This is a genomic window from Klebsiella oxytoca NBRC 105695, from assembly GCF_001598695.1.
GTDB classification, from domain to species: domain Bacteria; phylum Pseudomonadota; class Gammaproteobacteria; order Enterobacterales; family Enterobacteriaceae; genus Klebsiella; species Klebsiella oxytoca.
On record NZ_BCZK01000001.1, the window covers coordinates 115,344 to 173,014 of the forward strand.

Annotated in this window: 45 protein-coding genes and 1 pseudogene (2 of these 46 cut by a window edge); 25 read left to right on the forward strand and 21 right to left on the reverse strand. The window is 57.3% G+C overall.

Going from position 1 to position 57,671, the window contains the following annotated elements:
- Both KO1_RS00475 and KO1_RS00480 read right to left on the reverse strand, forming a co-directional pair.
- Nucleotides 1-1,149: the 5' portion of an FGGY-family carbohydrate kinase gene (locus KO1_RS00475; protein ID WP_064406801.1), read on the reverse strand. It extends 459 nt beyond the left edge of the window; only the first 1,149 of its 1,608 coding nucleotides appear in the window; it begins with the start codon at nt 1,147-1,149; the stop codon falls past the left edge of the window.
- A 30-nt stretch (nt 1,150-1,179) separates the two neighbouring features.
- Nucleotides 1,180-1,929, reverse strand: a complete 750-nt coding sequence (locus tag KO1_RS00480) for an SDR family oxidoreductase (protein ID WP_004114038.1) — start codon at nt 1,927-1,929, stop codon at nt 1,180-1,182.
- Nucleotides 1,930-2,186: 257 nt separating this feature from the next.
- Here KO1_RS00480 and KO1_RS00485 point away from each other — a divergent pair, with 257 nt between their 5' ends.
- Entirely contained in the window at nt 2,187-3,188 is a 1,002-nt protein-coding gene (locus KO1_RS00485) for a LacI family DNA-binding transcriptional regulator (RefSeq protein ID WP_047720875.1), read from the forward strand.
- A gap of 22 nt (nt 3,189-3,210) precedes the next feature.
- On the opposite strand, the gene KO1_RS00490 is transcribed toward KO1_RS00485, so the two are convergent.
- Nucleotides 3,211-4,152 (reverse strand): sugar-binding transcriptional regulator, encoded by a 942-nt coding sequence (locus KO1_RS00490; RefSeq protein ID WP_004103788.1) that lies wholly within the window; start codon nt 4,150-4,152, stop codon nt 3,211-3,213.
- A gap of 206 nt (nt 4,153-4,358) precedes the next feature.
- Here KO1_RS00490 and dalD point away from each other — a divergent pair, with 206 nt between their 5' ends.
- The 12 genes from dalD (at nt 4,359) to KO1_RS00550 (ending at nt 17,690) form a co-directional block, all read left to right on the forward strand.
- Nucleotides 4,359-5,726 (forward strand): D-arabinitol 4-dehydrogenase, encoded by a 1,368-nt coding sequence (dalD, locus tag KO1_RS00495; RefSeq protein WP_004114033.1) that lies wholly within the window; start codon nt 4,359-4,361, stop codon nt 5,724-5,726.
- A gap of 9 nt (nt 5,727-5,735) precedes the next feature.
- The gene (gene xylB / locus KO1_RS00500) at nt 5,736-7,199 is read left to right on the forward strand and encodes a xylulokinase (protein WP_047720876.1); all 1,464 of its coding nucleotides are present in this window, start codon (nt 5,736-5,738) and stop codon (nt 7,197-7,199) included.
- 69 nt (nt 7,200-7,268) lie between these two features.
- Complete coding sequence (gene dalT, locus KO1_RS00505; RefSeq protein WP_004103784.1) at nt 7,269-8,546, forward strand: D-arabinitol transporter; 1,278 nt, start codon at nt 7,269-7,271, stop codon at nt 8,544-8,546.
- Between the two features lie 48 nt (nt 8,547-8,594).
- Entirely contained in the window at nt 8,595-9,257 is a 663-nt protein-coding gene (gene hxpB, locus KO1_RS00510; protein WP_016809236.1) for a hexitol phosphatase HxpB, read from the forward strand.
- Between the two features lie 297 nt (nt 9,258-9,554).
- Complete coding sequence (locus tag KO1_RS00515; RefSeq protein WP_004175129.1) at nt 9,555-10,709, forward strand: mandelate racemase family protein; 1,155 nt, start codon at nt 9,555-9,557, stop codon at nt 10,707-10,709.
- Nucleotides 10,710-10,828: 119 nt separating this feature from the next.
- On the forward strand, nt 10,829-12,451 hold the full coding sequence (locus tag KO1_RS00520; protein WP_004103779.1) for an ABC transporter substrate-binding protein: 1,623 nt from the start codon (nt 10,829-10,831) through the stop codon (nt 12,449-12,451).
- Entirely contained in the window at nt 12,448-13,485 is a 1,038-nt protein-coding gene (locus tag KO1_RS00525) for an ABC transporter permease (protein WP_016809235.1), read from the forward strand. The genes KO1_RS00520 and KO1_RS00525 overlap by 4 nt, the downstream gene beginning before the upstream one ends.
- Entirely contained in the window at nt 13,482-14,387 is a 906-nt protein-coding gene (locus KO1_RS00530) for an ABC transporter permease (RefSeq protein WP_004103766.1), read from the forward strand. Before KO1_RS00525 ends, KO1_RS00530 begins: the two co-directional genes overlap by 4 nt.
- Complete coding sequence (locus KO1_RS00535; RefSeq protein ID WP_004103764.1) at nt 14,359-15,222, forward strand: ABC transporter ATP-binding protein; 864 nt, start codon at nt 14,359-14,361, stop codon at nt 15,220-15,222. Before KO1_RS00530 ends, KO1_RS00535 begins: the two co-directional genes overlap by 29 nt.
- A gap of 10 nt (nt 15,223-15,232) precedes the next feature.
- The gene (locus KO1_RS00540) at nt 15,233-16,006 is read left to right on the forward strand and encodes an ABC transporter ATP-binding protein (RefSeq protein ID WP_024274473.1); all 774 of its coding nucleotides are present in this window, start codon (nt 15,233-15,235) and stop codon (nt 16,004-16,006) included.
- Nucleotides 16,007-16,423: 417 nt separating this feature from the next.
- Nucleotides 16,424-17,233 (forward strand): winged helix-turn-helix domain-containing protein, encoded by an 810-nt coding sequence (locus KO1_RS00545; protein ID WP_004103760.1) that lies wholly within the window; start codon nt 16,424-16,426, stop codon nt 17,231-17,233.
- On the forward strand, nt 17,220-17,690 hold the full coding sequence (locus tag KO1_RS00550; protein WP_004103758.1) for a YqeJ family protein: 471 nt from the start codon (nt 17,220-17,222) through the stop codon (nt 17,688-17,690). The genes KO1_RS00545 and KO1_RS00550 overlap by 14 nt, the downstream gene beginning before the upstream one ends.
- On the opposite strand, the gene yegS is transcribed toward KO1_RS00550, so the two are convergent.
- The 11 genes and pseudogenes from yegS to KO1_RS00605 form a co-directional block, all read right to left on the reverse strand.
- A complete protein-coding gene (gene yegS, locus KO1_RS00555) occupies nt 17,691-18,584 on the reverse strand; it encodes a lipid kinase YegS (RefSeq protein WP_004103756.1) in 894 nt (297 codons plus the stop codon).
- Between the two features lie 243 nt (nt 18,585-18,827).
- Nucleotides 18,828-20,189, reverse strand: coding sequence for a prephenate-dependent tRNA uridine(34) hydroxylase TrhP (gene trhP, locus KO1_RS00560; protein WP_004114016.1), 1,362 nt, complete (start codon nt 20,187-20,189; stop codon nt 18,828-18,830).
- A gap of 115 nt (nt 20,190-20,304) precedes the next feature.
- A pseudogene (locus tag KO1_RS00565) lies at nt 20,305-22,416 on the reverse strand (DUF4034 domain-containing protein).
- 11 nt (nt 22,417-22,427) lie between these two features.
- A complete protein-coding gene (locus KO1_RS00570; protein ID WP_004103748.1) occupies nt 22,428-23,144 on the reverse strand; it encodes a DUF1266 domain-containing protein in 717 nt (238 codons plus the stop codon).
- Entirely contained in the window at nt 23,144-24,343 is a 1,200-nt protein-coding gene (locus tag KO1_RS00575; RefSeq protein ID WP_023329863.1) for a PcfJ domain-containing protein, read from the reverse strand. The genes KO1_RS00570 and KO1_RS00575 overlap by 1 nt, the downstream gene beginning before the upstream one ends.
- 200 nt (nt 24,344-24,543) lie before the next feature.
- The gene (gene baeR, locus KO1_RS00580) at nt 24,544-25,266 is read right to left on the reverse strand and encodes an envelope stress response regulator BaeR (RefSeq protein ID WP_004103744.1); all 723 of its coding nucleotides are present in this window, start codon (nt 25,264-25,266) and stop codon (nt 24,544-24,546) included.
- Nucleotides 25,263-26,792, reverse strand: a complete 1,530-nt coding sequence (gene baeS / locus KO1_RS00585; RefSeq protein WP_004114009.1) for an envelope stress sensor histidine kinase BaeS — start codon at nt 26,790-26,792, stop codon at nt 25,263-25,265. Before baeS ends, baeR begins: the two co-directional genes overlap by 4 nt.
- Nucleotides 26,789-28,204, reverse strand: a complete 1,416-nt coding sequence (locus tag KO1_RS00590) for an MFS transporter (protein WP_004114008.1) — start codon at nt 28,202-28,204, stop codon at nt 26,789-26,791. Before KO1_RS00590 ends, baeS begins: the two co-directional genes overlap by 4 nt.
- Before the next feature lies 1 nt (nt 28,205).
- Nucleotides 28,206-31,283: a multidrug efflux RND transporter permease subunit MdtC gene (mdtC, locus tag KO1_RS00595; RefSeq protein ID WP_023329862.1), complete on the reverse strand. Its 3,078-nt coding sequence runs from the start codon at nt 31,281-31,283 to the stop codon at nt 28,206-28,208.
- A complete protein-coding gene (locus KO1_RS00600; RefSeq protein WP_024274470.1) occupies nt 31,284-34,406 on the reverse strand; it encodes an MdtB/MuxB family multidrug efflux RND transporter permease subunit in 3,123 nt (1,040 codons plus the stop codon).
- A complete protein-coding gene (locus tag KO1_RS00605) occupies nt 34,406-35,659 on the reverse strand; it encodes an MdtA/MuxA family multidrug efflux RND transporter periplasmic adaptor subunit (RefSeq protein WP_024274469.1) in 1,254 nt (417 codons plus the stop codon). Before KO1_RS00605 ends, KO1_RS00600 begins: the two co-directional genes overlap by 1 nt.
- 383 nt (nt 35,660-36,042) lie before the next feature.
- On the opposite strand from KO1_RS00605, the gene KO1_RS00610 reads away from it, so the two are divergent.
- The 4 genes from KO1_RS00610 to KO1_RS00625 all read left to right on the forward strand — a co-directional run bounded on the left by KO1_RS00610 (nt 36,043) and on the right by KO1_RS00625 (nt 39,085).
- Complete coding sequence (locus tag KO1_RS00610) at nt 36,043-36,804, forward strand: dimethylarginine dimethylaminohydrolase family protein (RefSeq protein WP_024274468.1); 762 nt, start codon at nt 36,043-36,045, stop codon at nt 36,802-36,804.
- Between the two features lie 28 nt (nt 36,805-36,832).
- The gene (locus KO1_RS00615; RefSeq protein ID WP_004103731.1) at nt 36,833-37,606 is read left to right on the forward strand and encodes an ABC transporter substrate-binding protein; all 774 of its coding nucleotides are present in this window, start codon (nt 36,833-36,835) and stop codon (nt 37,604-37,606) included.
- 64 nt (nt 37,607-37,670) lie between these two features.
- Nucleotides 37,671-38,363, forward strand: a complete 693-nt coding sequence (locus tag KO1_RS00620; RefSeq protein WP_004103729.1) for an ABC transporter permease — start codon at nt 37,671-37,673, stop codon at nt 38,361-38,363.
- Entirely contained in the window at nt 38,360-39,085 is a 726-nt protein-coding gene (locus tag KO1_RS00625) for an ABC transporter permease (protein WP_023321298.1), read from the forward strand. The genes KO1_RS00620 and KO1_RS00625 overlap by 4 nt, the downstream gene beginning before the upstream one ends.
- On the opposite strand, the gene KO1_RS00630 is transcribed toward KO1_RS00625, so the two are convergent.
- Nucleotides 39,086-39,541: an Lrp/AsnC family transcriptional regulator gene (locus KO1_RS00630; RefSeq protein WP_004103726.1), complete on the reverse strand. Its 456-nt coding sequence runs from the start codon at nt 39,539-39,541 to the stop codon at nt 39,086-39,088. It lies immediately after the preceding gene.
- Nucleotides 39,542-39,555: 14 nt separating this feature from the next.
- Here KO1_RS00630 and KO1_RS00635 point away from each other — a divergent pair, with 14 nt between their 5' ends.
- Both KO1_RS00635 and KO1_RS00640 read left to right on the forward strand, forming a co-directional pair.
- A complete protein-coding gene (locus KO1_RS00635) occupies nt 39,556-40,674 on the forward strand; it encodes a succinylglutamate desuccinylase/aspartoacylase family protein (protein WP_049102285.1) in 1,119 nt (372 codons plus the stop codon).
- A 226-nt stretch (nt 40,675-40,900) separates the two neighbouring features.
- A complete protein-coding gene (locus tag KO1_RS00640) occupies nt 40,901-42,175 on the forward strand; it encodes a dicarboxylate/amino acid:cation symporter (RefSeq protein WP_004113990.1) in 1,275 nt (424 codons plus the stop codon).
- Between the two features lie 298 nt (nt 42,176-42,473).
- On the opposite strand, the gene KO1_RS00645 is transcribed toward KO1_RS00640, so the two are convergent.
- The 4 genes from KO1_RS00645 to KO1_RS00655 all read right to left on the reverse strand — a co-directional run bounded on the left by KO1_RS00645 (nt 42,474) and on the right by KO1_RS00655 (nt 46,360).
- Nucleotides 42,474-43,091: a helix-turn-helix transcriptional regulator gene (locus tag KO1_RS00645; protein ID WP_004103721.1), complete on the reverse strand. Its 618-nt coding sequence runs from the start codon at nt 43,089-43,091 to the stop codon at nt 42,474-42,476.
- A gap of 106 nt (nt 43,092-43,197) precedes the next feature.
- Entirely contained in the window at nt 43,198-43,338 is a 141-nt protein-coding gene (locus tag KO1_RS27940; protein ID WP_145986174.1) for a small membrane protein, read from the reverse strand.
- 356 nt (nt 43,339-43,694) lie between these two features.
- A complete protein-coding gene (locus KO1_RS00650) occupies nt 43,695-44,393 on the reverse strand; it encodes a response regulator transcription factor (RefSeq protein WP_004103720.1) in 699 nt (232 codons plus the stop codon).
- Nucleotides 44,390-46,360 carry a sensor histidine kinase gene (locus KO1_RS00655; RefSeq protein WP_064406802.1) on the reverse strand — a complete coding sequence of 657 codons (1,971 nt, stop codon included), beginning with the start codon at nt 46,358-46,360 and terminating at the stop codon, nt 44,390-44,392. The genes KO1_RS00650 and KO1_RS00655 overlap by 4 nt, the downstream gene beginning before the upstream one ends.
- Before the next feature lie 811 nt (nt 46,361-47,171).
- Between KO1_RS00655 and KO1_RS00660 the strand changes: the two genes are divergently transcribed.
- The gene (locus KO1_RS00660; RefSeq protein ID WP_004113987.1) at nt 47,172-48,458 is read left to right on the forward strand and encodes a citrate synthase; all 1,287 of its coding nucleotides are present in this window, start codon (nt 47,172-47,174) and stop codon (nt 48,456-48,458) included.
- 92 nt (nt 48,459-48,550) lie between these two features.
- Here the strand turns inward: KO1_RS00660 and yegD are convergent, their stop codons facing one another.
- Nucleotides 48,551-49,903, reverse strand: coding sequence for a molecular chaperone (yegD, locus tag KO1_RS00665; RefSeq protein WP_024274463.1), 1,353 nt, complete (start codon nt 49,901-49,903; stop codon nt 48,551-48,553).
- Nucleotides 49,904-50,038: 135 nt separating this feature from the next.
- Between yegD and alkA the strand changes: the two genes are divergently transcribed.
- The 4 genes from alkA (at nt 50,039) to asmA (ending at nt 54,190) form a co-directional block, all read left to right on the forward strand.
- Nucleotides 50,039-50,887 carry a DNA-3-methyladenine glycosylase 2 gene (alkA, locus tag KO1_RS00670; protein ID WP_004113986.1) on the forward strand — a complete coding sequence of 283 codons (849 nt, stop codon included), beginning with the start codon at nt 50,039-50,041 and terminating at the stop codon, nt 50,885-50,887.
- A gap of 114 nt (nt 50,888-51,001) precedes the next feature.
- Nucleotides 51,002-51,643, forward strand: coding sequence for a uridine kinase (gene udk, locus KO1_RS00675; RefSeq protein ID WP_004103715.1), 642 nt, complete (start codon nt 51,002-51,004; stop codon nt 51,641-51,643).
- A gap of 90 nt (nt 51,644-51,733) precedes the next feature.
- Nucleotides 51,734-52,315 (forward strand): dCTP deaminase, encoded by a 582-nt coding sequence (gene dcd, locus KO1_RS00680; protein WP_004103714.1) that lies wholly within the window; start codon nt 51,734-51,736, stop codon nt 52,313-52,315.
- Nucleotides 52,316-52,342: 27 nt separating this feature from the next.
- Nucleotides 52,343-54,190 carry an outer membrane assembly protein AsmA gene (gene asmA, locus KO1_RS00685; RefSeq protein WP_004103712.1) on the forward strand — a complete coding sequence of 616 codons (1,848 nt, stop codon included), beginning with the start codon at nt 52,343-52,345 and terminating at the stop codon, nt 54,188-54,190.
- Between the two features lie 300 nt (nt 54,191-54,490).
- Here asmA and KO1_RS00690 read toward each other — a convergent pair whose 3' ends face one another.
- Nucleotides 54,491-56,077 (reverse strand): TerC family protein, encoded by a 1,587-nt coding sequence (locus KO1_RS00690; RefSeq protein ID WP_004103710.1) that lies wholly within the window; start codon nt 56,075-56,077, stop codon nt 54,491-54,493.
- A gap of 986 nt (nt 56,078-57,063) precedes the next feature.
- On the opposite strand from KO1_RS00690, the gene galF reads away from it, so the two are divergent.
- Nucleotides 57,064-57,671, forward strand: partial view of a UTP--glucose-1-phosphate uridylyltransferase GalF gene (gene galF / locus KO1_RS00695; protein WP_016809217.1) — the 5' portion only. It continues 289 nt past the right edge of the window; the window shows 608 of its 897 coding nt (coding positions 1-608); its start codon is at nt 57,064-57,066; its stop codon lies off the right edge, out of view.

The following is a 57,671-nucleotide window of genomic DNA, read 5'->3' on the forward strand; positions in this document are numbered from 1 at the left end:
ACCTAAAAATTCAGGCACCACGTGCAGGCCGTCGGCAAGCTTGACCGCCGCTGACGGATTATCTATCTTCGCCAGCACGCTATCGGCAAGATAAACCGGTAGCGGGACGCCGCGCGCTTTGGCCAGCGACTTAGCTTCTGCGGCGGCGGGGTGGAAGCTCAGCAGCTGGTCGATGGCCGCTCCGGCCGCGCTCTGACCACCTTCACTCAGCCAGAACCCTGGCACCATCGCCGAGTAATACGGCCCCCAGACGCCGGGCACGAATACCGCTTCCTGAGTAGTGGTCATGGTGCAGGAAGAGGTACCGAAGACGTAGGCCATATTGTTAACCGCGCCGTTAAGCACGCCGACGGTGCCGATGCCGCCCGCGTGGGCGTCAATCATACCGACCGCTACCGGCGTACCGATCGGCAGCCCCATCTCCTCTGCCGCCGTGGCGCAAAGGCCGTCGCCGCAGGGGGTTCCCGGATCGACAATCCGCTGGCCGATGCGGACAAAATCTTCATCCGCCAGCTCTTCGAGGCCAATCTGGCGGAAGTAGCTGGCATCCCAGCGTTGTTCATGCGCCAGGTAGGTCCATTTACAGGTCACAGTACAGACTGAGCGGGCTAAATCGCCGGTCGAGCGCCAGGTGAGATAATCGGGGAGGTCGAAGAAGTGGCGCGCCTGCTGATAAATGTGCGGGCGGTTCTCCTTCAGCCAGAGAATTTTCGGCGTTTCCATCTCCGGCGAGATTTTGCCGCCAACGTACTGCAGCACCGCGTGGCCCGTGGCGTTAATCTTTTCCGCCTGGCCGGTGGCGCGATGATCCATCCAGACAATAATGTTACGGTCCGCATCTTCCGAAGGCCCGACCGCCAGCGGCGCGTCGTTATCGCCAATCACTACCAGCGAGCAGGTGGCATCGAAGCCGATCCCGGCAATCGACGATGGAGGGACCCCGGCGCTGGCCACCGCCGTTTTAATGCAGTAGCACACCGCCTGCCAGATCTCGCGGCTTGACTGTTCGACCACGCTTCCGGCGCTGCGAAACAGGGTAATTTCCCGGGTTGCGTGGGCAAGAAGTTCGCCACGCAGGTCGAACACGCCGGCGCGAACGCTGCCTGAGCCAACATCGACGCCAATAATATGTTGCGTATCGCTTTGCATAATATCCTCTCACACAGTCTGGTTGAACGGTCAGAGATCCACGCTGTTCGGCAGGATCACAATGTCGCGTACGGTGACGTTTTTCGACCGCGTCACCATAAACAGCACCGACTCGGCCACTTCGATCGGTTGCATCAGGCTGCCGTTGGCCAGCGCTTCGTCCATTTTGGCTTTCGGCCAGTCATCCAGCAGGGCGGTGACTACCGGGCCAGGCAGCACGGCGCCGACGCGCACGCCGTACTGTGAAACCTGGCGACGGGTGGTATGAACAAACGCCTGGACAGCAAATTTCGACGCGGTATAGATAGGCTCCCAGATCACCGGCACCACGCCCGCGATAGAACTGGTGAAGATAATGTCCCCGGACTTTTGCGCGATAAGATGCGGCAGGACGCTACGCACGCAGCGGAAGGCGGCGTTGGTATTGAGATGCAGCACGCGATCCCAGACGTCCGGATCGCCCTCGGCCACCGGCCCGCCGATATAAGCTCCGGCGTTGGCGTGGAAAATATCAAGACGCCCGGTGAGCTGCAAAATTCCCTGCAGAAGGTTATCAACCTGATCCGCCTGCATCAGGTCAACCTGCAGGGCGAAGGCGTTTTCACCGAGTTCGGCAACAAGTTTATTGAGCTTTTCCCCTTCACGGTCGATAAGCACCACCTTTGCGCCGGCGCCCAGCAGGGTTCTGGCGCATTCGAGGCCAATACCGGACGCCGCGCCGGTAATGGCGGCGACTTTACCGCTAAGGGAAGTATTCATAGAGGAGACAGAGTGGTTCATTTTATAATCCTTTACAGAGTCTGGTTGGCACTGTCGAGCGCGAGGGCATCGCGTTCGACGTTAGAGACGAAAACTTGTTAAGGTATTGAATATGAGCGTCATTTCTGCAGGTTTTCTGGAATATTAATGCTGAATGCGTTAATACTTCGGAAAGTAAAATGGAAGCTCAATCGATGAAGCTCATGTTGCGCTAGCTTCATCGATTGAGCAAGTGGGGAAATTAACAGCGAAATGATTTTGTGACGCAAGTTGGGAAAATGAAGAAAATCACGATTTACGACCTGGCGGAACTTTCCGGCGTTTCGGCGAGCGCGGTGAGCGCTATCCTCAACGGCAACTGGAAAAAGCGCCGCATCAGCGCAAAGCTTGCCGAAAAGGTGACGCGGATTGCCGAGGAGCAGGGCTACGCGATTAACCGCCAGGCCAGCATGCTGCGCAGCAAAAAATCGCGCGTCATCGGCATGATTATCCCCAAATACGATAACCGCTATTTCGGTTCGGTCGCCGAACGCTTTGAGGAGATGGCTCGCGAACGGGGCCTGCTGCCGATTATCACCTGTACGCGCCGAAGCCCCGAGCTGGAGCTCGAAGCGGTGAAAGCGATGCTCTCCTGGCAGGTTGACTGGGTGGTGGCGACCGGGGCGACCAATCCGGATAAAATTTCCGCTCTATGCCAGCAGGCGGGCGTGCCAACGGTCAATCTCGATCTACCGGGGACTATCGCACCGTCGGTGATTTCGGATAACTACGGCGGCGCGAAAGCGCTGACCCATAAGATCCTGGCGAATAGCGCTCGCCGCCGGGGAGAGATAGCGCCGCTGACGTTCATTGGCGGGCGCAGCAGCGACCATAACACCAGCGAACGTTTACGCGGCTTCCACGACGCGCATCGCGAGCAGGGGCTGAGCGTGCCGCAGGCGAACATTCTGGCTCCCGGCTATTCGAAAGGCAAAGTCGAAGCCTGCCTGCAGGAGCGGTTTGGCACCGCGAAGGTTCCGTTGCAGGGCATATTTGTCAACTCAACGATATCGCTGGAGGGGGTCGTACGTTGGCTGTCGCAGGCAGGACTCACCGGCAGCGAGCAGCCGCCGATGGGCTGCTTCGACTGGGACCCGTTTGTCTATCTGCTGGGGCACGATATCGACATGGTGCAGCAGGATGTGCCGGCGATGCTGGAAGCGGTGTTTACGATTATCGACTCCGGCGATGCCGGCCAGCAGCGGATTGAAATTCCGCCGCTACTGATGAGCAGCAGCTGAGTCGCTATCTGGCTGTTTGACCTTAGCGCGTCAGCAGCCAGCGGGCGGTGTGCTCGTCGGTCACCAGACCGTTGATCCAGCCGCCTTTAAGCGCCGCCAGAATCGCCGGGCGTTTGTACTCGCCGCATGCCACCGCGATGCGCGGACACTGATTCTGGCGGATATCGTAGCTGGTGATCATTCTGTTGATTTCGCTATCCACCACTCCGCCTTCGGCATCGATAAAGCGCCCCATAATCTCGCCGATACCGCCTTGCGCCGTCACTTCATCCATCTGGGCCTGATTGATAAAGCCGTCTTTAAAAATAGGGCTTTGGGTGCCTAATGGCCCAATGCCGACAAAAATAACGTCCGCCTGGCGGGCGACGGCGGAGACGCTGCGGAACAGCCGGCTGGTACACCACATGTCGTACTCTTCCTGCGTCTGCGCGTAGCGCGGCGCGGGCCACTGATAGTACTTCGCCTTAATTTTGCTGGTCAGCAGCAGCGGGACATCATCGTAATAGTTGCACTGGCCGTCGGCGTCCATGGCGCTGATCAGCGCGACGCAGCGGGTATTCTGACTGTCGAAATCGATACGCTGCAGCGCTTTTTTCAGGGTCAGGCCGGAACCCAGACCGATGATTTTCTCTTTATCGTCCTGCAGGTAGCGGGCCATCAGCTGATAGCAACCAAAGGAGACGCTATCCAGGGTGCTTTCTTCACTAAAGGCGGGCACGATATTGCACTCGATAAGCCGGTACTTTTCCTGCAGTAACAGCGCATAATCGAGGCAGTTGGCCACCGGATGATGCAGCCCGATCGACACAATCCCTTCTTCTTTCGCGGCGGCGATCAGCCGCTGTACCACCGGCCTCGACGTGCCAAGCTGGCTGGCGATCTCGCTCTGGTTCTGCCCGGCAATGTAGTACATCCACGCGGCGCGGACCTTTTGATCCAGCCGAATATCATCTTCTTTGCTCATGGTTTCCTGCCCTAAGTTTCTGGCCGCGGCGATAATTTCGCCCGGCGAATAACCGCATTCTCGCCGTGGTTGGTAAAACTGGCAAGCTTTTGCTCTTTTCTGGTCAATTGTAATTTTAATGGGTAATTGTTCTTTTGTGATCCGTGGCTCTTATTTTGGTCAAATGATCATTTACAGTGACGCCATCAACTCAAGGAGAGCAGAACATGAACAATCAATTCACATGGCTTCACATTGGTCTGGGTTCTTTTCATCGCGCCCATCAGGCGTGGTATCTGCATCGTTTGATTGCTTCCGGAGATAAGCGCTGGCACATTGCGGCGGGGAATATCCGCAACGACGCCGAGCAGGTGGTCCAGGCGCTGGCAGCTCAGGGTGGGCGCTACGTGCTGGAAACCGTCAGCCCTGAAGGGGAACGTGAATATGAAGAGATCACCTCAATTCAGAAACTGCTGCCGTGGCAGGCCGGGCTCAAGCCGCTGATTAACGAAGGGGCAAACCCGCAGACCAAAGTCATCGCCTTCACCGTGACGGAAGGCGGCTACTACCTGAATACCCGTCATAAGCTGGAAACCAGCAACCCCGACTTGCAGGCCGATCTGGCAGGGGAGTGCAAAACGATTTACGGCACTATCGCGCGGATCCTGGAAAAGCGTATGGCGGACAACGCCGGGCCGCTGACTCTGCTGAACTGCGATAACGTGCGCCATAATGGCGAGCGCTTCCACGACGGCATGGTTGAGTTCCTGCAGCTAACCGGCAAGCAGGCGGTGATTGACTGGATGGCCGCCAACACGACCTGCCCGAACACCATGGTCGACCGTATCACTCCGCGTCCGGCGTCAGACCTGCCCGCGCGCATCAAAGCGCAAACCGGCATTGACGACAGCGCGCCGGTGATGGGTGAGACCTTCATCCAGTGGGTGGTGGAAAACAATTTCCGCGATGAGCGCCCGAATCTGGAAGCGGTTGGCGTGGAGATGGTTGCATCGGTTATTCCTTATGAAGAGGCGAAAATTCGCATTCTGAACTCGTCGCATAGCTGCATTGCGTGGGCGGGGACGTTAATCGGCCAGCAGTATATTCATGAAAGTACGCTAACGGATTTCATCTACGCCATTGCCGACCGCTACGTTACGGAAGATGTGATCCCCTGCCTTGGCGATAACGGCATTGATTTACCAACCTATCGCGATGTGGTGCTTAAGCGCTTTACCAACCCGTATATCCAGGACACGAACCAGCGCGTTGCCGCCGACGGTTTCTCGAAAATTCCGGCGATGATCGCCCCAACCCTGCAGGAGTGCTACCAGCGCGGCGCCCGCCCGGAAGCGACCGCGATGCTGCCCGCGCTGTTCTTCGTCTTTATGGAACAGTGGCATAAGGGAAGTCTGCCGTATGAATACCAGGACGGCATTCTTGACGCGCAGGCGGTGCATCAGATGTTCGAAGCCAGCGATCCGCTGGCGCTGTATGCCCGCGATAAAGCTCTGTTTGGCGAACTCGCTGAAAACGCCGATTTCCTCGCGCTGATGCGCGAAAAAGTCGCGGCAGTTTATACGCTGATTAACTAAGAGGTGGCTATGTATCTGGGTATCGATCTCGGCACATCGGAAGTGAAAGCGCTGGTCATTGATGAGAACAATGAGGTTATTGCCAGCCATAGCGCGCCGCTGAGCATTCAGCGGCCTCACCCGCACTGGTCAGAACAGTCGCCGCAGTCATGGTGGGAGGCGACAGAGTATCTGATGACCACGCTGCGGGAAAAATGCGCCCAGCACTGGCCAGCCATTAAGGCCATTGGCCTTTCCGGGCAGATGCACGGCGCGGTCCTGCTGGATGCCGGCGGGGAGGTCATTCGCCCGGCAATCCTGTGGAACGACACCCGCTGCGCCGCGGAGTGTGCGGAGCTGGAGGAGAGGGCGCCGGAGCTGCATCAGGTGGCGGGAAACCTGGCGATGCCCGGCTTTACCGCACCGAAGCTGCTGTGGGTGCGCCGTCATGAGCCGGAACACTTTCAGCGCACCGCCACGGTACTGCTGCCGAAAGATTATCTGCGCTACCGGATGACCGGGAAGAAAGTCTCCGATATGTCCGACGCCGCCGGGACGCTGTGGCTGGACGTGGCGAAGCGCGACTGGTCCGACTCGCTGCTGGATAAATGCGGCCTGTCGCGCAGCCAGATGCCGACGCTGGTCGAAGGCTGCGAGGTTTCCGCGAACCTTGACCCGCAGGTGGCTGAACGCTGGGGGCTGAATGCCTCGGTAGCGGTTGCCGGCGGCGGTGGCGATAACGCGGTCAGCGCCATCGGCGTCGGGGCGGTTTCACCGGGGGATGCGTTTATTTCGCTCGGTACCTCCGGCGTGCTGTTTGTGGTAACCGACGCCTATCGTCCGGCTCCGCAGTCGGCGGTCCATGCGTTTTGTCACGTTCTGCCGAATCTGTGGCATCAGATGAGCGTGATGCTCAGCGCCGCCAGCTGTTTGCAGTGGTTCTGCCGCCTGACCGGCACCACGGAAGTGGCGCTGCTGGAGGAGATTGCCGAGCTTAGCGAAGAGGAGAAGGCCCATGCGCCGTTCTTCTTACCCTATCTCTCCGGCGAACGTACGCCGCACAACGATCCTGACGCGCGCGGCATGTTCTGGGGCATGACCCACTCCAGCCTGCGCGCCCAGCTCGGCTATGCGGTGCTGGAAGGGGTGAGCTTTGGGATCAGCGATGGTCTGCAGGTGTTGAAAGAGAGCGGTACGCAGATCGAACAATGTTCGCTGGTTGGCGGCGGCGCCCGCAGCCCGTTCTGGGCGCAGCTGTTGGCCGATATCCTCGATATGCCGGTGGTGACCCACAAAGGTGGAGAGACCGGCGGCGCGCTGGGCGCGGCGCGGCTGGCCTGTCTGGCGGCGGGCAAACCAATTACCGCGGTATGTGAAAAACCGGAGATCTGGCAGACCTGGCGTGCGGACCCGGTACGCCATCAAACCCTGATGCGGCGCTATGCGCAGTTCAAGGCCCTGTATTTAAACGATCTGAACTATCGGCAGCACTAATTTTTATCACCATAACCGCTCCGGCGATCTGACCGGAGCGGCCTCCTGTACCCTAAAAACGAGGTCATTATGTCCATCAATAATAAACAGTGGCTCGGTTTACCCCTGAACCTGCTCTGGGGATACATCGCCATTGCCGTGTTTATGACCGGCGACGGTTTTGAACTGGCATTCCTGTCGCACTACATTAAAGAGCTCGGGTTCTCCCCGGCGCAGGCATCGTTCGCCTTCACCCTCTACGGCCTGGCCGCCGCGCTGTCGGCATGGATCTCCGGCGTGGTGGCGGAAATCATCACGCCGCTGAAGACCATGATGATTGGCTTTGTGCTATGGTGCGTGTTCCACGTGCTGTTCCTGGTCTTCGGTCTCGGTCATGCCAACTATGCGCTGATCTTAATTTTCTACGGCATCCGCGGCTTCGCGTATCCGCTGTTCCTTTACTCGTTTATCGTCGCCATTATCCACAACGTGAAAAGCGATAACGCCAGCTCGGCGATCGGCTGGTTCTGGGCGGTCTATTCCATCGGCATCGGCGTATTCGGCAGCTATATTCCGAGCTTTACCATCCCGCATATCGGCGAGCTGGGGACATTGTGGCTGGCGCTCGCTTTCTGCGTCACCGGCGGCATCATTGCGCTGGCTTCCCTGCGCCATATTAAAACGCCGCACCATATGCAGAACCTGACCACCCGCGAGAAGTTTGCCGAACTGGGCCGCGCGGCGACGCTGCTCTATACCAACCGCAATATTCTGCTGTCGAGCATGGTGCGAATTATCAATACGCTCTCGCTGTTCGGCTTTGCGGTGATTATGCCGATGATGTTCGTCGATGAGCTGGGCTTCACCACCTCAGAATGGCTGCAGGTGTGGGCGGTCTTCTTCTTTACCACCATTTTCTCTAACGTGCTGTGGGGCATTCTGGGCGAAAAACTGGGCTGGATGAAGGTGGTGCGCTGGTTCGGCTGCATCGGTATGGCGGTCTCCAGCCTGGCGTTTTATTACATTCCGCAGCACTTCGGACATAACTTCGCGATGGCGCTGCTTCCGGCTATCGCCCTGGGGATCTTTGTCGCCGCGTTTGTTCCGCTGGCGGCGGTTTTCCCGGCGCTGGAGCCGAAGCACAAAGGCGCGGCCATTTCGGTCTACAACCTGTCGGCGGGGATGTCGAACTTTCTCGCACCGGCTATTGCGGTGATTTTGCTGCCGTTCTTTAGCACCATCGGAGTGGTGATCGCCTATACCGCGCTGTACGTGGCGGCCTTTTTCCTCTGTGCGTTTATCCGCGTCGAGCAGCCGGGATTTTCCCACAAGGAAGCGCCGGCCAGCGAGCAGGTGGAGTTCTCTTAAGGTGATGCGGCTGGCATGCCAGGCATGCCAGCCTTAATGAGGTGAATGATGAGTATTCAGGCAGTGATTTTTGACATGGATGGCGTGATTATTGATTCCGAAAGCCTGTGGCGGCAGGCGCAAATCGACGCCCTCGCGCAGTGGGGGGCAACGGCGAGCGTCGAGGAGTGCGAAACGCTGACCAAAGGCAAACGCCTCGACGAAATTGCCCGCACCTGGTGCCGCCATTGCCAGCTTGAGCTTGTTCCGCAGCGGCTTGAAGCCGCGATATTGCAGCGTATTACCGGCCTGATCGCCGCCGAAGGCGAGCCGATGCGCGGGGTGCATGAGGCGTTACGCTATTTTCGCCATGCCGGTTATAAAATTGCGCTCGCGACCTCCTCGTCCCGGCAGGTTATCGCCGCCGTGCTGAACAAGCTCTCGCTCTGGCACTATTTTGATGTGATTTGCAGCGCGGATGATGAAGCGCAGGGCAAGCCGCATCCGGCGGTTTATCTGACGACGTTGGATAAGCTTAATCTCGACGCCAGCCGTTGCCTGGTGATCGAAGACAGCTTCAACGGCTTTAGCGCGGCCCGGGCGGCGGGGATTGCCACAATAGTGATTGCCGAAGATAGCCAGCACGCGCGTTTTCAGGCCGCCGCTGGCCGCTACCGGGCGCTGCCTGAACTGCTGGAAGTCCTCACCGCCGAACCAGAGGCGGTCGCATAACTCACGCTTTCGTGAGCGCAGAAAATCCCGGGATGTACACGGTCGGTCACTCTCTTTTCTGCGCTCACACCCTTTTTTCTCCATGCCGATCCGCCTCACATTTCACTCATCTTTTGTGAAAACAGTCACGTCTTGTTGTGCCAATGCCCAAATTTATTGCCTTGCTTAGCGGTGTTTGTCCGAGGCACTGCTACGTAATTGTGCTTAGATTAGATATTGAAACATATTTTCAATAATGTGAAACCACTTTGCCGATTTGCTTCTATCGATCGGATTTGGCCGTGATAAGGATTGAGCATGAAAATTGAATCTGTGAATGTCACCGTTTTCCAGTATCCCACACGTCGGGTTTCCGACAGCGCCGGGCACTCCCATCCGGGGGCTGAAAGCATGGCCAAAATGGCGATGCTGACCATCACCGCTGATGATGGGGCGCAGGGTTTTTCGTTTGCGCCTCCGGAAGTCGTGCGCCCGTTCGTGGTGAATACTTTTTTCCGCAAAGTGCTGGTGGGGCAGGACCCGTTTAACCGCGAGCGTATCTGGCAGGATCTTAACCACTGGCAGCGCGGTAGTGCACATCAGCTAACGGAGCGCGCGCTGTCGTTTGTTGAACAGGCGCTGTGGGATCTGATAGGCCGCAGCCTTAAGATGCCGGTTTACAAGCTGCTCGGCGGCTATCGCGACACCGTCCCGGCTTACGGCAGCACGATGTGCGGCGACGATCTGCCGGGTGGTCTGTCGACCCCGGAGGAGTATGCCGCCTTTGCCGAAAAGCTGGTCGCCCGCGGCTACAAGGCCATCAAGCTGCACACCTGGATGCCGCCAATCTCTTTTGCGCCCAATCCCAAAATGGATATTAAAGCCTGCGCGGCGGTGCGCGAAGCGGTAGGGCCGGATATTGACCTGATGATTGACGGCTATCACTGGTACAGCCGCGCCGAGGCGCTGTGGATCGGCAAAGAGCTGGAAAAACTCAATTTCGCCTGGTTTGAAGAACCGATGGAGGAGGATTCGATGTCCTCCTACGCATGGCTGGCGGAAAACCTGTCGATCCCCATCGTCGGGCCGGAGAGCTTCGGCGGCAAGCACCACATGCGCGCCGAATGGGTGAAAGCCGGAGCCTGCGACATTCTGCGCGCCGGCGCTAACGGCGTGGGCGGTATTACCCCGACCATGAAGGTCGCGGCGCTGGCGGAATCTTTCGGCATGGATTGCGAAGTCCACGGCAACGGCGCGGCAAGCCTGGCGGTGGTCGGCGCGATCCGCAACTGCCGCTGGTACGAGCGCGGCCTGCTGCATCCGTTCCTCGACTACGATGAACCGGCGGCTTATCTCAATAGCATTGTTGACCCGATGGATGACCAGGGATTTGTGCATTTGTCACAACGTCCGGGCCTCGGCGAAGACATTAATTTTGCGTATATCGAAGCCAATACCGTTAGCCACGACTGATTCAAAAAAATAAATGCCCGATGGCGCTGCGCTTATCGGGTCTGCGGCCCGGTAGGCCGGATAAAGCGAAAATGCCGCCATCCGGCAACATGTACCCTACAGTACAGGCAAACAGAGATATGAAAAAAACCTCCCTACTGGCAGCGTGCTTATTCACGCTCGCCGTGTCGATGGGAAGCGGGGCGGCGGTGGCGAAAACGCCGCCCGATCAGCTCATCATCGGCATGAATATGAATAACTTGCTCACCCTTGACCCGGCGGCGATGACCGGTAACGAAGTGGTGGGAATCGTGGTCAACCTCTACGACTCGCTGGTGGAGCTTGACCCTGAACAGCTCACCAACGTTAAGCCCGCGCTGGCGAAATCCTGGGATATCAGCCCCGACGGCAAAACCCTGACCTTTCATCTGCGCGACGACGTTAAGTTTCACTCCGGCAACCCGCTGACCGCCGCTGACGTGGTGTGGTCAATGCGGCGCATCCTGCACCTCAACCTGGCTCAGGCCTCGGTATGGAAATCCTATGGCTTCAGTAAGAAAAATATCGACAGCCAGGTCAGCGCGCCGGACCGCTTCACGGTGCAAATCGAGTTACCCAAAGATAACGATCCGCAGCTGGTGATTTACTCGCTGGCGGCGCTGGGCAACCTCGGGGTGCTGGACAGTAAAACGGTGCAAAGCCACCAGCAGGATAACGACTGGGGTAACCGCTGGCTGACCACCCATGAAGCCGGTTCCGGGCCGTTTACGCTGGAAACCTGGCAGGCAAAAGATGTGCTGCGCATGAAGCGCAATCCTGACTACTGGCGCGGCGAGGCGAAAATGAGCCGCGTGGTGCTGCGCCATTTCCAGGAGTCGCAAACCCTGCGTCTGATGATCGAAAAAGGCGACCTCGATATTGCCAACAATATGGCGGTTTCCGATATTAACGCCCTGCGCAGCGACCCGCAGCTGACCGTCGATGCGGTGCAGCGCGGCACCATGTACTACGTGGCGATGAGCATGAAAGAGGCGCACTTCGCCCAACCGAAAGTGCGCGAAGCGGTGCGCTATCTGATTGATTACCAGGGTATCAATAAAGCGCTGATGCCGGGCTACGGCGTGCTGCACCAGCGACCGATTAAGGCGGGCATGCCGTCTACGCTGCCTGACCCTGGCTATAAGCTGGACGTGGCGCGGGCGAAAAAGCTGCTGGCGGAAGCGGGTTATCCCAACGGCTTTGATACCACGCTGCGGGTCCTCTCCGATCAGCCATTTCTTAACATCGCTATCGCCGTGCAGTCGACGCTGATGCAGGCGGGGATTAACGCCAAAATCATCACCGGCACCGGTAACCAGATCTACGGCGCGATGCGCGAGCGTAAATTTGACCTGCTGGTGGGACGCGGCGGCAGCGGAATGGAGCCGCATCCGCACTCCAGCCTGCGCGCGCTGGTCTATAACCCGGATAACAGCGATGAGGCGCGTCTGACCAACTTTCAGGGCTGGCGTACCGGTTTTTACGACCCGCAGCTCAATACGATGATTGACCAGGCCCTGCTGGAACGCGATCCGCAAAAACAGGTGGCTGACTACCAGGCCATCCAGGCGCGCTACGACCAGCTGGTTCCGGCTTTAATTCCGCTTTCGCAGATGGTCGATTCCGTGGTGGTGCGCAACGAGGTACGAGAGTATCAGCCGCACCCCTCCGCCACCACTTTTCTGCGTGACGTCTATAAAGTCCGCGAAGGAGAGAAAGGATGAGTACCGCAATCCTTGCGCCCGGCTCACGCGGCCGGCGCTTATCCAAACGGCTGCTGCAGGTGGTGATTACGCTGTTGGGCCTGCTGCTGCTGACCTTTACCATTGGCCGCGTCATGCCTATCGACCCGGTGCTGGCGATCGTCGGTCCGGATGCTGACCAGAGTACCTATCAGCAGGTTTACCAGCAGCTGGGGTTTGATAAATCGCTGACCACCCAGTTTGGCATCTATTTCGTCAACCTGCTGCACGGCGATCTGGGCAATGCGCTGCTGACCGGGAAACCGGTGGTGGACGATATTATCCGCGTCTTCCCGGCCACCATGGAGCTGGCGACGATGGCGATTCTCGTCGGCGCGGGTCTCGGAATTCCGCTGGGCGTGCTGGCGGCGGCGCGGCGCAATAGCGTCTCCGATTATGTGGTACGCATTATCAGCCTGGCGGGCTACTCGACGCCGATTTTCTGGGTCGGAATGATGGGGCTGCTGGTGTTCTATGCCTGGCTCGGCTGGGTGGGCGGCGCCGGGCGGGTAGACCTCGGTCTGGACGGCATTGTGCCGCGCCGTACCGGCCTGATGACCGTTGATGCGCTGCTGGCAGGAAACGGACAGGTGTTCTGGAACGCCATTAATCATCTGATTCTTCCCGCCTCGCTGCTGGGTTTTCACTCGCTGGCTTATATCAGCCGTATGACCCGCAGCTTTATGCTGGCCCAGCTGTCGCAGGAGTTCATTATTACCGCGAGGGTGAAAGGGCTGACCGAGCGTCAGGTTATCTGGAACCATGCGTTTCGTAACATCCTCGTGCAGCTGCTGACGGTGGTGGCGCTGGCCTACGGCGCGCTGCTGGAAGGCGCGGTGCTGATTGAAACCGTCTTCTCATGGCCGGGTTTCGGCTCCTATCTTACCGGTAGCCTGCTGCTGGGCGATATGAATGCGGTGATGGGCTGCGTGCTGCTGGTGGGAGTGATCTTCGTGATGCTCAACCTGCTCTCCGACATGCTGTATCAATTCTTTGACCCGAGGACAAAATCATGACCGTTTCTCTGGATTCGCCGCTTTCGGGCGGTGCGGGCGAAGGCCGTCAGCGGCTGCAACGCGCGGCGGCGCGGGCCGTCGGGTTTATCGGCAAAATGGCGCGCAACCCGCTAACGGCCATCGGCGGAGGAATTATCTTTCTGCTGCTGGTGGTGGCGATTTTCGCGCCGCTGATTGCGCCTTATAACCCGCTGGTGCAGGACCTGAACAGCGCGCTGGTCGCGCCGAATGCGCAGCACTGGTTCGGCACCGATGAGTTTGGCCGGGATATCTTTAGTCGCCTGGTGTACGGCTCGCGCATCACGCTCTATATCGTGCTGCTGGTCTCGGTGACCGTCGGTCCGCTCGGGCTGCTGCTGGGCGTCAGCGCCGGCTATTTCGGCGGTAAAGTCGATATGGTGCTGATGCGCGTCACCGATATTTTCATCTCCTTCCCGAGTCTGGTTCTGGCGCTGGCGTTTGTCGCCGCCTTAGGGCCGGGGCTGGAGCATGTGGTTATCGCCATCACGCTTACCGCCTGGCCGCCGATAGCCCGTCTGGCGCGCGCCGAAACGCTCTCTCTGCGCCAGGCCGATTTTATCTCCGCCGTTCGTCTGCAGGGCGCTTCATCGTCCCGCGTCCTCTGGCGCCATATCGTGCCGCTGTGTCTGCCCTCGGTCATTATCCGTATCACCATGAATATGGCCGGGATCATTCTGACCGCGGCCGGTCTCGGCTTTCTCGGGCTCGGCGCGCAGCCGCCGGAGCCGGAGTGGGGAGCGATGATCTCCAGCGGGCGCACTTATATGATGGAGTGCTGGTGGGTCGTAACAATTCCGGGGCTGGCGATTCTGATCAACAGCTTAGCGTTCAACTTCTTAGGAGATGGCCTACGTGACATCCTCGATCCCCGCAGTGAATAATGCTCCGCTGCTCGACGTGCGCGATCTGTGCGTCGACTTTGTTAACGGCAGCGCGGTGACCCATGCCGTGCGCGGCGTCTCCTTCCAGCTGGGGCGCGAAAAGCTGGCGATTGTCGGCGAGTCCGGTTCGGGTAAGTCCACCGTTGGGCGCGCGCTGCTGCAGCTGCATCCGAAAAAGGCCCGCGTCAGCGCCAGCCGGATGCAGTTTGCCGACCTCGATCTGCAGCATCTTAGCGAAGCGCAAATGCGCGGCGTACGCGGCAAACGTATCTCTATGATTATGCAGGACCCGAAATATTCGCTTAATCCGGTGGTCTGCGTGGGTAAGCAAATCGCCGAGGCCTGGCTTACTCATCATCCCGGGCGCAAAGATGAGGCGAAAGCCAGGGCGCTGGAGATGCTGGAGGTGGTGCGTATTCGCCAGCCGGAGCGCGTTTATCAGCTTTATCCGCATGAAATATCCGGCGGACAGGGGCAGCGCATCATGATCGCCATGATGCTGATTACCGACCCGGAGCTGATCATTGCCGATGAGCCGACCTCCGCGCTGGATGTGTCGGTGCGCCTGCAGGTGCTGGGCCTGCTGGATGACCTGGTTCAGTCGCGCGGGCTGGGGCTGATTTTTATCAGCCACGATATCAACCTGGTGCGCAGCTTCTGCGACCGCGTACTGGTGATGTACGCCGGACGGGTAGTGGAGTCCATCGCTGCTAAAGATCTCGATAACGCCCGTCATCCCTATACTCAGGGATTGATTAACTCGCTGCCGGATATGCAGCATCGTCGCCCGATACTGCCGGTGCTGCAGCGTCAGGCCAGCTGGTTAACGGAATAAGGAGCGGATGATGATTGAAGTTCAACATCTCAACCTCGCGTTTGGCGAGGGGGAGAAGCGTAACCAGGTGCTGTATGACGTCAGTTTCCACGTTAAGCCCGGCGAGATCTACGGTCTGGTAGGCGAGTCCGGCTCCGGTAAAACGACGGTGCTCAAGTGCCTGGCGGGGCTGTTTACCCACTGGCAGGGGGAGCTGGCCATCGATGGTCAGCGCTTAGGGCATGAAATTAGCCGCAAGCGCTGCCGTCAGGTGCAAATGGTATTTCAGGACCCCTACGGATCGCTGCATCCTCGTCACACCATTGGCGATATCCTCGAAGAGCCGCTGCAGATCCATCGTATCAACGACCGCGACCGGCGGATCAATGCGCTGCTGGACAAAGTTGGCCTCAACCGTGCCTTTCGCGAGCGCTATCCGCATCAGCTCTCCGGCGGGCAGCGGCAGCGCGTGGCGATAGCCAGAGCGCTGATTCTTGAGCCTCAGGTACTGCTGCTGGATGAGCCGACGTCGGCGCTGGATGTGTCGGTGCAGGCGGAGATCCTCAATCTGCTGGCAGAATTGCAGCAGGAGGCTAAGCTCACTTACCTGATGGTTACCCACGATCTCGGGGTTATTGCCCATTTATGCCAGACCGTGGCGGTGATGCAGTACGGGAAGATCCTTGAAACCCTGACGGTCGATGCGCTGGTCAGCGGCGAGGCGCGGACGGCCTATACGCAGATGCTGGTCAACGCCAGTCGGCAATATACGCGCGAAATGGCGCGCGAGGTGGCGACATACTAAGCTTTATGGCGCATTGTCACGTGGGAAATGCGCCCATTTTATAGATAAAACTTTGAAACGATATGTAGTTATAGTTATAAATATCGTCTATTAATGTAAATGTGGTATTTAGATCTAAAATGAAAGTATCTGTTGTGTGAATGCATCTTTTACGAATTATAACTTGTATTTATTATTTTTTTTGAAATAAATAGCCAATTTCAATTTGAAGTACAAAATATTCCGTTCTGTAAATTCATTTAAACCTTGCTAATAACAAGGAAAAACTGCGTATTACGCCTCCAGATCTGCTGAGTAATAGAGTAAACTCGCCTGCGAATAATCTTAAGATGTCATCAACGTCATGGCGGATTACCCTATTTATAGTAGGGTACCCCCTGCCGCTCATCCACGTGATTACTATTCTCAGAGAACAGGATGGAAAAAATATATACGATTAATGGAAGAATTGCCTTTTTTCCTCAGCGTAGCGCTCTAATACTTATTGCTGACGAGACGAAAACGGTTTCCTTAAATATGCCGGCCAGCCGCTGTTTATTACTGCTTATTCAGCATGATGGCAATACTGTTGCCCGCGAAACCTTTTTTGAGGAAGTGTGGATAAAGCATGGCGCCCAGGTAACCAGCAACGGTTTTTACCAGAATATTTCCCTGTTACGTCGGGCATTTAAGGAGCTGGGGGTAGACGAGGATATTATTATTACGGTGCCGAGGGTAGGCGTCAGGCTGGATGCAACATTAACGGTTACGGAATCTCAGCCGCGCGATGTAGAGAAGGCACCGACGGCGGAGGAGCCACAAGCGCCCGTTGACGAGCCTGTTCATAAGGAGGTCGCAGCTGCGAGTTTGCCCGAAAAAAAGCGGTTAAGGCCGCGACGCTCTCTTTTGTGGGGGCTTGCGGCGCTGCTGAGTTGTCTGGTTTGTGGATTTGTTGCGTGGCAAACAGAATTCGAATCTTATTTGCAAAGTTATTCGCCCATAATTGCTAAATTTTCGCAACAATGTCACTTCTTTGCCAATAATGACGTAGTTGACCATGTTCGTCATGTCAATTTTATCAAGCGCAGTAAATTTGAATGCGAAGAATATCCATGGATTTATTTGACGCTTTATCCCGGGCAAGCGCGGGTGTCGGTGATTCGCTGCCGTCAGCCATTTAGTCAATGGCGTGATAATCAATGCCTCACCAAATATTACATTAAGGAGGTAGTCAATGCGCCGGCGTGAAATTAAATGGTTAATCGCTATCGTATTTATCGGAGTATTAAGCGGTATGACGATAAAATCCTGGCAATACTGGCAGCGCAATCATTTCCAGTGCAGCGGTGAGATGCGGCTATTAAACTCAGGTTATCAGGGCGATATTTCATTACGCTTCGTATTTGATAGCACCCGTGGGCTGGTGATTGTCCGGGGAGAGATTACGCCGCCGCAGGGTGAATCGTTTACCATCAACCAGAACATCTGGTTTAGCTTTACCCGCGACGGCCAGCACTACTTCCTGCGATCGGAAACCGTCTCTGCCAGCATCGGCGAAACCGAGCAGGAGAAGCATATTAACAACATCCTGCCCAAGTTTTTCCTGCAGCCGCAGGTGCCGTTTTACCTTAATATTCAGCGGCTCAATCAACGAACCCGGCTGCTGTATACCAGCCGGGCGCCGTCTTTGCTTTGCGAAACCTGATCAACGTAGCAGCGGACAGTCGGGAGGAAGCCGGCAGCGTAGCGCGGCCGGTAAAAGCTCCATGCGGAAGGTTTTACCGGTCAGCGGTTCGCCGTCGAGGTTAAACGTCATCTCATGAGGGGCGGTTATCTCAAACCACGATGAGACGCCGTCGATGATATTCGGCGAGGTTTGCGGATTTGCCAGGGTGCTGAACAGCGCAGGGATCAGCTCTTCGCCGGTGAAAATGCGCAGATGCAGCAGGCCGTCGTTGATTAATGCTTCCGGGCACAGCTGCTGGCCGCCGCCGGCCTGACGCCCGTTGCCGATGCCGATGACCAGCGCATCGCCATGCCAGTGAAAGTTCTCGCCGCGGATTTCGCAGCGGTCCGGCTTGAGCGTATCCATGCGCATCAGGCCGTGGATCAAATACGAGACGCCGCCGAGCGCGGCCTTGAGTTTCTCCGGGGTTTCGGTCGTAATGCGGGTGCCGAAACCGCCGGTGGCCATATTAATAAAACCGGTCTTATCGTTAACTCGCGCAATATCTATCGCCACTTCGCGGCCAACGATGGCCAGCTTCAGCGCGCTGGCCAGATCCTGCGGGATGCCGACGCTGGTGGCGAAGTCGTTCGCCGTGCCCAGCGGCAAAATCCCCAGCGCCATTTTACCGTCGCGCTCGACCAGCGCCGTCGCCACCTCATTGATGGTGCCATCACCGCCGCCGGCAATCACCGTTTCGACATTCAGCTGCAGAGCTTCATCGACAAAGCGAACGGCATCGCCTTTTTCCCAGGTGACGCGGACGTGAATATCGATTCCTTCGTCGCGTAACAGTTTAACCGCCTCGCGTAGCTGCGGTTCATTGGCGCCTTTGCCATTCAGAATCAGTAAGCTGGCTGGAAACGTGGACATTATCAGGGGACCTTTATTGCTCAGTAATGCATAAAGTGTACCGCATGAAGAAAGCGAAGGCGGGGGGAGAGATAAAAAATAAGCCCGCGTAAGGGAGATTACGCAGGCTAAGGAGGTGGTTCCTGGTACAGCTAGCATTTATGGGTTATGTTTTTCAGCGAAATAGATGATATCTGCTTTGAACGAAACGGTATGTGATCCGTTTCTAATATCTTTACATCGTGAAAAAATAACCCAAATTAACTAGTTACTGTGCGGGTTTCGGGTTGTCTGACCAGTAAAGTTGCGCATCAGCAGAGCATATTGCAGCACCATATCTTCCGGGACAGGTAACCATACTGTGTGCCCGTCGCCCGGCGCTACCGACACTCGCTCGCCTTTGCCGTTTTCCATATGTTCGAGAGTAAAGTTGACGTTGCCCTGCGGGGTCATCAGCTCAAGGCTGTCGCCGACGGAAAATTTATTTTTCACCGCCACCGCCGCTAGCTGGCCGTTGCGCTCGCCGGTAAATTCGCCGACGAACTGCTGGCGTTCGGAAACAGAGTAGCCGTGCTCATAGTTCTGGTAGTCATCGTGCGTATGGCGACGCAGAAAACCTTCGGTATAGCCGCGATGCGCGAGGTTTTCCAGGGTATCCAGCAGGGAAGTATCGAACGGTTTGCCTGCGGCGGCGTCGTCAATGGCCTTGCGGTAGACCTGAGCGGTACGGGCACAATAGTAATGTGATTTCGTGCGGCCTTCGATTTTCAGCGAATGAACGCCCATCTGGGTCAGCCGCTCGACGTGAGCGATAGCGCGCAGATCTTTCGAGTTCATGATATAGGTGCCGTGTTCGTCTTCAAACGCGGTCATGTATTCGCCCGGACGTTTGGCCTCTTCAATCATAAACACCTGGTCAGTCGGCGCGCCGATGCCCAGCGTCGGCTCGACGTTCTGCACCGGGATCGGTTCGTGCTTATGCACGATATTACCGACGTCGTCTTCTTTACCTTCCTGCACGTTGTACTCCCAGCGGCAGGCATTGGTGCAGGTGCCCTGGTTCGGATCGCGTTTGTTGATATAGCCCGAGAGCAGGCAGCGGCCAGAGTAGGCCATGCACAGCGCGCCGTGAACGAAGATTTCAATTTCCATCTCCGGCACCTGGCTGCGAATTTCGGCGATTTCATCCAGCGACAGCTCGCGGGAGAGAATGACGCGGGTCAGCCCCATTTGCTGCCAGAACTTGACTGTCGCCCAGTTCACGGCGTTGGCCTGCACCGACAGATGAATATCCATGTCGGGAAAATGTTCGCGCACCAGCATAATTAAGCCCGGATCGGACATGATCAGCGCATCCGGCCCCATTTCCACCACCGGCTTCAGATCGCGAATAAACGTTTTCAGCTTGGCGTTATGCGGGGCAATGTTAACCACCACATAGAATTTTTTACCCAACGCGTGGGCTTCGTTAATGCCGAGCTGCAGATTTTCGTGATTGAATTCGTTGTTACGCACGCGCAGGGAGTAGCGGGGTTGGCCCGCATAAACGGCATCTGCGCCATAGGCGAAAGCGTAACGCATATTTTTCAGCGTTCCCGCCGGGGAAAGGAGTTCCGGTTTAAACATGATTTTCTCGTTCTGATGACAGGTCAGATTCGCCGCACCCGGTGCGGCGAGTTGGGGAGTGCCCCCACATTAAGGGCGGGCATTGTAGCGCTGTGGGGCAGGGGAGTAAACCACCTTACACCATGGAGTTGACCTGCCCCGGCAGCTCGGAATCCGGGATACGTGAGGTGTACCAGGCAAAGCGCCAGCGTTTCCAGAAAGAATCGAAATGGAGAGCATCCAGATCCATGAATAATTCATGTTCAGGGTACAAGGTGATGAAAAAATGCGTCCAGCGCGCGCTCTGTTTCATATTATAAAGCGCTTTATCCCGTTTGTTACCGTACAGCTGCGACAGCGCCACCATGGCCTCCGGCGAACCTTTATTTGCCGCTTCCTGCACCTGTTGCAAATGTGAGTGCGCCAGCGCTAAATCTTTTACGCCGGCGATATTAAGCAGAAAGAGTTCCCAGGCCCGCTTATCGCCATAGCGGGAGGCCAGATAGAGATTATCGAGAAGGTTTTTTTCGTAAGCGGCGCGCTTTTCCGCCGGCGGAGCCTGGTTGATCAGACGTTCGCTGCAGTTGGCCATGCGGAAATGGATCTCCTGCAGATCCTGTTCATAGCCGTCATCGCCGCCGTTGGCGATCAAGCGATATTTATTATCTGCGTCGCGCTGCGCGACGTGCTGGCGTAAAATCTCGGCCGCTTGCTGGCAGTAACCGAAGGCGATGGCGGGATCGTACGGCAACAAGCCTCCGTTATCTCTGGCATGAGATTCCACCCCGAGCTGATTAAGCGCGCTGGGGATGTTTCTCCGGGCGCCAAGGTGGGCCAGAGGCAGGAGATATTCGGGGTAACCGAGCCAGCGAAAATCTTTTATCGCCGCCCGCCAGTTATGGTCGTATTCAATGTCGGCGACGCTATCGAGCCAGACGGCGCCCTGCGCTTTATCTTTTTCAAAGCCAAATAACCCCGCGTACTGGAAGTAGCCGCGATAGATTTTCGGCACGCCGTATTCGGTTTGTTGCGCATTCTGGCAGATGAAATTGTAAATCTACTCGCTGTCCGGGAAATCGCGCAGCGCAAACTTTAACGCCCACGCGGTGTAGTAATTGTTGAGCTTCACTTTTTCCATGACCGAACGCTGCAGGGTGAGCCAGAGCGCGTCTTTATCGTCTAAATCGCTATAGCAGAGCAGCAGCTACTCCAGCGCATGGTGGCGAGACTGCGCCATGTGCGCCCGCCGGGCAATCTCTTCGGCTTTGGCGATAATATGCTCCCGCTCGGTCGGTGAATCCACTTCATTGATACGCAGATCGCGATGGTCATCCCACCAGATTAAAAGTTCCAGATGCTCCCGCTCGGCGGCGGTAAGATGATCGCATACCGTTGAAGCCAGAAATTCGCGGATCTCCTGATGCGATCCTCCCCAGCGCGGCATACGAAACGGAATATACTCATCCAGCGCGTAAAATGCCGTCGGGAAAATCGCCAGACAAACGGCGAGCCAGTAGCGTTGCCCGGCGTCGCCATCGCACGCAGGCAGTACCTGCGGACGAGGCAGATCCGGGCATACCGCGTCGGCAAACGACAGGCCGGAATGGGCCATCAGCGCCTCCACTTCCTGCGGTGAGCGGCGGTGATACTCAACCAGTTCCTGCATCAGCGGTCGTCCTGCAACCTCAGCGCCGGCAAGGAACTCAGCCAGCCAGTCGGGCTGGCCGAAGACCTTAGAGTTAGTGCTGGTCAGGGACGCCGCCATCCACTGGCGTGGTTCGAGGTCGATGGCGTAGAGAGCGGCAATGACCATCCGCTCATTGCAGGCGCTGGCGCAGATCCACATGGCGCGGGTGGTATCCTGCGCCCAGCCGTAGCTGCGATAGAGCCACGCGCGGTGGTTCCAGTACTGGGCCTCAGCAAGCCAGGCATAGCTGGAGCGCGGGCGGGCGCGCTGCCAGTTTTTGATCGGCGCTAACCCAGCAGGCCCGGCCTCGACCAGCGCATCCATATCGTAAAAATGGTTGCACATCTGCGTCCAGGCGAGGAAGTAACGTTTTTCCGCCTCGCGGCTGGTCAGGCTTTCCGCCAGCGCCCGGCTATAGCGCGCCTCGAGCTCGTTATAACATCCTTCGCGCAACAGGCCGGGAAGATCCGCGATAGACCACTCGCGCTGTCCGTCATTGAGGGGATTTTTACGGTTGCACATCTCAAACATGGCGGTGAGCAGTGGGTCATCCTTTTCCATAAACACTCCTTTTAAACCGGGTCGAAAATTTTGAAGTCATTCCACGGCAGCGTTTTCCAGCGGCTGAAGGAGGCTTTCAGATAACAGGCCACCTCCTGCACATCGCGTCCGGCAACCGCCGTTGGCGTATCCATTAACGCCAGCCGTACCCGGCGGGCGCGGACGTAGGCGGTGGCGTAATCTTCCCACGAAGCAAAACAATCCTGCGCCCGCTGGGCGTTTAACAGGAGAACCAGCCAGGCCTGATTTTCGTCGCACCAGCCGAGCCCGGCGATACAGCGCGTCAGAAAGGCGGTGCGCATGCAGTCGAACGCCAGCGCGTCGCGAACCCGGCCCTGGGCCGCCAGGTGGTGGTAAAACGTGCGCGGCGAGTTGCCCATGCCCGCCGGCCAGCAGCGCAGGATCTCGGCGATCTGCTGGCGTAACGCCGCGCCGTCGAGGTGCTGATGCAAGCCCAGTTCTTTTTTTACCTGCTGCGTCAGGTGGCGGCGCTGGTCATCATCAAGTTTCAACGCCAGCTGTACGCCTTTTGTCGGCAGGCCATTGCGGTGCGAGAGGAGATCGGCTAACGCCAGCGCCCACTGGCGTCTTCGGCTATCGCGGCGCAGATCGTTAAGACGGTCCTTTTCTTTTTCCTCGGCGATGCGGGCGGCAACCAGCTGTTTATTCTTTTTTTTGGCGCGTAAGCGCAGGTAATAAGCGGTGGTAAACAAGGCTATCAGCAGCATCAAGGACTCTCTCCGGTGTGGGGTCGGTAGCGCGTGGTTTGTAGCGTCAGGCTCTCAATTTCAAAAGGCTGGCTGCAGGTGTTTTTCCCGGCAAGCGTAGGGTGCCATTCATGCTGTGGGAACAGCATTTCCGCCGCGGTCGCCACGTTGGGATCGATCGTCCGAAGATAGCGCAATGCCTCCGGAGCGCTGTGCAGAAGCAGCCACTGTAGCGCCACCGGTGGGTGAGGGAAGTGCGTCATTAAATGAAAATTGTTATGCAGAACGTTGAGTAAAAAATCAAAATCAACCACATCGGTGATAAATTTCCAGCCAGCAAATTGCGGCGTCGCTTCATAGACGATCCCCATACCTTCACAATCGGCGTGGCGCTCGGGACGTGGTTGCAGATAATGTAATAAAGCCAAAACGTCGGCGGCATATTTTTTAACAGGATGCTGGTTCTGCTTACCTTTAATTTGATCGATACTCATGCTGTCATTATTTATCCTCAGGCTCAGGGTGACGTGGGGAATATTATTTTCGTCGCGCAGGCTCAGAAGGCGAAATGCGCCTTGTTCAATTTGCCGGGCGTAGTACTCGCCGTAGCCGCCGGAGAGTGACCCTTTATCCTCGAACTGGCCGACGCAGTGCTGCATATGCCAGGATTCATAGGCCATTTCACTACGCAAGGCCGGGCTGGCGGCATCGAAGGCGACCCACTGCCCAGCAGTGACCTTCATCAGCGGCTTAATGGCGTCGTCGCTGGAGGGGTACCAGCCTCGTTCGCGCAGGCGCTGCATTTTCTGGTGCTCGGCCTCGCGCATGTCCAGGACGGTGAAACAGTTAATGCGCTGAAGTTTGCTTTCCAGCCGCGTGCCTTCCAGCCGCAACAGGAACTCCAGTAACTCCCTTTCCGTCGCCAGCAGCTGCGGATGCTGTGGATTAAGATAGTAAAAGGCGCCGCCGCCGCCCAGCCCGGATATCAACCACGCGGGGATCGCCTTCTCCGCGCCAAAGTAAACCGCATAATCGGCGGCGGAGCGTACGGGGTAAACGTGGGGAAAATTACCGATAGCCCAGCGAAAAAAATGGTTGCTTAGCCAGCGTTGAATACTACTACCGTCGTCACGCTGTTCGCTGCGAGAAATAATGGCCGATTTTACATCAGGGGCGTTAATTATATTTCGTGGACTATATTTTCTATGAATATTACTCATGGCATTCCTTGCGCAGTTGAATATATAGAGAATATCCGCCTGCAATATATCATGCCGGTGACGTATTTCTTATTTTTGCCGGTATTCTCAGATTATGACCCGAAGGGCGCAGTTTTTTTCCAGAAGCGCCGCAGAGGGGCTTATTTGGGGGAGCGGATAACAGAAAATGCCAGCCCCGGCGCTGAGCCGGGGCTGGGCGGTTACGCCAGGCGGCAGGCGTCGGCTTCCCAGCGATATCCAACGCCGTAAACGGCGCGGATAAACGACTGCTCGGCGTCCAGCGATTCCAGCTTGCGGCGCAGGTTTTTGATATGGCTGTCAATAGTGCGATCGGTGACCACGCGGTAATCGTCGTACAGATGATTGAGCAGCTGTTCACGGGAGAAGACTTTACCCGGCTCCTGAGAGAGGGTCTTCAGCAGCCGGAACTCGGCGGGCGTGAGGTCCAGCAGCTTGTTGCGCCAGGAAGCCTGGAAGCGGCCCTCGTCGACAATCAGCGGGCTTTCGGCATCCAGCGCCTGCAGATCGCGCTGCGGCTTGCAGCGGCGAAGAATGGTCTTCACGCGGGCCACCACTTCACGCGGGCTATAGGGCTTACAGATATAGTCATCGGCGCCGATTTCTAACCCCAGCAGGCGGTCGATCTCCTCGATTTTGGCGGTTACCATCACCACCGGAACCTCAGAGAAACGGCGGATTTCCCGGCACAGAGTGAGTCCGTCGGTACCGGGCAGCATCAGATCCAGCAGGATCAGATGCGGCGGCGTCTGGCGAACGTACGGTAGAACCCGATCGCCGTGATTGATCAGCGTCGGCGCATAACCCGCCGCCTGAAGATAATCGATCAGCAATTGGCCCAGTTTGGGCTCATCTTCCACGATAAGAATGCGCGGCGTGTTTTCATCAACAGGTAATTCAGTCATACGTCTCTCGATAAATTACGTTCCAGAGGTAACTCTACTTTAATGCTAACCCCGCCCAAAGGCGAATGGTCGGCACGTAAAGTGCCGCCGTGGGCAGCCACGATGTTAAGGCAAATTGCCAGCCCCAGACCAGAGCCGCCGCTGGCACGATTACGCGACCCTTCGGTACGATAAAAGCGCTCAACCAGCCGCTCCAGCTGTTCGTCGGTGACGCCGGGCGCGCTATCGGCAAAGTCGAGAATCAGCATCTGGCCGCTCTGGCTGGCGCTAATCTGCAGGCCGCCGCCGCTATCGGTATAGCGCAGGCTGTTTTCCAGCAGGTTGTTGAACAGCTGCATCAGGCGATCCCGGTCGCCGAAAATCGCCGCGCTTTCCGGCAGCGAAACGCCAATCGACAGTCCACGGCTGGCGAAGCGCTCGCGAAACGCGCCGGCGGCGACCTCCAGCAGATTAATAATATCCACCGAGCTTTTCTGGTAGGTGAGGGCGCCTTCATCGGACATGGAAAGCTGGTGCAAATCCTCGACCAGTTTGGTGAGGGTGGCGACCTCCGCCTGTAGGGAGGCGATGGAATCCGGGGTAAATTTCCTGATGCCATCCTGAATCGCCTCCAGCTCGCCGCGCAGCACCGCCAGCGGCGTGCGCAGTTCATGAGAAATATCGGCCATCAGGTCGCGGCGCATTTGCTGATTGCGTTCAAGGGTACTGGCTAGCTGGTTGAAATCTTTCGCCAGGCGCCCCAGTTCATCGCTGCTGGTGGCGGTGACCCGGGTGGAGAAATCGCCGGCCGCCAGACGATGAGTCCCCTCAACCAGCCGTTTAACCGGGGCGAGCAGACCGCGCGCCAGCGGGAAGGTGGCCAGCGCCGCCAGCAGCGTAGCGAGGGCGACAATCAGCCAGCTGGTGCGTTTCTGCTGACGGTCGAAGTTGATATCGGTATTGCGTGTCAGGCGCTCAACCGGCGAGGCAATGACCGCGCCAACCTCGACGCCGTTAACCATAATGCTGCGCCGGGTGCCGTCTGTCGGGACGCGCTCGCGCGGGCCCACCAGTACGCGCCCTTTCTGATCGACCACCCAGAACATCGTGCGCCAGCCGTGCGGAGGCATATCAGGACCGGGACCGCGATCGCCACGATCGCCGCGCGGGCCCTCAAGGGGGCGGTCCGGCGCGGCATCCGGCGGCATCTCTCCGGGGTCGGGGCCCGGATGCGGTTCGTCCATCGGACCCATGCCGCGACCCGGCGGCGAGCGATCGTCATTGTCGCGCTCAAAGGTTTTCAGCAGCTGGAAAATAAAGCGGTCGTTGTTGCGCAGGAACTTCCAGCTGCCGTGCTGGGCATACTGTTCGCTCAGGGCATCGCCGAGCATGGTCAGGCGCTGTTCGTTGCCGCGCTTGATATAGTCGATAAAGCCGCGTTCAAAACTGATACGCACCGCCCAGTGCATGCTGATTAGCAGCACGATGCAGGTGGCAAGAATCGCGATAAACAGCTTGCCGGTAATGCCGGGACGCCAGAACTTCAAGACTCACTCCTTTTACGGCGACGAATCACGGTATTCATCGTGGTGTCGTCCGGTACGCGGGAAAAAATGAGTGCCGGCAGCGCAATAACCACCGCCATGCTTAAGTAGGTATAAAGAAACACCTGATGAGCGGTCGCCGCATCGACGCCGATATGCTGCTGGCCGTAGAGACCGAGTAGCATCCCGGCGATAGTGACGCCGATACTCATCGACAGCTGCATGACCATCGATAGCATGCTGTTGCCGCTGCTGGCCAGATCGTCGGGCAGGTCCTTCAGGGTCAGGGTATTCATTGAGGAGAAGCGGCTGGAGTTAATCATTCCCTGCAGAAACAGGACCACCGGCAGCAGCCAGTACCAGCCCGCGAGCGCGACGGCCATAAATAGCAGGCTGACCAGCGCGAGGCCGATCGTTGAAGTCACCAGCACCCGGCGATAGCCGAAGCGGTTGACCACCTGAACCACAATACGCTTCATTCCCATGCTGCCAAGCACCATCGGGATCATCATCAGCCCGGCGTGGAACGGCGAAAAGCCGAGGCCAATCTGTAAAAACACCGGGGTCATGAACGGCAGCATGCCGCTGCCGATGCGCCCGGCGAAGCTGCCGCCAAGGCCGAGAGAAAAGGTGCGGTTGTTAAACAGCTTCAGGCTGAACAGCGCGTTGCGGTTGCCGCGCGCGTGCCACAGATAGCACAGAATTGACGCCGCGCCGATGGCCACCAGCGCCGTCAGCCACAGGGGGGAGATTCCGAGCCCCTTTTTGCCGTCGAGCGCCAGGGTGAGCGTCGCCATGCCGGCGGCCAGCAAAATAAAGCCGAGGATATCAAAGCGCCGGGTTTGCAGAGTGTAGTTGGGCATCAGCCACAGCGTGGCGATGGCGCCGACGATGCCAACCGGAATATTGATCAGAAAGATCCAGTGCCAGGAGGCGTACTCCACCAGCATCCCGCCGAGCGCCGGGCCGAGCAGCGGCCCCACCTGGCCGGGCAGGGTGACGAAGGTCATCGCCGCCATATATTGGCTGCGCGGGACAATTTTCATTACCGTCAGGCGGCCTACGGGAACCATCATTGCGCCGCCGACGCCCTGCAGCACCCGGGCCAGAATCAGCTGATCGAGCGTGGCGGCCTGCGCGCAGAACAGGGAGCCGGCGGTGAACAGCACGATGGCGCTAAAAAAGATATTTCTTACTCCGACACGATCCGCCAGCCAGCCGCTGGCGGGCAGCATCACCGCCACCGTCAGCACGTAGGAGACGATAACCATATGCATATGCAGCGGGCTCTCCCCAAGACTTTGCGCCATTGAGGGGAGGGCGGTGTTAACGATGGTGGTATCCAGCGCTTGCATAAAAAAGCCAAAGGCCACTATCCACAGCTGCCAGCGTACGCTGGAAGGAAGATCTGTCATGTTATTCGCTTACCGGTTGATGGACTTTTCGCGAAAAACGCAGCCGCAGACGGTCGAAGAACAGATAGACCACCGGCGTGGTATACAGGGTCAACAGCTGACTCATTACCAGACCGCCGACAATGGTGATCCCCAAGGGCTGGCGCAGCTCGGCGCCATCGCCGCCAGAGATAACCAGCGGCAGCGCGCCGAACAGCGCTGCCAGGGTGGTCATCATTATCGGCCGGAAGCGCAGCAGACAGGCCTGGAAGATTGCCTCTTCCGGCGGCAGGTTGCCGTTGCGCTGCGCTTCCAGGGCAAAGTCGACCATCATGATGGCGTTTTTCTTCACAATGCCAATTAATAGCATAATCCCGATAAGCGCGATTAGGCTGAACGGGGCATCGAAAAGCTCCAGCGCCAGCAGCGCGCCGACGCCCGCGGACGGAATAGTCGACAGAATGGTTAGCGGATGAACGTAGCTCTCATAGAGGATCCCCAGCACGATATAGACCGTGGCGATAGCCGCCAGAATCAGGATCACCTGCGAGTTCATGGTCTCCTGGAACACCTGCGCGGTCCCGGCGAACGACCCGCGCACGCTGGACGGCACGCCAAGCTGGGTCATCGCCCGGTTAATGGCGTCGCTGGCTTCTGACAGCGATTTGCCGGTAGGCAGGTTAAACGACACGGTCGATGCCGCCGACAGCCCCTGATGGTTCACCGACAGCGGGGCGTTGGCCGGCTGCCATTTGGCGAAATAGGATAGCGGGATCGCCTTGTCTTCGCTGTTGATCACAAACATTTTATCGAGGGCGCTGACGTCCTGGGTGTAGACCGGGTCGACCTGCATCACCACTTTATACTGGTTCAGCGGCTGGTAGATGGTTGAGATCTGCCGCTGACCGAAGGCGTTATTTAGCAGATTATTGGCGTCCTGCACGCTGATGCCGAGTCGCGACATGGTATCGCGGTCGTAGATCAGGTCCATCTCGGCGCCGTTATTCTGGCTGTCGGAGTTGACATCCGCCAGCTCCGGCAGCGCCGCCAGCGTTTTGCGGATTTTGGGTTCCCACTCCCGCAGCGCCGCAAGGTCGTCCGACAGCAGCGTGTACTGGTAGCTGGCGTTGGCCTGACGGCCGCCGACGCGGATATCCTGTACCGCCATCAGGAACAGGTTGGCCCCCGGCTCTTTGGCCAGCTTCTTCCGCAGCCGATCGATAATCTGCTGCGCCGTTTCATGGCGCTCATCGCGCGACTTCAGGGTGATAAACATCATCCCGCTGTTGACCCGCGAGCCGCCGGTAAAACCGGTGACGTTGTCCACCGCCGGATCTTCACGAATGATCTTCATAAAGTCCTCCAGCTTGCCGCGCATCGCCTGGAACGAGATGCTCTGATCGGCCTGGATCCCGCCCATCAGCACCCCGGTGTCCTGCTCCGGGAAGAAGGTTTTAGGAATCGAAATATAGAGCCAGACGCTCAGCGCGATGGTGCCAAGCAGCACCAGGCCGGTTAAGCGGCTATGCTTCAGTACCCACTTCAGCGACTTACCGTATCCGCCCTGAATCGCCACCAGCAGGCGGCCAACACCGCGCTTGCGCGTCGGCTCGTGCGGCTTGCCGCTTTTCAGCAGCCAGCCGCACATCATCGGCGTCAGGGTCAGGGAGACCGCCAGCGAGATGCCGATCGCCACCGACAGAGTAACGGCGAATTCGCGCAGCAGCCTTCCCGGCAGGCCGCCCATCAGCAGCAGCGGCAGGAATACCGCCACCAGCGACAGGCTCATCGACAGAACGGTAAATCCGACTTCCCGGCTCCCCTGCAGCGCCGCCTGCAGCGGCTTCATGCCCGCTTCGAGATGGCGGGAAATGTTTTCCAGCACCACGATGGCGTCATCAACCACGAAGCCGGTAGCGATGGTCAGCGCCATCAGCGACAGGTTGTTAAGGCTGAAGCCGCACAGGTACATGGCGGCGAAGGTGCCGATCAGCGAAACCGGAACCGCCACCGCCGGGATCAGCGTCGCGCGCCCCGAGCGGAGGAAGAGGAAGACCACGAGGATCACCAGCGCCACCGAGATCACCAGCGTTTGCTCAACTTCCTCCAGCGAGGCGCGGATGGTCGGCGAACGGTCCTGGGCGATTTGCAGATCGACAGAGGCCGGGATGGTGCGCTGTAGCTCCGGCAGACGGGCGCGAATGCTGTCCACCGTCTCAATGATATTGGCCTCCGGCAGCTTACGGATCATCAGCAAAATCGCCGGTTTGGCGTTAGTCATCCCGGCGTTGCGCACGTCCTGCACCGAATCGGTGACGTTGGCGACGTCGCCGAGGCGCACCGCCGCGCCGTTGTTGTAGTGCACGATCAGCGGCTGGTATTCGGCCGCGGTTTTCAGCTCGTCGTTGGTCGCCACCTGCCAGCGGTGGGTGGCATCTTCCAGCGCCCCCTGCGGTTTACGCACGTTGGCGTTGCTGATGGCGGTGCGCACCGCGTCGAGCGACACGCCCTGGTTAAACAGCGCCTGCGGGTTGAGGTCGACGCGCACCGCGGGCAGCGAACTGCCGCCGACGTCGACGTCGCCGACGCCGTCAATCTGGGCAATGGTCTGCGCCAGTTGGGTTGAGGCGAAGTCGTACAGCTCACCCTGGGACCAGGTATCCGAGGTGAGGGTGAGGATCATGATCGGCGCGTCTGACGGGTTGGCTTTGCGATAGGTCGGACGGCTCGGCATACCGCTCGGCAGCAGGCTTTGCGCAGCGTTAATCGCCGCCTGCACGTCGCGGGCCGCGCCGTTGATATCGCGGTCAAAGTTGAACTCAAGAATGATGCGCGTACTGCCGAGCGAGCTGGAGGAGGTCATCTCATTGACCCCGGCAATCCGCCCCAAAGAGCGCTCCAGCGGCGTCGCCACCGAAGAGGCCATAGTCTCCGGCGACGCGCCGGGAAGCGAGGCGCTGACCATGATAACCGGGAAGTCCACCTGCGGCAGCGGCGCTACCGGCAGCAGGCGAAAACCGAGGATGCCGCAGAGAGTAATGGCGAGCGAAATCAGAATCGTCGCCACCGGACGGTAAATGAAGAGCGCGAAAAACTTCACCTACGCCTCCTCTTCACGCCGCGGGAATCGGCTCTTCATATACAGCGACAGTCGGTCGAACAGCAGATAGATCACCGGGGTAGTGAACAGGGTCAGCACCTGGCTGAGCATCAGACCGCCGACCATGCCAATCCCCAGCGGACGGCGCAGCTCCGCGCCGACGCCGGTGCTGAGCATCAGCGGCAGCGCGCCGAGCAGGGCGGCGAGGGTGGTCATCAGGATGGGACGAAAGCGCAGCAGACAGGCCTGGTAGATAGCCTCGTGCGGCGGCATGCCCTGTTCGCGTTCGGCGGCCAGCGCGAAGTCGATCATCATGATGGCGTTTTTCTTGACGATGCCGATCAGCAAAATGATGCCGATAATCGCGATAACGTCCAGTTCGCTCCCCGCCAGCCACAGCGCCAGCAGCGCGCCCACGCCCGCCGTCGGCAGGGTGGAGAGAATCGTTATCGGGTGAATAAAGCTTTCATACAGTACTCCGAGGACGATATACATCGCCACTACCGCAGCGACCACCAGCCAGACGGTGCTGCCCAGCGCCGACTGGAAAGCCAGAGAGCTGCCCTGGAACTGGGTGCGGATATCGCTCGGGAATTCCAGCGCCTGTTCGGCGCCAAGGATGGCATCGACCGCATCGCCCAGCGAATAGTTATCCGGCACGTTAAACGAGATGGTGGTGACCGGGAACTGATCGAGATGGTTTATGGATAGCGGGGCAAAACGCTCCTCGACGCTGGCGATGGATTTCAGCGGCACAATCCCGCCGTCGCTGCTGGTCAGGCGAATATTATCCAGCGCCGCCAGCCCCGGCGTGGCCTGGGTATCATGCTCCAGCACCACGCGGTACTGATTCGCCTGGGTATAGATGGTGGAGATTAAACGCTGGCCGAAGGCGTTATACAGCGCATTATCGACGTCCGCCATGCTGATGCCGAGGCGGCTGGCGCTATCGCGGTCAACGTTGATATACGCCGCCAGGCCCTTGTCCTGCCAGTCGCTGCTGACGTCGGAGAGCTGCGGCAGCGCCTGCAGCCGGGTCAGCAGCTGTGGCACCCAGTTGCTGAGCGCATCCAGCGAGTTCGCCTGTAGGGTGAACTGGTACTGAGTGCGGCTGACGGTGGTGTCAATGGTCAGATCCTGCGTGGGCTGAAGGTAAAGCTCAATGCCGGGAATCCCGCTCACCGCGTTCTGCAGGCGGCCGATCACCGTCTGCACGCGATCGTCGCGCTCGTCCAGCGGCTTAAGGTTGATTTGCAGGCGGGCGCTGTTGAGCGCCGGGTTAGTGCCGTCAACCCCGACGTAGGAGGTCAGGCTTTCCACCGCCGGATCTTTGAGTATCGCCGCCGACACCTGCTGCTGGCGCTCGGCCATGTTGGCGAACGACGCCGACTGCGGCGCCTGCAGCGTACCCTGAATGATGCCGTTGTCCTGAATCGGGAAAAAGCCCTTCGGAATAAACACCCATAGCATAATCGACAGAACCAGGGTACCGAGGGCCACGCTCAGTGTCAGCCAGGGATGATTCAATACCCGGCTCAGCCAGCGGCCATAGACGGCGATCACCCGCTCAAAGAAACGCTCGCTGGCGCGCGAGAAGCGGTTCTGCTTGCGCAGCGACTCGTGGCTCAGCATGCGGGCGCACATCATCGGCGTCAGGGTCAGCGACACCACCGCGGAGATCAGGATCGCCACCGCCAGGGTAATGGCGAACTCGCGGAACAGGCGGCCAACGATATCGCCCATAAACAGCAGCGGGATCAGCACCGCAATCAGCGAGAAGGTCAACGAGATAATGGTAAAGCCAATCTCTCCGGCCCCTTTCAGGGCGGCGGCCAGCGGCTTTTCGCCTTTCTCGATATAGCGCGAGATGTTTTCGATCACCACGATGGCGTCATCGACCACAAAGCCGGTGGCGATGGTCAGGGCCATCAGCGTCAGGTTGTTAATCGAGAAATCGAGAAACACCATTACCACAAAGGTGCCGACCAGCGATAGCGGCACGGCGATGCCGGGAATAATCGTCGCCGGGACGTTGCGCAGAAAGACGTAAATAATCATCACCACCAGGGCGATAGCCAGCATCAGCTCGAACTGGGTGTCGCTAACCGACGCCCGGATGTTGGTAGTGCGGTCGGAAAGCACCTGTACTTTGACTGATTTCGGCAGGCTTTCGGTCAGCTGCGGCAGCATCTGGCGGATGCTGTCGGCGGTAGAGATAATATTGGCCCCCGGCTGGCGCTGGACGTTCATGACGATCGCCCGCTGATTGTTCGCCCATGCTCCGAGCCAGCTGTTTTCCGCGCCCTGTTCCACGGTGGCGACGTCGCCGAGGCGAATCGGCGCGCCGTTCTGCCAGGCGATAATCAGGCGGCGATAATCTTCTGCCGACTGCATCTGATCGTTGGCGGAGAGGGTCACCGCCCGCGCCGGGCCGTCAAGGCTCCCTTTCGCCGAGTTGACGTTGGCGCTGGTTATCGCGGTGCGCACCGTTTCGCTGGTCAGCCCGAGCGCGGCGATGGCCTGGGCGTTGAGCTTGACGCGTACCGCCGGGCGCTGGCCGCCCGCGAGGGTGACCAGCCCGACGCCGGAAACCTGGGAGATCTTCTGCGCCACGCGGGTCTCGACCATATCCTCGACCTGGGTCATCGGCACGGCGGAAGAGGTGACCGCGAGGGTCATAATCGGCGGATCGGCGGGGTTAACTTTGCTGTAGACCGGCGGGTTAGGCAGGTCAGAAGGCAGCAGGTTGGTGGCAGCGTTGATGGCCGCCTGTACTTCCTGTTCCGCGACGTCCAGCGGCAGCGTGAGCTGGAACTGGAGCGTGACCACCGACGCGCCGCCGGAGCTCTGGGAGGACATCTGCTTGAGGCCGGACATCTGGCCAAACTGGCGCTCCAGCGGGGCCGTCACGGATGAAGTCATCACGTCCGGGCTGGCGCCGGGATAGAGGGTTACCACCTGAATCGTCGGGTAGTCCACTTCCGGCAGCGCCGAAACCGGTAAGAATCGATAGCCGATAATCCCGGCCAGCATGATGGCCACCATTAACAGCGTCGTGGCGACCGGGCGCATGATAAACAGACGGGAAGGGCCGCCCGTACTGCTCGGCGGTAACACTTGCATCAGGAGCGCGCTCCTTTTTTACCGTATTCGCGGCTGGTGGCTTTTTCCGGCTCGGCGGCGGTTGCCGCATCGTGGGCTTCGACGACCTCAACTTTTGCGCCTTCCGTCAGACGGTCGATACCGTCGGTTACGACGCGATCGCCAGCGGAAAGACCGGCGTTGATCACCACTTTAAGACTGTCCTGAATACCCGGCGTGACGGTGTGCTTGCTGACCTTGTTCTCGTCGTTCAGTACCCAGACGAAATGACCTTCGTTACCCATTTGCAGCGCGGCGGTTGGAATCACTACCGCGTTTTGCTCGGTATCGACCAGCATACGGGCGTTGACGAATTGATTGGGGAACAGGGCGTCATCAAGGTTTGTAAAGCGCGCTTTCAGCTTGATGGTGCCGGTGGTGGCGTCAATCTGGTTATCGAGGCTCAGCAGCGAGCCTTCGCTGATTTTCTGTTTATTGGTGCGGTCCCAGGCTTCGACCGCCAGCTTTTTCCCCGCCTTTTGCGCCTGTACGACGGTGGCGATTTGGTTTTCCGGCAGCGTAAAGACCACATCAATAGGGTGGTTTTGCGTCAGCACCACAATGCCGGTGGTGTCGCCGCTGGAGATCTGGTTGCCGATATCCACCTGTTTTAAGCCGACCCGGCCGTCAATCGGCGCGGTGATGCGGCTCCAGTTCAGCTGCAGCTGGGCGCTGGCGACAGCAGCTTCGTCCGCCTTAATGGTGCCCTGGGTTTCGCTGACCAGCGACTGCTGGGTATCCAGCTCCTGGCGCGACACCAGATTGGTTTTCACCAGCTGCTGGTAGCGCGCCAGATCGCGGCGGGCGTTGGCGAGGGTCGCCCGATCTTTGGCCAGTTGCCCCTCGGCCTGGGCGAGGGCGACTTTAAACTGGCTGGGATCGATTTCCGCGAGCAGATCGCCCGCTTTGACCTGCTGGCCTTCGTTAAAGTGGATCGCCAGAAGCTGGCCGTCGACGCGGCTGCGCACGGTGACGGTATTCGCCGCCGTCACGGTGCCGAGGCCGGAAAGGTAGCGCGGCACCGCTTCGCTGGTCGCGGTTGCCGCCTGTACCGGCGCGAGGGCGGCGCCAAAACGACCGGGCCGTCCGCCTCCGGGGCTCTGCTGACGCGCGCCTGTCGCCGTCGGCGCGCCGCTATTTGCCGCTTCGCGACCCTGCCAGAACCAGTACGCGGCGCCCGCGACGATCGCTACCACCAGCACGGCTGCCCAACGGCTTTTATTGCTACCTTTCATTAATTTGCTATCTCATCCTGAAACGTTTCACGGAATGATACTAGTTTAGTCAGCGAACGCCGCTTAAAAATGGAGGAATTATGAAAAGACTGTCCAGAAACGTCTGGAAAAAACGCTTTTCCTTGAGCCGGTTACGATGAATAGTTAGGCGAAAAATTCGCTTAACGATTTTGCTTAGCCGGGCGAGGAACCCGGTGAATTATCGCCGGTCATTCGCTGTTTCTTAAGGGTCACAGCGGAATGCGTCGCAGCCAGGCTGATATACAGCGTGAATAAGCGGCCCCGGGGCGTGATTCAGCCTGATTGGCAGGCGCATCTGTTTAATAATCAAATTCACTCAAGATTTTGCTTTAAGCAATGCGACCACTATCAGAGGGTTCTTTATGCATTTTACCCAAGCTATCGCCCGTCTACCGGCCGCCACCTGCGGCGCAGGACAAACTACCGCCCAACTGGGCGCGCCGGATATCGCCGCCACCACGCGCCAGTTTCTCGCCTATATAGAGACCCTTCTGCAGCTCGGCCTGAAGGTCACCGTGCTTCCTGCCGCGGCGGAATATCCCGATGCGCACTTTGTTGAAGATACCGCGGTGGTCATGCCGGAACTGGCGGTGATTACTCATCCGGGCGCGCCGAGCCGCCAGGGCGAAGTCGATACTATTGCGCCGGTGCTGGCGGGGTTTCGTCCACTGGTGCAGATGAGCGAAAGCGGACATATGGACGGCGGCGACGTGCTGCTGGTGGGCAAACGATTTTTTATCGGCCTGACGGCGCGTACCGATGAGCAGGGGATCCGCGAATTTGCCGCCGCCGTTGAGCCGCACGGCTACACGGTGACGGCGATTGACGTGAGCGCCGGTCTGCATCTGAAATCGATTGTCAACTATGTGGGCCGCAATACGCTGCTGCTGACGGAAGGCTACGTTAACCATCCGGCGTTTAGCGGCTTCAATCGTATCGTGATCCCGGAGGAAGAGGCCTACGCCGGAAATACGCTGTGGATCAACGATACTTTAATTACGCCGCAGGGCTACCCCTGTACCCTGGGCGAAATCAGCAAGCTGGGAATGCCTGTCATGCAACTCGACACCAGCGAATTTAAGAAAATGGATGGCGGCCTGACCTGCCTCTCACTGCGTTTTTAATTTATGCGCCGACACCGGGGAGATCGAAATGAAACTACGCCTTGCCGCACTACTGGCCTGCATGGCGCTCAGCGCGCCGCTGGCCGCCCAGCAGTTTGATACCATCAGCTTTGGCGTCGATGGCGGCTATCCGCCGTTTGACGTACTGGCCCCCAGCGGTGAAATTACCGGTTTTGATATTGATATCGCCAACGCGCTGTGCACCCAGCTAAAAGCCAAATGCGTTTTCGTTAAGCAGCCGTTCGAAAGCATGATTGCCGCTCTCAACGCGCATAAGTTCGATGCCATTATCGCTTCGCTCAATATGACCGATGCGCGTAAAAAGGAAGTGGACTTCACCGACCGCTACTACCGCAGCGCAGCGCAGCTGGTGGCGCGCAAAGGTAGCCCGCTGCTGCCTGAGGTCGCCAGCCTGAAAGGCAAGACCGTCGGCGTCCAGACCGGTTCCACCCATGAAGCGTTTGCGAAGGCTAACTGGGCCAACCACGGCGTGAAGATCGTCAGCTACGCGAATCAGGATAACGTCTACCTTGACCTGCTCTCCGGACGTATTGACGCCGCTTTGCAGGATAATATCCAGGCGGCGACCGGCTTTATTGATACCCCGCGCGGGCAGAAATTCGCTTTTGCCGGTCCGGTCATTCAGGACGGCGGCATCTCTTCCGATGTGGGGATTGCGGTGAATAAAGATAATCCGGCGCTGCGGGATGCCCTGAACGGCGCTATCAAGGCTATTCGCGCCGATGGCACCTACGACGCTATCCAGAAAAAATACTTTAGCTTTGATATTTATGGCAAATAAGCCGTGAAGGCGAGGGCGCAGGCGCTGGCTTGCGCTCCTTTACGGCACCCGTGGAAGGCTGAACATGGTCGCAGACTATTTACCCTTACTGTTACGCGGCGCGGCGCTTTCGCTGTGCGTGATGCTCTGCTCATTGCTGGTCGCGCTGCTGCTGGGCCTGATCAACTCGCTGGTTAAACTCTTTGGCCCGCCGTGGCTGCGCCTGTTTTCCACCGCCTACACCACCCTGGTACGCGGTATTCCCGAGCTGGTGATTATGCTACTGCTGTTTTTCGGCGGCGAGATGCTGGTTAACCTGCTGCTGGCAGCGGTGGGGCTGGGGCCGGTGCGCTTCAATACCTTTTTTTCCGGCGTGCTGGCGATTGGCTTTGTGTTCGGCGCCTATTACACCGAGACCTTTCGCGGCGCATTTCTGACCGTCGATCGCGGGCAAACCGAAGCCGCGCAGGCCTACGGAATGCGCCCGTGGACGGTATTTCGCCGGGTGATGCTGCCGCAGATGCTGAGCTTCGCGATTCCCGGGATCAATAATAACTGGCTGGGGCTGATGAAAGCGTCGGCGCTGGTGTCGATCCTGGGTCTGGAGGACATGGTATGGCTGGCCGAGCAGGCCGGGCGCGCTACGCAAAAACCGTTCCTCTTCTATTTCCTGGTTTCCCTGATTTATATGGTCATTACCGCGCTCTCCAGCTGGTTGTTTAGCCGCCTGGCGAAGCGTTATGCGCTGCGTTCTTCCACGGCGGGGGCCGCGCTATGAATCTGCAAACCTTTCTCGATGCGATCCCGAGCTTTATCTGGAGCGACGGCAACGGTGCCGCCAGCGGGCTGGCGATAACGGCGGAGCTGTTTTTGCTCTCCATCGTTCCCGGGATGGCGCTGGCGATTGCGATGGCGGTGGGGCAGGTGTACGGCCCGCGCGCGCTGGCGCTGCCCATCCGTGGTTTTACGTATTTTTTCCGCAGCACGCCGCTCTATCTGCAACTGATGCTGATTTACTACGGCCTGTCGCAGTTCGATATCGTGCAGACGGGTTGGATGAACGATCAGCCGTTCTGGCTGCTGTTTCGCGATGCGACCTTCTGCGCCACGCTGGCGCTGGTGCTGAACACCTCCGCTTACGTCGCGGAGCTGCTGGCGGGGATGATGCTGACCTTTCCCCGTCAGGAGTGGGTTGCCGGAGAAGCCTACGGGATGGGGAAATGGCAGATTATTCGTCGTCTGGTGCTGCCCGCGACGCTCAGACGCGGGATCCCGGCGCTGAATAATGAAATGGTCTTTTTGCTCCACGCCACCTCGCTGGCCAGCACGGTAACCCTGCTGGATATTACCGGCGTGGCCCGCGCGTTCTACGCCATGACCTGGTCGCCGTTTATTCCGTTTCTGATGGCCGCGGCGCTCTATCTCCTGTGCACCTTTCTGCTGATTTTCGCCTTTTCCCGCGCCGAACGGCGCTGGCTGGCGTTTATCCGCCGCGGCTAATCAGGAGCGCTTAATCGCCTGGAGTTCGGTCAGAGTAACGATTTTATCAACGTGAAACTTTTTACTGGTCAGCCAGCTATCCGCCAGCTGGCAATAGTGTGCCATGCTGCGACAGCCGATGCGTACCAGAAAGTCGAAGCTGCCGCTCACCAGCCAGCAGTCCAGCACTTCGGGCGTCTGGCGCATCTCCTGTTCAAACACCGGCTGCGAGCGGCCGTGGTCGGCCAGGGCGATTTGCGCCTGCACCACAAACGCATGCTCCGGCTCGGGCAGTTCGATAATGGCGCTGTAGCCGCGAATGATGCCGTCACGCTCGAGGCCGCGCACGCGTTCCAGACATGGACGCGCGGTGAGATTTACCTGCTCCGAGAGCTTCTGATAAGAAATGCGGCCATCCCGGCGCAGGATTTCAAGGATCTTATGATCGATACGGTCAAGCCGGGTTTTCTTTTCCACAGATGGGACGTCCAATGAAAATTAAACACGATACATTACCTCAACATGCGCTCGGTGGGCAGCGGCAATTAAGCCATTTTCATTTCGGCGCGCCCGGCGCCGGCGAGAAAGTCTATCTGCAGGCGGGGCTGCACGCCGATGAAATTCCGGGCATGCTGGTTCTGCATTATCTTAAAAGATTACTCAGCCAGGCGGAACGACGGGGCGAGCTGCGCGGTGAAATTATTATGGTGCCGGTAGCCAATCCGCCGGGGCTGGCTCAGCTGCTGCTTAACAGCGGCATTGGCCGTTTCGATCTGGCGAGCGGGCGCAATTTCAACCGCGACTTTCCCGATCTGGCGGCGCTGGCGCAGCCCTGGCTACCCGCGGAATCGCCCGCTACGCGCGCCGAATATCTCCAGCAGGTGCGCGATGGCATGCAGAAGGCGCTGGCGGCGCTTCCCGTGGCAAGCGAGGTTCAGGCCCTGCGTCAACATCTGCTGAGCCTCGCCTGCGATGCCGATCTGGTGCTCGATCTCCATTGCGATGACCAGGCGATTTTGCACCTTTACGCCGATCCGGCCTGGCAACGCGAGGCGAACGTACTGGCGGCTTTTCTCGGTATTGGCGCCGTGCTGCTGTCCCAGGAGAGCGGGGGCAACTCGTTTGATGAGGCCTGCGGCCTGCCGTGGCAGCGTTTGAGCGCGCTAAACCCGGCGTGGGGCCCGCAGCAGCCCGGCTGTATGGCGGTGACCGTCGAGCTGCGCGGCCAGCACGAGGTGAATCACGCTACCGCCTGCGACGACGCCGAACGTATTTACCGTTATCTGCAGTACCGCGGCGTGCTGGCGGGCGACAAGCCTGCGGTGCCGCAGCAGGAAACGGTGATGCTGCCGTTTGCTGCCGGAGAGATTGTCACCGCGCCGGCGACCGGCATCCTGGTGCCGCTAAAACAGCCGGGCGAATGGGTCGGCGCCGACGATGTCGTCGCGGAAATCATCGACCCGCTGACCGATATGGTCAAAGCGGTGCGGCCGACATCGGGCGGGCTGATTTATGCCAGCCGGCGGGCACCGTTTGTCACGCTGGGGGCGGAAATAATGAAAATCGCCGGCGAGCAGCCGTTCAGCGGCGGCGGCGGGCTGGCGATGTAAGCGGACAGCATCCCTGAGCGTATTTTTGCCCGCCGTCGGCCGTGGCGGAATGAACTTGCTTGATGCACGTCAACGAGCATATCAACTTTTACTATAAAAACTAAAAAAAGAGTTGTAACCCCGTCTGCTTTTATTCAATTTATGTGATGAATGTTTGGTGTGCTCCAATAAATAAAATATATGCACATTGATAACAACACGTTAAATAAATCAGGGGTTAATTTTTGTGGCAAGTGCAAACAAACTCACGCTGTTCATCGTTATCTTTATGCTGTTGGGGATCCTCTCCGGCGCGGCCATTCACGCATACGCCGCGCAAACGACCATAACCGCATGGTCTGAAAATATTACGCTGCTGACCGACGTATTCCTGCGCCTGATTAAAATGGTGATTGCGCCATTAGTCTTCAGTACGCTCACCGTCGGCATTATGCGGCTTGGCGAAACGGCTACCATTGGGCGGGTCGGCGGTAAAGCCATGGTGTGGTTTGTTACCTCTTCGATTCTCTCCATTCTGGTTGGGCTGGTGATTGTTACCCTTGAGCACCCCGGCGCCGGGTTGAATCTGGCAATTCCGAAAGAGTCGGTCGATACCGGCCTGGCGGTGAGCGGGATGAGCCTGAAAGGCTTTCTGACGCATACTATTCCGACCAGCATTACCGAAGCGATGGCCAACAACGAAATTCTGCAAATCGTGGTGTTCTCGATGTTCTTCGGCATTGCCGGGGCGTCGCTGGGGGAGAAATTCAACGCTCCGCTGGTGGCGGCCCTGAACGTGGTTTCCCATATTATGCTGAAGGTCACCGGGTACGTGATGTACGTGGCACCGCTGGCGATTTTTGCCGCCATCTCTTCGGTTATCGCCTCGCAAGGGCTGGGGATCCTGCTTAACTATGCTTCGTTCATCGGCGGTTACTACGTTGCAGTGCTGCTGACCAGCATGGTGCTGCTGGCGGTGGGATATATGGTGCTGAAAAAAGAGGTTTTTCGCCTGCTTAATATGCTGAAAGATCCGGTACTGGTGGCGTTTACCACCAGCAGCTCAGAAGCTGCCTATCCGAAGACCCTTGAGCGCCTCGTGGAGTTCGGCTGCTCGCGTAATATCGCGTCGTTCGTGCTGCCCATCGGCTACTCCTTTAACCTCGTCGGCTCGATGGTGTACTGCTCGTTTGCCGCGATGTTTATCGCTCAGGCCTACAATATTCATCTGAGCTTTAGCGAGATCACCGTGATGATGCTAACCCTGATGCTGGCATCAAAGGGAATCGCTGGGGTGCCGCGCTCGGCGCTGGTGGTGCTGGCCGCGACCATCCCGAGCTTCAATATTCCGGTGGCGGGTATTTTGCTGCTGATGGGTATTGACCATTTTCTCGATATGGGGCGTTCCGCGATTAACGTGCTGGGGAATGGGATCGCGACGGCGATGCTGTCAAAAAATGAAGGTCTGTTGCAGGAAGAGGTCGCGGAAGAAGAAGCCGCGGCTCAGCAGGTCGAGGCCTGATCGTCGTGCGCCCTCTCTGACGGGGGCGCGCTTCGTCATAAAAAAGAGGCCCCTAACAGGCACGCAAGGGGCAATGTGACGAAGTAACAGATTCCTCGATAAAGACGTTTTTCTTATGGCTAAAAACACGCTACGGTATTTTCATATCAAGGAACCAAATCATGTTACTGCTGCGCGTAACACCAGAGTAGATATTTTTCATCTCACTGATATTTTTTCGGATTCCCGACCCTTACAAGCCGTCAAATTCCTAATTTTATCGCGCATAGTGTTACTCAGTTCCGGCATATTCGCGGGTTTACCAGCGCTCTTTTAACAAATTAATAAACTGGAAAAAGTCATAATGGTTATTGAGGCGATATTTTTCCATGATTTTACTTTTGTGCCAGGTGATGGTTTTGGGCGTGACTTTGTGCAGGGCGGAGATTTTACTGATATCAAAGCCATGAATAATTCCGGAGGCGACGGCAACCTGCGATTTTGACAGCATTTTGTGCGGGCAGTTGCTGCAGACTATCGCCGAGTCGGCCCGCCGGGCCAGAACCAGACCTTCGCACTTTCTTAGCTCCTGGGCAAGGATGGCCAACATCCTGTCAATATTAACTAATTTTATCGACACGAAAATAACCCCTTTCAGGCAGTTAACAATCAGTTCCTGCTCCGGGAGCTGGTCGTAGCTGTGCAGTATAATAACTGAGCTATCTGATTTGCGATTTTTTAGACTGGTATTACACAGGTAGATTTCACCGGGGAGAACCTCGGCGATAATAATATCCTTATCAAAAAAATCATTTTTCTTATACGAAAAGCTGACGTGCAGATGACCGTCGCGGCGGGTGAGCTCATTGACCATGGAAGCCAGCGATTGCCGCAGAAAAGTGTTGCTGGTATTGATTGCGATGTTTATTTTTTTCATGGCGCTAGTTCCCTGTAAATCAACATAACGCCATGTTGCGATCAATCCTCCGGGCGTATGCGGTGATTGTTACTGTGCAGATAATTTATTATTGGTGTCGCCTGAGTTATTTTCTGCGCGAAGAGTGCTTGGCTGAAAACGGAAATTTCTGTTTTCTCCTGTCGCGGATATAAGAAATAAGACTATATACCGAAATGCAGAGGCAAAATATGCACAGTAATAAGGCTAACCATGTTTGCATGGCCATGATGGATATCCTTTAATTAAATTTTCAGGTGTTAAAAATGTACATCCCAGGCACGAGAATATTTTTATTCTCTTCTTTAAACCGTGCCGGCACAGGCGAACGGACAGCGTACAGCGGGCGGCCAGCGTTCAGGCTGTGCTGAATTTGACCACAGCTGGTTAGCCTGAGGACGCTTTGAATCGGTACGCTCCCGATGCCATGTCAATGTAAGAAAATTCTTAATATGCTGTCAGTCTCATTTCTCTCATTCCTCTCAAAAACTGAAAAAAAGTGATCAAGAGGCGGAGGAATGAAAAACTATCCGCCATGACGCCGCCGCAAAGATGCAATGCCTGGTGAGGCCGGGTCGGCAAATATCAGGAAAGAAACGCCAGACCTTTGCCAAAAATAGCGCGAATCGGCAGGGCCATGCCCTGAAGGCGGGCCTTGTGGCGCAAGCGGCTGACGACGACATCGATCCGGTGCAGTTCCGGTTCGCCTTCATCGGTGAACAGAGAGGCGTGCAGGTCAACTTTGCTGCACACTTCATTGCGGTTGCGCATTAACAGTTCCAGCAGACGGTACTCCTGCTGCGTTAGCGGCAGGATCAGCCCCGATGGCGCAATCAACTGTTCGCTTTGTAATATCCAGGTGGAAGAGGCTGACCGTTCCGCTGATATCGTCGGCGCGGTGGGCTGGGGCGCGGATTGCTGGCGGAGACGGGCGCCAAGCGCGTGAATGCTCTCCGCGAGGTCGGAAAAGTTGACCGGCTTGATGAGATACAGGTCGGCGCCGGCGTTCAGCGCCTGCAGGCGATCCTGCTCATGGCCTCTGGCGGTGATGACGACCAGTCCGAAATGGCCAATTTCATGCAGATAATCCAGCACGCTAAATCCGTCTTCTCCCGGTAAACCGATGTCGATGAGCACGATATCAACCGGATCGCGATGCAGCTGCCGCCAGAAGGCTTCAGCGCTGCGCACGCCCCATGCATCGAAGCCGCGATGGCGTAAAAAGGCCAGCAGTTCGTCGAGTAAATCAGCGCTATCTTCAACGATAGCGACGCGTAATGTCATGATTTGTCCTTCTGCTGTCCATCCAGCGGCAGTGTGAGCGCAAATTCGCACCCGTCAGCGGTATTTTTCGCCAGGCACAGCTCCCCCCCGTGGGCCTGTATAATTTGTCGGGCGACGTACAGACCCAGGCCGGTGCCGGCTGGCGTGGTCGTATGGGTTTCGCCGCGTCGATAGCGCTCAAAAATATGCTCAACCTGTTCAGGCGCGATGCCGGGGCCGCGATCGCCAATGCGTATTTCAAACCCTTTTTGCAGGCGATAAATCTCGATTCTTATTTCACCTGATGCCGAATATTTGACTGAATTATCGAGCAGATTAGCGATCGCAATACACAGCAGCCCGCTATCAATAAACAGCACCGGCGAAGGCGATTGCGGCCCGACAGTTTGCCCTTCGCAGATGACATGTAAATAATGATTCAGCGACAGATCCACTACCGTGGCGGCGGTATAGATAACCGGCAGCAGCTCCGCATTCTGCCGGTCGGCGTGCAGGTCTCTGGAGGAAAGCCGGGCATCGGCGAGGCAATTATCGGTGAGCTGCACCAGGCGGGTGGTCGCTCGCTGCATACGATCGAGGCGCGCGCTCTGCGTGGACACAGTGGGGCACAGGCGCAGATTTTCCAGCGCCGCCTCGAGGATGGCCAGCGGCGTTCTGAACTCATGCGCCACCATCCCCATAAACTGGCGCTGGTGGAAACTGGCCTCGCGTTCAATTTGTAACTCTCTCGCCAGCTGCTGCTTGCGCATCAGGGTACGGTTTTCCGCCCGCACCCGCAGTACAGCGATGATCAGGACCGTGACGATATGGATGATCAGCGCATACTGCCAGGTGGAATAAACCCTGGTATGAAACGGAATCACGCCGTGTACCGAGAGCAGGGCCAGCCCGGCTGACACCACGTAAACCGGCGGCAGCAGCCCGAGCAGCAGCGTATTCATATCAACCGCTTTACGCCGCCACAGCATCCATGAGGTGATCAACAGCACCGGGGAGGCGATAAAAAATATCCCCGCTTCAATTTGCATTGCCCGGCCGTAAAATCCCAGCGGAATGCTGATTTGCAGCGCAATGTTTAAGCCGATCGCCGCCAGCAGCAGTTGATGCAGCCGCGGCATGTTCTTCTTCAGATCGAAGACCTCGCTATGCAGCCACAGCGCGGTGGCATAGCTTACCAGCGACAGGCAGCTAATCATGTAATCCTGAACCGGCAGAAGGGCGTCGCCGAATAACCATTCCGGGTAGCCATGCAGGGCCGCGACGAGCGGATAGTTCAGCGAAAACAGGCAGATCCCCCACAGCAGACGTCGGCGCAGCGCAACGGCAAGCCACAGGGCGATGCCGCTGGCAATGACCGCCAGACCGAAATAGAAACTCCAGAAAGCGGTATCGAGGGTGGCCGAACGGACGAATTCCTGCGGCGATGAGAGCGTCGCCAGCAGGATCAGGGTGCTGCTGCTCTGCAGACGGAAGACCATCTCGTAACCTGCCGCCGTGGGCGGGGGCGCTAAAATCAGCACGCTTTCGCGGTAGTCGAGGTCGCTATCGCGGGCTGGGGCATGGTCGCCAAACTCTTTTTGTTTCCACGGTCTATCGCTGCCGTAGGGGCGATAATAGACGGTTAAACGATCGATAAACGGTGGGCCAAGCTGCAGCCAGCGCTGCTCGCCGGAAAAATAAGCCGCCGGGAGTGACGTGCGCAGCCAGAAAGTTTTTTTTGAATACCCAAACGACGGGATCAGCGACGCCGTTTTTAGCGCCTCTTGCGGTAGCGCAAGAAAGGCGTCGAGGGACATCCGGCCGCTGGCGTCGGCGTACCAGTCAACGGGAATATCGATACCCAGCTGACGGACTTCCGCGCGCGCCGGCGTACACATCTGCAGGGCCATAAGGATGCTGCACCATGCCCAGAAATGCGGTCCACGGTGCCTGCGAAGAACATCAAAAAAAGCGCACAAACGATTCAATTACGCCCCCTTGCGGCATGGACTAATCAATCCGTACGGTATAAACGCGCCGGGGCTCTGCGGCTGGCACAGACAACTCTCCGGAATCCGGGAAATAAAATTACAGGGCTGGACAACGCAGCATTCTGCTGGTGCCGCAGATATTATTCCAGCGTTATCTGCAAGCCGGGTAACTGGCCAGACCTGCCGTAAGAAGATTCGCAATCAATGTTAACGTATGAGGGCGGGTCATAATAAGCAAGTGGAAAATTCAAACAGCGCATAGGGATTTATGATGTGCTGCCGTGAAGGTGCATGGAGTTATATACCATTAGCAATAGATTATTTAATCAGCGCATATAAAAGCAGGTGCTTATATTAAGCTTTAATGAATGTCGGGAGAAAAGATGGTAATAAACCCTACCTGTCGCCAGGGCCGAGGGGGCAGCGATCGCACGGGGCGTCAACGCCCGCCGGGGCGCCCGTGATAAATAACGCATTCAGGCAATCAGGGCCGCAAAGTCTAGAGACGCGAATCCTGCAGGCGCAAAAAATTAGACAAATATGGTTATATATTGCTCATTGATGAAGTAAAAATATTATTCACAGGCGGAATGTCAGAATTTAGATGCAGCTAATTTCAAGAGATGCGTATTTTATGCGGTTGAAAAATCGCCCTGACGTTCCTTAAGTATGAATAATAGCCGTCGTTTATCAATGTTTTGGTTATTTATATCAAAGAATCAGCGGTCGACTGTGGTTATGTTGGTTATTCCGCCTGGAGAAATGACCAGGTTAATCATTGACTCGTTGTGGAAGGGGACCTTACAGGATGACGACGAAATCGCTAACGCTTTCTTTGGATGAACAGCAGTCTATTCCTTTGGGTACGGTGGCGGGAACGCTGGGCCACCTCGGCATGGATATCCGTCCGCTGGCGTCTTCAGGCCTGTGCAGTTTCGACCCCGGCTTTGCTAATACCGCCGGCTGCACGTCGGCTATCTCCTGGATCGATACCGAGAACAGCGTTCTGCTGCACCGCGGCTATCCGGTCGATCAGCTGGCTCGCCAGTGTGACTTTCTTGAAGTGGCCTGGATTCTGCTGCAGGGCGATGCGCCTGATGAAGCCAGCTATCAGGTGTTCAAAAATACGATTACCCGCCATAGCCTGGTGCACGAGCAGATTGCGCGGATGTGCGGCAGCTTCCGCCGCGACTCGCATCCGATGGCCTTAATGTGCGCCCTGGTCGGCACGCTGGCGGCGTTTTATCACGATGTGCTGGACGTTGAAAACCCGGAGCACCGGGCTCTGGCCGCCACCCGCCTGCTGTCGAAAATGCCGACGCTGGCGGCGATGAGCTACAAGTTCTCTATTGAGCAACCGGCGCAGTATCCACGCAACGATCTCTCTTATGCGGGCAATTTCCTGCATATGCTGTTTGCCATCCCGGCGGAACCGTACCAGCTGAATCCGGTGATTGAACAGGCGATGAACCAGATCCTGGTGCTGCACGCCGATCATGGCCAGTGCGCATCAACCACCACCGTTCGGGCGGCGGGCTCTTCCGGGGCGAACCTGTTTGCCTGTATCGCCGCAGGGCTCGCTTCGCTGTGGGGGCCGACCCACGGCGGGGCTAATGAAGCCAGTATGCGGATGCTGGAGGAGATTAAAACCGTTGATCAAATCCCTGCGTTCCTGAGCAAAGCGAAACGCGACCCGCAGGCGTTACGTCGTCTCGGATTCGGTAACTCTCGCTACCGTAACCTCGACCCGCGAGCCGCTATTTTGCGCGAAACCTGTCACCGGGTGCTGGAGGAACTGGGGATGTGCGATATGCCATTGCAGGTAGCGATGGCCCTCGAAGAGGTGGCGCTGACCGACCCGTACTTCGTGGAAAATGGCCTGTCGCCGAGCGTTGATTTCTATACAGCGGTGATCCTCAAAGCGATGGGGCTGCCTTCATCCATGTTTGTGGTGATCACCGCCGTTGGCAGAACGCTCGGCTGGGTGGCGCACTGGAACGAAATGCACGAAGCGCCGCTGAATATTTATCGCCCGCGGCAGATTTATACCGGTGAAAAGAGGCGGGATTACGTTTCGCGGCGCGAAGGGCGCTGAGAGGAGGCGGCAATCGGGGGGAGTGAATCCGGCTCGCGCTGCGCTAAGCCGGGCAACAAACTCACTGCGTCCCGTAGTCCGGGAACGGATGGTTAACGAAATACCACCTGCGCCCAGCGGGCCAGACCGGCGGTGACCGATCCAAAATCATCGCCGCCGGCAACCGGAATACCCGGCAGATGGGCTGCCAGCGCTTTTTTAATCAACGGCGAGCGAGCGCTGCCGCCGGTCAGGTAAATCACATCCGGCTGCTCATTGCTGTTATCCAGCGCCAGCTGAACCTGCTCCATAATGCGGGTTAACGGCTGATCCAGCGCGGCTTCCAGCCCCTGCTGGCTGATAGCCGTGGCCAGCTCATCGCTGATAAACGGCAGATCGGTTGTCACGGTCGGCTGCGCGGAAAGGGCGATTTTACTCTCTTCCGCGCTACGCACCAGACGGTAGCTAAGACGCTGACGCCACACCTTCAGCAGCAGCGCGACCTTCTCGCTATCGCGGGCGCTGCGCAGCAAATCGTTAAGCAGACGACCATTGGCGGCGCTGTAAAAATCGGTCTGCGCCGGAACGTCGTTAATCGCCACCGCATTCCACCACGGCAGAATCGGCAGCGCGATACCTTTTTCCGTATCGCCGCCCATGCCCAGCAGCGGCATCAGGCATTTAAAGGCCAGGGCGATATCCAGGTCGTTACCGCCGACGCGGCAGCCGCTATGGCCGAGCAGGCTTTGCTGGCGATCGGCTTTTTCCCGCCACTGCGGCCCCATCAACAGCAGTGAACAGTCGGTAGTCCCGCCGCCGATATCGACGACCAGCACGCGTTTTTCTTCGCTCAGCGTCGCTTCGAAATCCAGACCGGCGGCGACCGGCTCAAACTGAAATACGACGTCGCGAAAGCCCGCGCGCTTTGCCGCTCGCTCAAGAATTCCCTGCGCCTGGGCGTTGGCGTCATCGCCGCCCAGCCCCTGGAAGTTAATCGGCCGTCCGATAACCGCCTGGTCGATGGCGTCCGGCAGCTGCGTTTGCGCCTGGAGTTTGATGTGCAGCATCATGGCGCAGACTAAATCTTCAAACAGCGCAACCTGCTGCGGCTTGAGCCCGCTGGCGCCGAGGAACGATTTCGGCGACTTCACGAAGTAAACTTCTTCCGGATCGTCAACGTACTGATGCAGCGAAGCGAGGCCAAACTGCACGCTGTTGCTGAGTACATCGATATCTTCCTCACGATTGAAGCTTATCGCGCGGCGCAGCAGCGCCTGGTTTTCATCACCGTTGGGCGGGACGTCATGATGGCGGTAGAGCCACTCGCTGACCGCTTCGCGGGTCGGCGCGCAAAGCATGGACGGCAGCAGTGAACTGCCGTTTTCCAGCGTCAGCAGCTGCGGTGTATTTTCGCGCATCACCGCGACCGAACAGTTAGCGGTACCGTAGTCAAAACCAATATACATAGCCTGCAAAATCCCCATGCCGGTGAAGAAGGGGGGCGACTTTAGCGGATCGACGGCACTGCGACAACTGGAATTTAAAAGCAAGGCGCGTCCGGCGCGGAGCCGCTATGATTGAAACGCTAAAAAGGAGAAATGATGACGCTGCTACCCTGGAATCCCCCCTACGACTGGCATTGGATGTTCAGCTTTCTTGGCGCTCGTGCGGTGCAGGGGATTGAAACCTTCGGCGACGATGGCTATCGCCGCAGCTTTGCCCTTAATGGCTGCGCCGGGCTGATTACGGTGATGCCGGATGAGGCCGCGCAGGGCATGCGGGTGACGCTTTCCGCCGGACTGCAGCCGGTGGCGGACGAGTGCCTGATGCGGGTGGGGAGATTGTTGGACTTATCCTGTGACCCGCAGCAGGTTGCCCTGACGCTGGGGGCGCTCGCGCGGCCGAGGCCGGGGCTGCGTTTGCCGGGCTCTCTCGACCCGTTTGAGCAAGCGGTACGCGCGGTGCTGGGTCAACTGGTCAGCGTGGCGATGGCGGCAAAGCTCACCGGGAAAGTGGTGGCCGCCTTCGGAGAACCGCTGGCCGACGCGCCGGGTTTTTACCTGTTTCCCGGCGCGCAGCGGCTGGCGCAGGCCGACCCGCTGGCGCTAAAGGCGCTGGGCATGCCCCTGCGGCGCGCGGAGGCGCTGGTACACCTGGCGCGGGCGGCCATCAGCGGCGATCTCCCGCTGGTGGCGCCGGATAATATCGACGCCGGCATGAAGCAGCTGCAGACGCTGCCCGGCATAGGCCGCTGGACGGCCAACTATTTCGCGCTGCGCGGCTGGCAGGCGCCGGATATCTTTCTGCCGGATGATTATCTGATTAAACAGCGTTTCCCTGGTATGACGCCGACCCGTATTGCGCGCTATGCCAGCCGTTGGCACCCCTGGCGCTCTTACGCTTTACTCCATATATGGTATACGGAAGGCTGGTCGCCGGAGCCGGAATAGACCCGAGCGGCGCTTAGCACTGGTATCGACGCGCTGAAATCCCTATAATTGCGGCGTTTGGCGGTCAACCGCCACCCTTCCTACATTCCCAGGTTAATCAGGTCGCAAAAATTTATGACTGATACGTCTCATCAGTGCGTCATTATAGGCATCGCCGGCGCATCGGCTTCGGGCAAAAGCCTTATCGCCAGTACGCTTTATCGTGAATTACGTGAACAGGTCGGCGATGAACATATCGGCGTTATTCCGGAAGACAGCTATTACAAGGATCAAGGTCATCTGTCGATGGAAGAGCGGGTAAAAACCAACTATGACCATCCGAGCTCCATGGATCATAGTCTGCTGTTTCAGCATTTACAGATGTTAAGAAACGGCCAGCCGATAGAGCTGCCGGTGTATAGCTACGTTGAGCATACCCGTATGCCGGAAACCATTCACATTGAACCGAAGAAAGTCATCATTCTGGAAGGGATTCTGCTGCTGACCGATGCCCGCCTGCGCAACGAACTCAGTTTCTCCATATTCGTCGATACCCCGCTGGATATCTGCCTGATGCGCCGCATCAAGCGCGACGTTAACGAGCGCGGGCGGTCAATGGATTCGGTGATGGCGCAGTACCAGAAAACGGTGCGCCCGATGTTCCTGCAATTTATCGATCCTTCCAAACAGTATGCCGATATTATTGTGCCTCGCGGCGGTAAGAACCGTATCGCCATCGATATACTGAAGGCCAAAATCAGTCAGTTCTTTGAATAACACCAACGAATTGTGTAACGTGCAAAGAGAAGCCAATTTGCCCTTACCCCCGGAAGGCGTAGGGGCGCAATGCCTTAAAGGAGAACGTTCATGCGTCTGTGCGATCGAGATATAGAAGCCTGGTTGGATGAGGGCCGGCTGGCCATTAATCCGCGCCCGCCCATTGAGCGTATTAACGGCGCGACGGTCGATGTTCGGCTGGGAAATAAGTTTCGCACTTTCCGCGGCCACACGGCGGGATTTATTGACCTGAGCGGCCCCAAGGCGGAAGTCAGCGCGGCCCTGGACCGGGTGATGAGTGAAGAGATTGTTCTGCCGGATGGCGAAGCGTTCTTTTTGCATCCGGGCGAACTGGCGCTGGCGGTAACCTATGAATCAGTCACTCTGCCACCGGATCTGGTCGGCTGGCTTGACGGGCGCTCTTCGCTGGCGCGTCTGGGCTTGATGGTGCACGTGACCGCACACCGTATCGATCCGGGCTGGTCCGGCTGTATCGTTCTTGAGTTCTATAATTCAGGTAAGCTGCCGCTGGCGCTGCGTCCAGGGATGCTTATCGGGGCGTTAAGCTTTGAGCCTTTATCCGGGCCGGCTCTACGTCCTTATAACCGCCGCGAAGACGCGAAATATCGCGATCAGCAGGGCGCGGTAGCGAGTCGAATCGACAAGGATTGATAATTTTAGCGGTTTGCTGAGGATGCCATGAGACGAATTCTGACCACGCTGATGATCTTACTGGCGGTTGTTGTCGCCGGTCTTACCGCGCTGGTATTGCTGGTCAACCCCAACGATTTTCGCGCCTATATGGTGAAAGAGGTAGCGGATCGCAGCGGCTATCAGCTCGAACTCGATGGTCCGCTGCGCTGGCACGTCTGGCCGCAGCTCAGCATTCTTTCAGGCCGCATGAAGCTGACCGCGCCGGGCGCGGAGGAGCCGGTTATCCGCGCGGATAACATGCGCCTCGACGTCGGGCTGCTGCCGCTGCTTTCTCATCAGCTGCAGGTCAAGCAGGTGATGCTGAAAGGCGCGGTGATCCAACTGACCTCAAAAACCGAAGCCGTACGTAGCCAGAGCGCACCGGTTGTCCCGCACGACAACACGCTGCCTCAGGTGCCGGAGGATCGCGGCTGGTCATATGATGTCGAAAAACTGCAGATTGCCGACAGCGTGCTCTTCTTCCAGCATGAAGATGGCGAACAGGTTACGGTGCGCGATATCCGTCTGCAGATGGAGCAGGATGACAGCCATCGCGCGACGGTCGATTTTTCTGGTCGGGTGAACCGCGACCAGCGGGATTTGGCGCTCTCCTTCTCCGCCCGGGTGCAGGGCGGCGACTATCCTCACTCTTTGAAGGCTGATTTTTCACAGCTCAACTGGCAGCTTCGCGGGGCAGAACTCCCGCCGGAAGGGATGAGCGGCCAGGCCAGCCTGCAGGCGAGCTGGCTGGAAGATGCCAAAAAGCTCAGCTTCGATAACCTGAACGTAACGGCAAACGGCAGCACGATTACCGGCAGCGGCAGCGTTGTGCTGGGCGATCGGCCTGACTGGACGCTTAACCTTCATGCGGGCACGCTGAATCTTGATAACCTGCTTTCGCGTGGCGCTGCAGCCAGCAATAATGGCGTCAACCAGCAAGGCCAAAGCCAGACCCGGCAGCTCCGCCCGGTGATTGCCGATAACGATTTTCAGCGGGATTACAGCTCACTGCGCGGTTTTAACGCGCGGATGACCCTGGCGGCGGACCAGCTGCAGTGGCGGGGCATGAATTTTACTCAGGTTAAAAGCGATATCAGCAACCAGCAGGGGCTGTTGACCATTAACCAAATGCAGGGGAACCTGGACGGCGGACAGCTTTCGCTTCCCGGCTCGCTGGACGCGCGCGGCGAGACGCCGCATGCCTCGTTTAAGCCTCAGCTCGACAACGTTGAGATAGGCACGATTCTGCAAGCGTTTGATTACTCGATTAACCTCACCGGCAAGCTTTCGCTGACCGGCGAATTTTCCGGCGACAAGATTGATGCTGATGAATTCCGCCGCAGCTGGCAGGGGCAGGCGCAAATTCAGATGAAGGATACGCGCACGGAAGGACTTAACTTCCAGCAGCTGGTGCAGCAGGCCGTCGAGCGCAGTACTAACGTTCAAGCCCAGGAAAATTACGATAACGCGACCCGACTCGACGACGTCAGTACCGAGCTGCAGCTGAATAACGGACTGGTTACCTTAAAGGGTCTGCAAGGGCAGTCTGAACTCATGGCATTGACCGGTCAGGGCGAGCTTAACCTGCTGAAAGAAGAGTGCGATATGCGCTTCAACGTTCGGGTTCTGGGCGGCTGGAAGGGTGAGAGCAAGCTCATTGACCGTCTCAAACAGACCGCGATCCCTCTGCGTATTTATGGCAACTGGCAGACGCTGAGCTACAGCCTGCAGGTGGATCAGATACTGCGTAAGCAGTTGCAGGATGAAGCTAAAAAGCGGCTTAATGAATGGGTCGAACGCAATAAAGATACCCAGGATGGTAAGGATGTGAAAAAGCTGCTCGACAAACTATGAGTCTGGCAGCGGTCACGGGGTATTGAGGATTCGCGTCAAGTTCGGGAAAGGTATCACTCTTTGTCGGGCGGGTAAGGCGCCAGCCGCCGCCCGGCATAAACTGGGGCGCCTTATTAAAGCATCATCTGCATTATGAAATTGCCGGGCTACACTCCGGTGCGCCAGCCTGCGAAAGCTGATGGCCCTTTGTCGGCCGGGTTAAGCGTCAGCCGCCACCCGGCTTTAATTTCAGCGCACTATCAGCCACCGTTTTGTTACGTTACCTTTCGCCCGGCTTTTTAAACTTCACATATGAAGGCGCTACACTTCATAGTCCAGTTCATCTTCTTCCTGCGCCGGCGGCACAATCAGTACTTTTTGCACGCGATGGCTCTCTACCTGCAGCGTGCGCAGAACGTAACCGTCAATATTCACCTCTTCACCTTCCTGCGGAACATGCTGCAGATACTCCATCAGCAGACCGGCGACGGTATGGTATTCCCGCTTGTCATCCAGCGGCAGGGGCACGTACTGGACCAAATCTTCCAGCGGCATATGTCCATTAACCGTCCAGCTATCGTCACTGTTTTTGTGAATATCATGGCGAGCGTCTATCTCTTCCACCTCATTAGGCAGATTACCGGCGATGGTCTCCATCACGTCGCTGAGCGTTACTATCCCCTCTACGGAACCGAACTCATCGACCACAAAGGCAAAATGGGTTCGGGCTTTACGGAACTGCTCCAGCGCAGGAAGCAGCGGCAGCGTTTCCGGGAACACCAGCGGCTGACGGATCAGGGCCTGCAGATCGAGCGGTTCATTACGCAGCGATTGTTGCAGAAGATCGATCACGTGCACGACGCCGAGCATATCTTCGTCATCATTGCCGCCGGTTACCACCAGGCGGGTATGCTGATTTTTGTCGAGTAAGGCGCGAATCTCTTCTTCCGGAGCGCTGAGGTCAATATGTTCAATATCATGGCGCGAGGTCATTATGCTGCTGACGGTGCGCTGATTGAGATTGAGAACCCGCTCAATCATCCGCCGTTCCTGAGGATTAAACAGCGGGTTATCGTCACGGTCGGCAACCAGCGAGGCAGTATCGCTATCCAGCTCGCTATTGTCCTTGCGGCCGCTCAACAGGCTCATCACCGCTTCAGTGGTTCTCTGACGCAGCGTCAGGTTGGCCGAAAGAAAACGATGGCGGTTAAAAATCGCCAGCTGATTAAAGGACTCGATCATGACCGAGAAGCCAATCGCTGCGTACAGGTAGCCTTTCGGAATAGGAAAGCCGAAGCCTTCGGCAATCAGGCTAAAACCAATCATCAACAGGAAGCTCAGACAGAGAATGACGATGGTTGGATGACTGTTAACGAAGCGGGTCAGGGCTTTACTGGCCATCAGCATCAGGCTAATGGCAATAATTACCGCCGCCATCATCACCGCCAGATGGTCAACCATGCCGACCGCGGTAATAACCGAGTCGAGGGAGAAGATGGCGTCCAGCACCACGATTTGCGCGACCACTCCCCAGAATTTCGCGCCTTTGCGCTGAGTGGGATTATTGCTGTCCTTCCCCTCCAGCCGTTCATTAAGCTCAACGGTGGCTTTGAAAAGCAGGAATAAACCGCCAAACAGCATGATCAGATCGCGAGCGCTAAAACTCAGATCGTGCCAGGTAATCAGCGGTTTGGTGAGCGTCACCAGCCAGGAGATTGACGCCAGCAGCAGCAGACGCATTACCATTGCCAGCAGCAGGCCGGTGACGCGCGCGCGGTCTCGCTGAGCGGGAGGAAGTTTTTCCGCGAGAATGGCGATAAAGACCAGATTATCAATACCAAGTACCAGCTCAATAACGACAAGCGTTATGAGCCCGGCCCAGATCGAGGGGTCGGCAATCCATTCCATATTTAGTTAAAACCTTTACAACCTAAGAGTGCCATGTACAGATCATGGATAAGCTATAGTTAAAATGCAATATTTTCTGCGGCGATTTGCTCGCGGTCAAAATCCGCGCGCCGATGAGTCCCGCTATTAATATAATCAGTTGTTCAGAATATAACCTTATTTAACCATAAGCTTATAGGGTTCTACTTATTTGCTCTGGTGCGAATTTTCATCAATAACAACCGCCAGCATCTGCCGGATGAAAAGCCAGGTTTTATGGATGTAAGCGAAGCGGCCGCGCAGAATATCGGCGCAGAAAACCTGGATTGAGCACACGGGCAATGGAAAACTCTATCAATAGATTTGATGTATATAACAGCACTTTCCGGGAATTTAGATTTTTATACTACTTAATGTCGTGGCTTGCGGCAGATCAATTTTTGCTGGACGATATTGTGAGGGTTATATGTGATGCAGAACAAAAAAAGCCATAGTGAAGACTATTAATCGCCTGCAGCATAGGCTGGATCTATATGGGGATGGCCGCCACTGAGGTTGAAGTCAAGGATATGGCCTGTTTCGCTGAAATTTAGCCGTTTTTGTGTGCGAAATAATTTTATATTCAATATAAGCGATTATTTTGGCTAATTTTATGATTTTTTGCAGTCACTTGTTCTGTGTCAACTCTTGTTGAAAGATAACAAGGTATCAAATGGGAAATGATGGACCAGCGATGAATGTCATTACGCCGTCTTATGGTTAATAGCTAATAGATAGCTGGCATAAGTCTTTGTAAGTATGAGTAATAATGTCTGTAAAGTTGCGTTTGAGAATTTTCTTAAATCGACCTATTGGTCTGTAGATTTTACGTGTATTCTTAAATTCAGCATGTAATTTCAGAATTTGACGGACAGTATGGCAGGTATCAAGCGTGTATCATCATGGATAAATGCCAGTGATACATACAATCTGACAGGAACTAAAGATTAATAACCATACGGGTGGATATGAAAATGGTGAGTTTGAAAGCAGTTATACCGGTAGCAGGACTAGGGATGCACATGTTGCCCGCCACCAAGGCCATTCCGAAAGAGATGCTGCCGATCGTCGACAAGCCTATGGTGCAGTACATTGTTGATGAAATTGTAGCTGCTGGCATCAAGGAAATTGTGCTGGTTACCCATTCATCCAAGAATGCGGTAGAAAACCATTTCGACACCTCCTATGAACTGGAAGCGCTGCTGGAGCAGCGCGTCAAACGTCAGCTTCTGGCCGAGGTACAGGCTATTTGCCCGCCAGGCGTAACAATTATGAACGTGCGCCAGGGTCAGCAGCTGGGTTTAGGTCACTCCATTCTTTGCGCGCGCCCGCTGATTGGCGATAACCCGTTTGTGGTGGTGCTGCCGGATATCATCCTTGATGATGCCAGCGCCGATCCGCTGCGTTATAACCTTGCCGCTATGGTCGCGCGTTTCAATGAAACGGGTCGTAGTCAGGTTCTGGCAAAACGTATGGAAGGCGATCTTTCCGAGTACTCGGTCATTCAGACCAAAGACGCGCTGGAAACGGCGGGTCAGGTGGCGCGCATCGTCGAGTTCATCGAAAAACCTGATGA

What these genes read in the sequence shown, in the direction of transcription:
- KO1_RS00480 (WP_004114038.1), bottom strand. Translation starts at nt 1,929, where the DNA reads ATGAACCACTCTGTCTCCTCTATGAATACTTCCCTTAGCGGTAAAGTC.
- KO1_RS00485 (WP_047720875.1), top strand. Translation starts at nt 2,187, where the DNA reads ATGAAGAAAATCACGATTTACGACCTGGCGGAACTTTCCGGCGTTTCG.
- KO1_RS00490 (WP_004103788.1), bottom strand. Translation starts at nt 4,152, where the DNA reads ATGAGCAAAGAAGATGATATTCGGCTGGATCAAAAGGTCCGCGCCGCG.
- dalD (WP_004114033.1), top strand. Translation starts at nt 4,359, where the DNA reads ATGAACAATCAATTCACATGGCTTCACATTGGTCTGGGTTCTTTTCAT.
- xylB (WP_047720876.1), top strand. Translation starts at nt 5,736, where the DNA reads ATGTATCTGGGTATCGATCTCGGCACATCGGAAGTGAAAGCGCTGGTC.
- dalT (WP_004103784.1), top strand. Translation starts at nt 7,269, where the DNA reads ATGTCCATCAATAATAAACAGTGGCTCGGTTTACCCCTGAACCTGCTC.
- hxpB (WP_016809236.1), top strand. Translation starts at nt 8,595, where the DNA reads ATGAGTATTCAGGCAGTGATTTTTGACATGGATGGCGTGATTATTGAT.
- KO1_RS00515 (WP_004175129.1), top strand. Translation starts at nt 9,555, where the DNA reads ATGAAAATTGAATCTGTGAATGTCACCGTTTTCCAGTATCCCACACGT.
- KO1_RS00520 (WP_004103779.1), top strand. Translation starts at nt 10,829, where the DNA reads ATGAAAAAAACCTCCCTACTGGCAGCGTGCTTATTCACGCTCGCCGTG.
- KO1_RS00525 (WP_016809235.1), top strand. Translation starts at nt 12,448, where the DNA reads ATGAGTACCGCAATCCTTGCGCCCGGCTCACGCGGCCGGCGCTTATCC.
- KO1_RS00530 (WP_004103766.1), top strand. Translation starts at nt 13,482, where the DNA reads ATGACCGTTTCTCTGGATTCGCCGCTTTCGGGCGGTGCGGGCGAAGGC.
- KO1_RS00540 (WP_024274473.1), top strand. Translation starts at nt 15,233, where the DNA reads ATGATTGAAGTTCAACATCTCAACCTCGCGTTTGGCGAGGGGGAGAAG.
- KO1_RS00545 (WP_004103760.1), top strand. Translation starts at nt 16,424, where the DNA reads ATGGAAAAAATATATACGATTAATGGAAGAATTGCCTTTTTTCCTCAG.
- KO1_RS00550 (WP_004103758.1), top strand. Translation starts at nt 17,220, where the DNA reads ATGCGCCGGCGTGAAATTAAATGGTTAATCGCTATCGTATTTATCGGA.
- yegS (WP_004103756.1), bottom strand. Translation starts at nt 18,584, where the DNA reads ATGTCCACGTTTCCAGCCAGCTTACTGATTCTGAATGGCAAAGGCGCC.
- trhP (WP_004114016.1), bottom strand. Translation starts at nt 20,189, where the DNA reads ATGTTTAAACCGGAACTCCTTTCCCCGGCGGGAACGCTGAAAAATATG.
- KO1_RS00570 (WP_004103748.1), bottom strand. Translation starts at nt 23,144, where the DNA reads ATGCTGCTGATAGCCTTGTTTACCACCGCTTATTACCTGCGCTTACGC.
- KO1_RS00575 (WP_023329863.1), bottom strand. Translation starts at nt 24,343, where the DNA reads ATGAGTAATATTCATAGAAAATATAGTCCACGAAATATAATTAACGCC.
- baeR (WP_004103744.1), bottom strand. Translation starts at nt 25,266, where the DNA reads ATGACTGAATTACCTGTTGATGAAAACACGCCGCGCATTCTTATCGTG.
- KO1_RS00590 (WP_004114008.1), bottom strand. Translation starts at nt 28,204, where the DNA reads ATGACAGATCTTCCTTCCAGCGTACGCTGGCAGCTGTGGATAGTGGCC.
- KO1_RS00600 (WP_024274470.1), bottom strand. Translation starts at nt 34,406, where the DNA reads ATGCAAGTGTTACCGCCGAGCAGTACGGGCGGCCCTTCCCGTCTGTTT.
- KO1_RS00605 (WP_024274469.1), bottom strand. Translation starts at nt 35,659, where the DNA reads ATGAAAGGTAGCAATAAAAGCCGTTGGGCAGCCGTGCTGGTGGTAGCG.
- KO1_RS00610 (WP_024274468.1), top strand. Translation starts at nt 36,043, where the DNA reads ATGCATTTTACCCAAGCTATCGCCCGTCTACCGGCCGCCACCTGCGGC.
- KO1_RS00615 (WP_004103731.1), top strand. Translation starts at nt 36,833, where the DNA reads ATGAAACTACGCCTTGCCGCACTACTGGCCTGCATGGCGCTCAGCGCG.
- KO1_RS00620 (WP_004103729.1), top strand. Translation starts at nt 37,671, where the DNA reads ATGGTCGCAGACTATTTACCCTTACTGTTACGCGGCGCGGCGCTTTCG.
- KO1_RS00625 (WP_023321298.1), top strand. Translation starts at nt 38,360, where the DNA reads ATGAATCTGCAAACCTTTCTCGATGCGATCCCGAGCTTTATCTGGAGC.
- KO1_RS00635 (WP_049102285.1), top strand. Translation starts at nt 39,556, where the DNA reads ATGAAAATTAAACACGATACATTACCTCAACATGCGCTCGGTGGGCAG.
- KO1_RS00645 (WP_004103721.1), bottom strand. Translation starts at nt 43,091, where the DNA reads ATGAAAAAAATAAACATCGCAATCAATACCAGCAACACTTTTCTGCGG.
- KO1_RS27940 (WP_145986174.1), bottom strand. Translation starts at nt 43,338, where the DNA reads ATGGCCATGCAAACATGGTTAGCCTTATTACTGTGCATATTTTGCCTC.
- KO1_RS00650 (WP_004103720.1), bottom strand. Translation starts at nt 44,393, where the DNA reads ATGACATTACGCGTCGCTATCGTTGAAGATAGCGCTGATTTACTCGAC.
- KO1_RS00660 (WP_004113987.1), top strand. Translation starts at nt 47,172, where the DNA reads ATGACGACGAAATCGCTAACGCTTTCTTTGGATGAACAGCAGTCTATT.
- yegD (WP_024274463.1), bottom strand. Translation starts at nt 49,903, where the DNA reads ATGTATATTGGTTTTGACTACGGTACCGCTAACTGTTCGGTCGCGGTG.
- alkA (WP_004113986.1), top strand. Translation starts at nt 50,039, where the DNA reads ATGACGCTGCTACCCTGGAATCCCCCCTACGACTGGCATTGGATGTTC.
- udk (WP_004103715.1), top strand. Translation starts at nt 51,002, where the DNA reads ATGACTGATACGTCTCATCAGTGCGTCATTATAGGCATCGCCGGCGCA.
- dcd (WP_004103714.1), top strand. Translation starts at nt 51,734, where the DNA reads ATGCGTCTGTGCGATCGAGATATAGAAGCCTGGTTGGATGAGGGCCGG.
- asmA (WP_004103712.1), top strand. Translation starts at nt 52,343, where the DNA reads ATGAGACGAATTCTGACCACGCTGATGATCTTACTGGCGGTTGTTGTC.
- KO1_RS00690 (WP_004103710.1), bottom strand. Translation starts at nt 56,077, where the DNA reads ATGGAATGGATTGCCGACCCCTCGATCTGGGCCGGGCTCATAACGCTT.